Source organism: Halomonas sp. 141 (assembly GCF_002810305.1).
Lineage (GTDB): Bacteria > Pseudomonadota > Gammaproteobacteria > Pseudomonadales > Halomonadaceae > Vreelandella > Vreelandella stevensii.
The window spans coordinates 1-51929 of record NZ_PINZ01000020.1; the positions used below are offsets into that span (position 1 = coordinate 1).

55 protein-coding genes and 1 pseudogene are annotated in these 51929 nt (G+C 60.4%); 19 read left to right on the top strand and 37 right to left on the bottom strand.

Features of this window, described 5'->3' with window-relative positions; all coding sequences use genetic code 11:
• Together CWI66_RS10400 and CWI66_RS10405 are read left to right on the top strand one after the other, a co-directional pair.
• Positions 1-393 (top strand): IS30 family transposase (locus CWI66_RS10400; RefSeq protein ID WP_157808966.1); only part of this gene is annotated, 393 nt, incomplete at its 5' end.
• 345 nt (positions 394-738) lie between these two features.
• Positions 739-1146, top strand: coding sequence for a PRC-barrel domain-containing protein (locus CWI66_RS10405; protein ID WP_016914573.1), 408 nt, complete (start codon positions 739-741; stop codon positions 1144-1146).
• 201 nt (positions 1147-1347) lie between these two features.
• Here the strand turns inward: CWI66_RS10405 and CWI66_RS10410 are convergent, their stop codons facing one another.
• From CWI66_RS10410 to CWI66_RS10420, 3 genes are all read right to left on the bottom strand, one after another.
• Positions 1348-1770, bottom strand: coding sequence for an OsmC family protein (locus CWI66_RS10410; protein ID WP_100731618.1), 423 nt, complete (start codon positions 1768-1770; stop codon positions 1348-1350).
• 100 nt (positions 1771-1870) lie between these two features.
• Positions 1871-2701, bottom strand: a complete 831-nt coding sequence (locus tag CWI66_RS10415) for a flagellar motor protein MotB (RefSeq protein WP_230478344.1) — start codon at positions 2699-2701, stop codon at positions 1871-1873.
• Between the two features lie 4 nt (positions 2702-2705).
• Positions 2706-3488, bottom strand: coding sequence for a MotA/TolQ/ExbB proton channel family protein (locus CWI66_RS10420; RefSeq protein WP_100731619.1), 783 nt, complete (start codon positions 3486-3488; stop codon positions 2706-2708).
• Between the two features lie 204 nt (positions 3489-3692).
• Here CWI66_RS10420 and CWI66_RS10425 point away from each other — a divergent pair, with 204 nt between their 5' ends.
• The gene (locus tag CWI66_RS10425) at positions 3693-4598 is read left to right on the top strand and encodes a DMT family transporter (RefSeq protein ID WP_081139111.1); all 906 of its coding nucleotides are present in this window, start codon (positions 3693-3695) and stop codon (positions 4596-4598) included.
• Here CWI66_RS10425 and CWI66_RS10430 read toward each other — a convergent pair.
• The 7 genes from CWI66_RS10430 to CWI66_RS10460 form a co-directional block, all read right to left on the bottom strand.
• Positions 4552-5400, bottom strand: coding sequence for an MOSC domain-containing protein (locus CWI66_RS10430; RefSeq protein ID WP_100731620.1), 849 nt, complete (start codon positions 5398-5400; stop codon positions 4552-4554). The genes CWI66_RS10425 and CWI66_RS10430 overlap by 47 nt on opposite strands.
• Before the next feature lie 195 nt (positions 5401-5595).
• The gene (locus CWI66_RS10435) at positions 5596-6708 is read right to left on the bottom strand and encodes an RNA-guided endonuclease TnpB family protein (protein WP_198517535.1); all 1113 of its coding nucleotides are present in this window, start codon (positions 6706-6708) and stop codon (positions 5596-5598) included.
• 170 nt (positions 6709-6878) lie between these two features.
• Entirely contained in the window at positions 6879-7874 is a 996-nt protein-coding gene (gntR, locus tag CWI66_RS10440; RefSeq protein WP_100731621.1) for a gluconate operon transcriptional repressor GntR, read from the bottom strand.
• Positions 7875-7952: 78 nt separating this feature from the next.
• Positions 7953-8483 (bottom strand): gluconokinase, encoded by a 531-nt coding sequence (locus CWI66_RS10445; RefSeq protein ID WP_100731622.1) that lies wholly within the window; start codon positions 8481-8483, stop codon positions 7953-7955.
• A gap of 12 nt (positions 8484-8495) precedes the next feature.
• Positions 8496-9776, bottom strand: coding sequence for a TRAP transporter large permease (locus CWI66_RS10450; RefSeq protein WP_100731623.1), 1281 nt, complete (start codon positions 9774-9776; stop codon positions 8496-8498).
• Between the two features lie 5 nt (positions 9777-9781).
• Positions 9782-10408 (bottom strand): TRAP transporter small permease, encoded by a 627-nt coding sequence (locus tag CWI66_RS10455; protein WP_100731624.1) that lies wholly within the window; start codon positions 10406-10408, stop codon positions 9782-9784.
• Between the two features lie 66 nt (positions 10409-10474).
• Positions 10475-11551, bottom strand: a complete 1077-nt coding sequence (locus CWI66_RS10460) for a TRAP transporter substrate-binding protein (RefSeq protein ID WP_100731625.1) — start codon at positions 11549-11551, stop codon at positions 10475-10477.
• Between the two features lie 426 nt (positions 11552-11977).
• Between CWI66_RS10460 and CWI66_RS10465 the strand changes: the two genes are divergently transcribed.
• From CWI66_RS10465 to CWI66_RS10480, 4 genes are all read left to right on the top strand, one after another.
• Positions 11978-12499 carry a hypothetical protein gene (locus tag CWI66_RS10465; protein WP_232710844.1) on the top strand — a complete coding sequence of 174 codons (522 nt, stop codon included), beginning with the start codon at positions 11978-11980 and terminating at the stop codon, positions 12497-12499.
• A 141-nt stretch (positions 12500-12640) separates the two neighbouring features.
• The gene (locus tag CWI66_RS10470; RefSeq protein ID WP_016914585.1) at positions 12641-12868 is read left to right on the top strand and encodes a DUF2798 domain-containing protein; all 228 of its coding nucleotides are present in this window, start codon (positions 12641-12643) and stop codon (positions 12866-12868) included.
• A 252-nt stretch (positions 12869-13120) separates the two neighbouring features.
• Positions 13121-13981, top strand: coding sequence for a glutathione-dependent disulfide-bond oxidoreductase (yghU, locus tag CWI66_RS10475; RefSeq protein ID WP_100731627.1), 861 nt, complete (start codon positions 13121-13123; stop codon positions 13979-13981).
• Positions 13982-14004: 23 nt separating this feature from the next.
• Positions 14005-14235 carry a DUF2798 domain-containing protein gene (locus tag CWI66_RS10480; RefSeq protein WP_016914587.1) on the top strand — a complete coding sequence of 77 codons (231 nt, stop codon included), beginning with the start codon at positions 14005-14007 and terminating at the stop codon, positions 14233-14235.
• 128 nt (positions 14236-14363) lie between these two features.
• Here CWI66_RS10480 and CWI66_RS10485 read toward each other — a convergent pair whose 3' ends face one another.
• The 12 genes from CWI66_RS10485 to CWI66_RS10540 all read right to left on the bottom strand — a co-directional run bounded on the left by CWI66_RS10485 (position 14364) and on the right by CWI66_RS10540 (position 27394).
• On the bottom strand, positions 14364-16466 hold the full coding sequence (locus CWI66_RS10485) for a TonB-dependent siderophore receptor (protein WP_100731628.1): 2103 nt from the start codon (positions 16464-16466) through the stop codon (positions 14364-14366).
• 141 nt (positions 16467-16607) lie between these two features.
• A complete protein-coding gene (locus CWI66_RS10490) occupies positions 16608-16925 on the bottom strand; it encodes a DUF6693 family protein (protein WP_016914589.1) in 318 nt (105 codons plus the stop codon).
• 53 nt (positions 16926-16978) lie between these two features.
• Positions 16979-17299 carry a hypothetical protein gene (locus tag CWI66_RS10495; RefSeq protein WP_016914590.1) on the bottom strand — a complete coding sequence of 107 codons (321 nt, stop codon included), beginning with the start codon at positions 17297-17299 and terminating at the stop codon, positions 16979-16981.
• 38 nt (positions 17300-17337) lie between these two features.
• A complete protein-coding gene (locus CWI66_RS10500; RefSeq protein WP_100731629.1) occupies positions 17338-18315 on the bottom strand; it encodes a lipid A deacylase LpxR family protein in 978 nt (325 codons plus the stop codon).
• A 148-nt stretch (positions 18316-18463) separates the two neighbouring features.
• Positions 18464-19003, bottom strand: a complete 540-nt coding sequence (locus tag CWI66_RS10505) for a YaeQ family protein (protein ID WP_039176533.1) — start codon at positions 19001-19003, stop codon at positions 18464-18466.
• 104 nt (positions 19004-19107) lie between these two features.
• Positions 19108-19806, bottom strand: a complete 699-nt coding sequence (locus tag CWI66_RS10510; RefSeq protein WP_100731630.1) for a glutathione S-transferase family protein — start codon at positions 19804-19806, stop codon at positions 19108-19110.
• A 67-nt stretch (positions 19807-19873) separates the two neighbouring features.
• On the bottom strand, positions 19874-20491 hold the full coding sequence (locus CWI66_RS10515; protein ID WP_100731631.1) for a LysE family translocator: 618 nt from the start codon (positions 20489-20491) through the stop codon (positions 19874-19876).
• Between the two features lie 118 nt (positions 20492-20609).
• Positions 20610-21383 (bottom strand): enoyl-CoA hydratase-related protein, encoded by a 774-nt coding sequence (locus CWI66_RS10520; protein WP_081195551.1) that lies wholly within the window; start codon positions 21381-21383, stop codon positions 20610-20612.
• 128 nt (positions 21384-21511) lie between these two features.
• A complete protein-coding gene (locus CWI66_RS10525) occupies positions 21512-22360 on the bottom strand; it encodes a 3-hydroxybutyryl-CoA dehydrogenase (RefSeq protein ID WP_039176547.1) in 849 nt (282 codons plus the stop codon).
• A complete protein-coding gene (locus CWI66_RS10530) occupies positions 22357-24003 on the bottom strand; it encodes an acyl-CoA synthetase (RefSeq protein WP_100731632.1) in 1647 nt (548 codons plus the stop codon). Before CWI66_RS10530 ends, CWI66_RS10525 begins: the two co-directional genes overlap by 4 nt.
• A 109-nt stretch (positions 24004-24112) precedes the next feature.
• Positions 24113-25909 (bottom strand): acyl-CoA dehydrogenase, encoded by a 1797-nt coding sequence (locus CWI66_RS10535; protein WP_100731633.1) that lies wholly within the window; start codon positions 25907-25909, stop codon positions 24113-24115.
• Positions 25910-26023: 114 nt separating this feature from the next.
• Positions 26024-27394 (bottom strand): MFS transporter, encoded by a 1371-nt coding sequence (locus CWI66_RS10540; RefSeq protein ID WP_100731634.1) that lies wholly within the window; start codon positions 27392-27394, stop codon positions 26024-26026.
• Between the two features lie 421 nt (positions 27395-27815).
• On the opposite strand from CWI66_RS10540, the gene CWI66_RS10545 reads away from it, so the two are divergent.
• The 4 genes from CWI66_RS10545 (at position 27816) to CWI66_RS10560 (ending at position 30030) form a co-directional block, all read left to right on the top strand.
• Positions 27816-28205 (top strand): VOC family protein, encoded by a 390-nt coding sequence (locus CWI66_RS10545; protein WP_016914602.1) that lies wholly within the window; start codon positions 27816-27818, stop codon positions 28203-28205.
• 117 nt (positions 28206-28322) lie between these two features.
• Positions 28323-28718 carry a DUF4870 family protein gene (locus CWI66_RS10550; RefSeq protein ID WP_081139079.1) on the top strand — a complete coding sequence of 132 codons (396 nt, stop codon included), beginning with the start codon at positions 28323-28325 and terminating at the stop codon, positions 28716-28718.
• 3 nt (positions 28719-28721) lie between these two features.
• Positions 28722-29654: a lysophospholipid acyltransferase family protein gene (locus CWI66_RS10555; RefSeq protein ID WP_100731635.1), complete on the top strand. Its 933-nt coding sequence runs from the start codon at positions 28722-28724 to the stop codon at positions 29652-29654.
• Between the two features lie 13 nt (positions 29655-29667).
• The gene (locus CWI66_RS10560; protein ID WP_100731636.1) at positions 29668-30030 is read left to right on the top strand and encodes a DUF4870 family protein; all 363 of its coding nucleotides are present in this window, start codon (positions 29668-29670) and stop codon (positions 30028-30030) included.
• 37 nt (positions 30031-30067) lie between these two features.
• On the opposite strand, the gene CWI66_RS10565 is transcribed toward CWI66_RS10560, so the two are convergent.
• Both CWI66_RS10565 and CWI66_RS10570 read right to left on the bottom strand, forming a co-directional pair.
• Positions 30068-31477, bottom strand: a complete 1410-nt coding sequence (locus CWI66_RS10565; RefSeq protein ID WP_100731637.1) for a mannose-1-phosphate guanylyltransferase/mannose-6-phosphate isomerase — start codon at positions 31475-31477, stop codon at positions 30068-30070.
• Positions 31474-33084 (bottom strand): alkaline phosphatase, encoded by a 1611-nt coding sequence (locus CWI66_RS10570; protein ID WP_100731638.1) that lies wholly within the window; start codon positions 33082-33084, stop codon positions 31474-31476. The genes CWI66_RS10565 and CWI66_RS10570 overlap by 4 nt, the downstream gene beginning before the upstream one ends.
• 193 nt (positions 33085-33277) lie before the next feature.
• Between CWI66_RS10570 and CWI66_RS10575 the strand changes: the two genes are divergently transcribed.
• Genes CWI66_RS10575 through CWI66_RS10590 form a run of 4 tightly spaced genes read left to right on the top strand, consistent with a single transcriptional unit; the run spans position 33278 to position 38345 of the window.
• Positions 33278-34807 (top strand): glucan biosynthesis protein, encoded by a 1530-nt coding sequence (locus CWI66_RS10575; protein ID WP_100731639.1) that lies wholly within the window; start codon positions 33278-33280, stop codon positions 34805-34807.
• The gene (gene mdoH, locus CWI66_RS10580; protein WP_100731640.1) at positions 34800-36758 is read left to right on the top strand and encodes a glucans biosynthesis glucosyltransferase MdoH; all 1959 of its coding nucleotides are present in this window, start codon (positions 34800-34802) and stop codon (positions 36756-36758) included. Before CWI66_RS10575 ends, mdoH begins: the two co-directional genes overlap by 8 nt.
• Entirely contained in the window at positions 36759-37538 is a 780-nt protein-coding gene (locus tag CWI66_RS10585) for an FkbM family methyltransferase (RefSeq protein WP_100731641.1), read from the top strand. It begins immediately after the preceding gene.
• A 36-nt stretch (positions 37539-37574) separates the two neighbouring features.
• The gene (locus CWI66_RS10590) at positions 37575-38345 is read left to right on the top strand and encodes a creatininase family protein (protein ID WP_081195542.1); all 771 of its coding nucleotides are present in this window, start codon (positions 37575-37577) and stop codon (positions 38343-38345) included.
• Between the two features lie 81 nt (positions 38346-38426).
• Here CWI66_RS10590 and ribA read toward each other — a convergent pair whose 3' ends face one another.
• Positions 38427-39539 (bottom strand): GTP cyclohydrolase II RibA, encoded by a 1113-nt coding sequence (gene ribA / locus CWI66_RS10595; RefSeq protein WP_100731642.1) that lies wholly within the window; start codon positions 39537-39539, stop codon positions 38427-38429.
• Between the two features lie 193 nt (positions 39540-39732).
• On the opposite strand from ribA, the gene CWI66_RS18360 reads away from it, so the two are divergent.
• The gene (locus CWI66_RS18360) at positions 39733-40467 is read left to right on the top strand and encodes a RibD family protein (protein WP_232710846.1); all 735 of its coding nucleotides are present in this window, start codon (positions 39733-39735) and stop codon (positions 40465-40467) included.
• A 117-nt stretch (positions 40468-40584) separates the two neighbouring features.
• Here the strand turns inward: CWI66_RS18360 and CWI66_RS18365 are convergent.
• The 4 genes and pseudogenes from CWI66_RS18365 to CWI66_RS10620 form a co-directional block, all read right to left on the bottom strand.
• Positions 40585-41397: pseudogene (locus CWI66_RS18365) on the bottom strand (lysylphosphatidylglycerol synthase transmembrane domain-containing protein); the annotation flags it as partial.
• A gap of 58 nt (positions 41398-41455) precedes the next feature.
• Entirely contained in the window at positions 41456-43387 is a 1932-nt protein-coding gene (locus CWI66_RS10610) for a glycosyltransferase family 4 protein (RefSeq protein WP_100731643.1), read from the bottom strand.
• Positions 43384-43782: a 6-pyruvoyl trahydropterin synthase family protein gene (locus tag CWI66_RS10615; RefSeq protein WP_081139066.1), complete on the bottom strand. Its 399-nt coding sequence runs from the start codon at positions 43780-43782 to the stop codon at positions 43384-43386. Before CWI66_RS10615 ends, CWI66_RS10610 begins: the two co-directional genes overlap by 4 nt.
• Before the next feature lie 14 nt (positions 43783-43796).
• Positions 43797-44795 carry a zinc-dependent alcohol dehydrogenase gene (locus CWI66_RS10620; RefSeq protein ID WP_081195538.1) on the bottom strand — a complete coding sequence of 333 codons (999 nt, stop codon included), beginning with the start codon at positions 44793-44795 and terminating at the stop codon, positions 43797-43799.
• Positions 44796-45172: 377 nt separating this feature from the next.
• On the opposite strand from CWI66_RS10620, the gene CWI66_RS10625 reads away from it, so the two are divergent.
• Together CWI66_RS10625 and CWI66_RS10630 are read left to right on the top strand one after the other, a co-directional pair.
• On the top strand, positions 45173-45784 hold the full coding sequence (locus tag CWI66_RS10625; RefSeq protein WP_332868346.1) for a CDP-alcohol phosphatidyltransferase family protein: 612 nt from the start codon (positions 45173-45175) through the stop codon (positions 45782-45784).
• 124 nt (positions 45785-45908) lie between these two features.
• Complete coding sequence (locus CWI66_RS10630; protein WP_016914633.1) at positions 45909-46493, top strand: manganese efflux pump MntP; 585 nt, start codon at positions 45909-45911, stop codon at positions 46491-46493.
• A 71-nt stretch (positions 46494-46564) separates the two neighbouring features.
• Here the strand turns inward: CWI66_RS10630 and bla are convergent, their stop codons facing one another.
• From bla to dhiT, 8 genes are all read right to left on the bottom strand, one after another.
• Complete coding sequence (gene bla / locus CWI66_RS10635; RefSeq protein ID WP_371827789.1) at positions 46565-47485, bottom strand: class A beta-lactamase; 921 nt, start codon at positions 47483-47485, stop codon at positions 46565-46567.
• Between the two features lie 16 nt (positions 47486-47501).
• Positions 47502-47954, bottom strand: a complete 453-nt coding sequence (locus CWI66_RS10640; protein ID WP_016914635.1) for an N-acetyltransferase — start codon at positions 47952-47954, stop codon at positions 47502-47504.
• A gap of 7 nt (positions 47955-47961) precedes the next feature.
• Positions 47962-48384: a GFA family protein gene (locus CWI66_RS10645; protein ID WP_016914636.1), complete on the bottom strand. Its 423-nt coding sequence runs from the start codon at positions 48382-48384 to the stop codon at positions 47962-47964.
• 38 nt (positions 48385-48422) lie between these two features.
• The gene (locus tag CWI66_RS10650) at positions 48423-48893 is read right to left on the bottom strand and encodes a GNAT family N-acetyltransferase (RefSeq protein WP_016914637.1); all 471 of its coding nucleotides are present in this window, start codon (positions 48891-48893) and stop codon (positions 48423-48425) included.
• A 23-nt stretch (positions 48894-48916) separates the two neighbouring features.
• On the bottom strand, positions 48917-49444 hold the full coding sequence (locus tag CWI66_RS10655; RefSeq protein ID WP_100731646.1) for a GNAT family N-acetyltransferase: 528 nt from the start codon (positions 49442-49444) through the stop codon (positions 48917-48919).
• A 97-nt stretch (positions 49445-49541) separates the two neighbouring features.
• On the bottom strand, positions 49542-50006 hold the full coding sequence (locus CWI66_RS10660; protein WP_081195534.1) for an OsmC family protein: 465 nt from the start codon (positions 50004-50006) through the stop codon (positions 49542-49544).
• Between the two features lie 63 nt (positions 50007-50069).
• The gene (gene dhiA, locus CWI66_RS10665; protein ID WP_016914639.1) at positions 50070-50591 is read right to left on the bottom strand and encodes a type II toxin-antitoxin system antitoxin DhiA; all 522 of its coding nucleotides are present in this window, start codon (positions 50589-50591) and stop codon (positions 50070-50072) included.
• Entirely contained in the window at positions 50585-50854 is a 270-nt protein-coding gene (gene dhiT / locus CWI66_RS10670) for a type II toxin-antitoxin system toxin DhiT (RefSeq protein WP_081139058.1), read from the bottom strand. The genes dhiA and dhiT overlap by 7 nt, the downstream gene beginning before the upstream one ends.
• A gap of 166 nt (positions 50855-51020) precedes the next feature.
• On the opposite strand from dhiT, the gene CWI66_RS10675 reads away from it, so the two are divergent.
• Complete coding sequence (locus CWI66_RS10675; protein ID WP_081195532.1) at positions 51021-51842, top strand: aldo/keto reductase; 822 nt, start codon at positions 51021-51023, stop codon at positions 51840-51842.
• Positions 51843-51929: the final 87 nt, after the last annotated feature.

Consider the following 51929-nt stretch of genomic DNA (forward strand, 5'->3'; position numbering starts at 1 on the left):
CGGTTGCCCAGGGTCTCAGCAGACCTGACGCAAGCGGCCATGATCCGGCTGTTGAAGCCACGCCGGGGAGCTGTGAAAACCATCACTCTGGACAATGGCTCCGAGTTTGCCAGTCACGTCGCCGTTGGCCGGGCGGTCAGCGCAGATATCTACTTTTGTGACCCTTACTGCTCCGGCCAGCGTGGAAGCAACGAGAATACCAATGGCCTGATCAGGCAGTACTTTCCCAAGGGGACAGACTTCCGCCAGGTCACCGATGCCGAGCTGCGCAGGGTGGTCAGGAAGCTCAATGACCGCCCTCGAAAGCGACTCGGTTACCGGACACCGGCACAGGTGTTCCTGGGAGAGTACTCAGGAGCCCTGGACACAGCAGGTGCTGCACTTATTGCTTGAATCTAGATTCAATCCATGACAAAAAAATGGCCATTCATCTTGCAAAACATTATGGAGCGTCTACCTTGATAAGTGTCTTGACGCAGTGACGCGCAAGACAAGACGTTGCTTTCCCTTAATACCAGTTTCTGTCAGCCCACCCGTAATACGGGTTATTGATAGAATCGTTGGCATGAGAGGAATCGCCTCAGGAGTAACGTGAATGGTGGACGCTATAGGAATAGCGCTAGGCAATTAAACACTGCCTTTATCAAATCACACTGTTTGATGAGCCATGACCGTTAATTTGTTTAGACACCGGTGCAACCACACCCTGTCCTAATGCAAGCGCAAGGAGCAATAGCCATGAAAATGATTAAACCTGCTTTCCTCGGTACGTTGATGGTGCCTGCTTTCATGTTTGCCGCTGGCTCGGTCAGCGCTCAGGAAACCGTGGCAGCTGAAGCTACCTACCTCACCACGCAGCCTGAAAACACGTTCCATGCTGATTCGCTGATCGGCAACAACGTGAAAAGCACCGTAGAAGAAGATGAGGATATCGGTACCATTTCTGACCTGGTCATCGATGAAGATGGTCAGATCCAGGCTGTCGTCATGGGTATCGGTGGGTTCCTCGGCATGGGCGAAAAAGACGTTGCCGTCGAATGGGACTCTTTGGAACTGACGAAAGATGATGACGGCGATGACTATGTGATTCGCGTCAATGCATCACAGGATGCACTGGAAGCTGCCGAAGAGTATGAGCGTGACTAAACGCTGATAGCGGTAAGCGTTAAAAAAGGCCTTGGCAATTGCCAAGGCCTTTTAGCATCTAGACAGCAATACGTTCAGGCGACATCTAAAGCCTTGCCACTCTGCAAGGCGCCAAGCAACACTTCCATTAAGCTTTAAAACCAACTCGACCAAAAGTCAAAAGAAGCACTTGACGCCTTTTCCATAACACAAGTTATTAAATCAACCTTTTAACTTCGCGGTCATGGTAATCTCGGCATTCAACACTTTTGAAACAGGGCAGTTCTCTTTTGCCGTCTCTGCGGCTTCTTTAAAAGCGGCTTCATCCGCTCCGCTCACGCTGGCTTCTACTTCAAGATGAATTTTCGAAATATCGAAACCATTCGAGCCCTGTGACAGCGTTACGCTGGCCTGTGTATCGATGGACTCCGCAGTGTAGCCTTTTTCGCCAAGAATCATGGAGAGCGCCATGGAGAAACAGCCCGCATGGGCAGCACCGATCAGCTCTTCTGGATTGGTGCCCGGCGCGCCTTCGAAGCGCTGCTTGAACGAGTAGTTGGCGTCCAGCGCTCCACTTTCGGTGGATACATGCCCTTGGCCGTCCTTCAAACCACCTTCCCAACGTGCGCTTGCTTTGCTATCCATTCTGTTCTCCTTTCCCAGGGTAGTTCGCTAATGGCGAACTGAGCGCAAGAGAGCGTTCAGCCTTTTCAGGGTAGCTGATTTCTCCGGGGCTTGCCGAATGTCACGGCGTGATATCACCTGAGGACTCGCTGCTCATCGCCGCCAACTCGACGGGTGCACTGGCATCGATGAGCAGTTCGACGCGCCGATTGGCCGCCCTGCCATCGGAGGTGGTGTTACTGGCCACCGGCCGTGTTTCGGCAAACCCTTGGATGATCAGACGCTCAGGCGCCATATTGCCGTCTTCGATCAGCACATTAGCCACGGACGCAGCACGCATGGCGGAAAGATCCCAATTGCTGCGAAACTGCGCCGTGCGGATAGGCACGTTATCGGTATGCCCATGCACTGATAGCGTGCCACTCAAACCACTGAGGAGACTGGAAAGTTCTACCAGCAGTGAGGCAAACGCAGGCGTCACCGTGGCGGTGCCTGAACCAAAAGTGCCGTTTTCGGCGACTCGGATGATAATCCGCGCCTCTTCCACTTCAATCTCCACGCCCCCTTCAGATAACGCAGTAGCCAACAACTTTTCGATACTGTTAGCTATTTGCAGAGTACGTTGACGCTGCTGGTTTTCCAGCACGGTGCGCATGGTTTCCAACTGGGGTTGCGGCTGTTGCGTCCGCTGGCGCACTTCCTCGATCAAGGTACGGTCGGGCGTCGCTGGCGAAAAGTGCTGCATGGCCGCACTGGTGCCCATGGGTATCTGCATCGCTTCGATATCCCGCTGTACACCGAAGGCCTCAGACAACGACTCGGCCACGCGCCGAAATTTTTGCGCATCGATTTCAGCAAAGGAGAGCAGCAGCACAAAAAAGCACAGCAGCAGTGACATCAAGTCCGCATAGGTCACCATCCACGCTGGGATATTGCTCTTTCTTCTTGCCACCGACTTATCCCCGCTCGCTCGCTGTCTTACGTTCGTTGGACTCTACACGACGCTCTGGCGGCAAATAGAGGGCCAGCATTTGCTCCAGTACACGGGGGTTCTTGTCGCCCTTGATGGCCAGCAGCGCGTCGATCCACAGCTCCTGCATCTTGGCTTCCTGATTCATGCGTACCCATAGCTTTTCAGCAATGGGGTTGGCAAACATTGTGGCAATCATGGCGCCATACATGGTGGTCAGTAGCGCCACGGCCATGGCGGGCCCAATCAGTGACGGGTCGTTCATATTGGCGAGCATCTGCACCAGTCCTACCAGGGTGCCAATCATGCCCATGGCCGGAGATACTTCCCCTAGCGCGGAAAACACTTGGCCTCCGGCCTCGTTGCGCTCCAGCGTCAGCAGGCGCTCTTTTTCCATCATCTCCTTGATCATGTCGGCGCTGAAGCCATCCGCCAGCATCTGCAACCCCTGCTGGAGAAAAGGCGAGCTGACTTCACGGCTTTCCAGCGCGATCATGCCCTCGCGACGTGCCACTTTGGCTAACTCAACGAGTTCGTCGATGCTGTCTTGAGTACTGGGTAGCTGAAACTTGAACGCCCGAGCCGCCGCCTTGAGCGCGAACTTGAACTGGGTAATGCTGAACTTGGCCAGCACCACGAACAAGCTTCCCCCCACGACCAGCAGTAGCCCAGTAAGATTCAGGAATACCTCGGGCGAGGTGCCCAGCATCACAGAAGCTCCTACCAGTACAGCAGCACCTACAAGACCAATCAGCGTCGCGAGATCCACGGTGTATCCTCAGTGTGTCAATATTAGCCACCAACGTTCGCTGAGACAGTAGAGACCAAACCCCCAAGCGTCAACACCAAAACCATGATGTAACCATTATTGACAAATGAAACTGCTAACCCTTAAGACGTATTCGCATGTGCTCATATTATGGTTATGCTGAGCGGTTGCTCTCTATACCGGTGTTTACTCCAAGGAACTGCCATGTCCACAGCCGACGCGCTGCGCTTAATATTGCTCTCTTCGTTATGGGGGCTTTCGTTTATTTTCATGCGCGTGGCGGCACCGGAATTCGGCTCTGTCCCCTTGGTGTGGATACGCATGACTATTGGCGCCCTGCTGCTCGTGCCACTGTTGCTGAGCCTGCACTACGCCCGGCTGATCTGGCAGCACAAAGGGCCGCTACTTCTGCTGGGCGTGGTCAGCCATGTGCTGCCCTTTTCCCTGCTGGCACTGGCAACCACGCGCCTGGAAGCGGGATTTACCTCGCTGCTCAACGCCACCACGCCTATTTTTACCGCGCTGCTGGGGGCGGCTTTTTTTGCCACGCCCGTGAAACGTCAGCAATACCTGGGGCTGACGTTGGCGCTGGTGGGAGTTTATGTGCTGTCGGCACATCGTCTGGACTTCAGTTTGGGGGGAGACGGCTGGTTCATCGTGGCCGTGCTGGGAGCCACCCTCTGCTATGGGGTCGCAGGCAATTATTCGAAAACCCGGCTAGGCCATTTACCCACGCGGGTACTGGCCGCGGGCAGCAGCGCCATGTCGGCGCTCGTGCTGCTGATCCCCGGCCTGCTGCTATGGCCCAGCGAGCCCATCAGCACGCTGGCCTGGGGTAACGCCTTGGCCCTGGCGGTGCTGAGCACCGCCGTGGCCTTTCTACTTTATTTCGGACTGCTGGCCAGCGCCGGGGCCACCGCCACATCCACGGTCACCTTTCTGGTGCCGGTGAGCGCGCTGCTGTGGGGCTATCTGCTGCTGGAAGAAACGCTCTCGCTGCAGGTAGTGCTCGGCATGGTGATTACATTGATGGGCACCGCCGTGGCCACGGGGCTGCTGCGCTTCAAACCTCGCGTGGTAATGCCTCTACGGCGTCCCCCACACGAATAGTCGCGCCCTGCCCCTTGGTCAGCGTGGCATTCTGGCCAAAAAAAGCGCCTTTCAGATGCGGCTGGGTATTGAGTGACAGCAGCGTCTTGAGTGGCTCGCCTTGGGCAGGGACCGCACCGGTCTGTTGATCCACAGTGGTGATCTTGCAGCGCTGGCAAGGCTTGCGCAGGGTGAGTTCGATACCACCAGTGGGTACTCGCAGCCCGGCCCAGCGGTCTTCCGCCCAAGCGGTGGCACACTCCACCACGATGTTGGGCCGAAACCGGTTCATGGGGATGGGAGATTGCCCAGCAGCCACCAGCGCCTGATTGAGCGCATCCAGCGAACCGGTGGTGGTAACCAGGAAAGGGTAGCCGTCCGAGAAGAAAGTATCCGCGCTGTCGCCCGCCAGGAAGTCCGCTTCCACGGGCCGTGGAAAGTCGCTGGCAAAGCGCACCAGACTCAAGCCCCGGGCCGTATCCCCCAAGGCAGCCTCCAGCCATCGTGACACCTCTGCACCTTCCGGATAGGCCTGGCAGTGATCTTTCCAGACGGTCACCTGGCGTAGCTCCCCCTCGGGCTCATCCAGTGAAATGGCGATAGGCGTCAGCGACGGATGCGAGAGCACCAGCGAGCGCTCGTCGAGAGCCACGCCTATGGTGGCCAGGGCGGGCAGCTGACGCTGGGTGACGAAACGCTGCTGCGCATCGACCAGCATCCAGCGCCGATCCCAGGCCAACCCGTGGGTGTAGAGCTCGCTCTGTTGCAGGTCGATCCCCTTGAGCGACTTGACCGGATAGACCGTCAGTTGAGTAATGTTCACGGCAGCCTCATTTGAAGATTGACATCCTCCCCTCCCTCAGCTTGCGCTGCCGCCTCGCGGCGGAAAGGAAGGGGATTCCCAGGTTGTTGCCTTCCTGGTTCCTGCTTCGCTGTCCGTTGCCCTCAATGCCTTGGCATTGCCGGTCTTACACAAACTCCACAGGCGTTAATTCCCGAGTGCCCCTCGGTAGTTACTTCAACACTCGGCACCCGCTAATAGCGCGGTGCCAGCTTGTAGGATGTTGCGGGCGGCATTGAGGTCACGGTCAATGCCTTCGGTGCCACAGCCTGGGCAATCCCACATGCGAATATTTAGTGGCAGCGATTTCATGACAAATCCACAGCCATGGCAGCGTTTTGAGCTTGGGTACCAGCGGTCGATCTGGACGAACTGGCGTCCGGCCCAAGCCGCTTTGTAGTCAAGCTGGCGCACCAGCTCCCCCCAGCCAACATCACTGATGGCGTTAGAGAGATGGGGATTTTTGACCATGTTCTTCACCTGCAAACTCTCCGCTGCGATCACTTGGTTCTCGTTAACGATCTGGCGAGTGAGTTTATGCAGGCGGTCTAGCCGAGTGTCGGCAATTTTGGCGTAGCATTTGGCGACCTTTAACCGCGCCCTGGCGCGGTTATTGGAGCCTTTTTGCTTACGACTTAGCTGCCGTTGCGCCCGCGCTAACTTGCGCGCATAGCGCGCCGTATGACGCGGGTTGTTAACCCGTTGACCCTCGCTGGTCACGAATAGGTCTTTTAATCCAAGATCAATTCCTACCATCTTCGGCGTAATTGGCAGCGCCTCAGTATCTACCTTGCACAGACAGCTAATGAAGTAGCGGCCTGCTGCGTCCTTTGACACGGTGACGGTGCTAGGCGCTGACGGTAGCTCGCGGCTCCAGCGTATGTTCAACGGCTCGCGGCACTTGGCGAGCGTGATCTGACCATCACGGTACGAAAATGCCGAACTGGCAAAGGTGGCTGACTGGCGGTGCTTTTTGGATTTAAAGCTGGGATACCGCGCCCGCTTGGCAAAGAAATTCTTGAAAGCGGTTTGTTGGTGGCGCAGGCATTGTTGCAGTGGCACCGAACTGACCTCGGCCAGAAAGGCGGTGTCAGGCTGCTTTTTTAACTGTGTCAAAAACGCGCTGGCGTCGGTGTAACCGATTTTTTCCTGACGCTGATAGAACGCATCGGTGCGATAGCGCAGCACCGCGTTCCAGACAAACCGCACGCACCCAAACGTTCGCGCCAGCAGGGTTGCCTGTTCTGGCGTGGGGTAGAAGCGGTATTTGAAAGCGCGTTCGGTTATCATACCTTACAAATTATCGTGTTTTATGTAAGATTACAAGGCACAAGGCGTCCTGCCGGACGCCGCGCTATCCATCCTCGCACTCAAAGTACGAGGTTTTACGCGCTGACTGATAAAAAAACAGCGGTGACTGGACACAGCCCACCTCACACAGACTAGCTCACACAGACTACCTATAACGTATCGCCTGCTTCGATACGGTAGCCCAAGTCAATGACGGGCTGGTCCACTCCTTCGCCACGGATACGTGCCAGCAGGGCCTGAGCCGCCCTTTCACCGATGGCCTCGCGGGGGGTCACGACGCTGGCCAGACGCGGCGTCATGGCCTGCCCCACATCATGACCGTGAAAACCGGCAATGGCCATCTGTTGGGGGACGGCAACTCCTTGGCGCAGGCACTCGAAGTACGCCCCCACCGCCACGTCATCGTTGGTGCAGAACACCCCATCCGCTTGAGGGTAATCCTGCTGAATCTGTTGCATCAATGCAGCGCCCACGGTGTAAGAGGAGCGCTGGCTCCGCTGCAAGGTGACGGGTAATAGCCCATGCGCCTGCATGGCCTGTCGATAGCCTTGCTCACGCTGGCGCGTCCGCTCATCGAGACGCACGGCCAGATAGAGAATGTGGCGGCGGCCACGCCGGATCATCTCGCTGACCATTTCGTAGGCGGCACTCACGTTGTCGTACCCGACGGCCTGCTGAAGCGGGGGTCGATGGGTGTCCATGATCTCCACGATAGGAATACCCGCGGTTTCCAGCATGCGCAAGCTGCGCGGCGTATGGTCTCGATCCGAGAGAATCACGCCATCGACATTATAAGAGAGCAGCGAGGCCAGGCTACGCTCTTCGAGCTCGGGGCTGTAGCCGTAGTGGGAAAGCATCAGATGATAGCCCGCAGGCTCGGTATACGCTTCGATGCCCACGATCACGTCGGCAAATACCTGGTTGGTCAAGGAAGGAACCAGCACGCCAATGGAGTGGCTCGTGGCCCGCGACAGCAGGTCCGGCGCCCGGTTGGGAATGTAGCCAATCTGCTCCGCGGCACTGAAGATACGCTCGCGCAGCCCTTCCGAGACCGCTTCCGGGTCGCGCAGGCAGCGGCTCACGGTCATTTTGGTGGCGCCAACGCGGTCGGCGATGTCTTGCAAGGTGGGGCGTTTTTTCTTCAATGGCGTCACTGCCTGATATCGTGGATGGGCACGGGTCTTACCATAACGAATCCTGCGACCCGTCGCCTATCCCTTCCTTTAGCTTGACGAGCGCTGCGGCTGCGAGGATAGCGTGGCACAAAAGCGCTCGACAATCACGCGAGGCGGCAGCTCAATCGACAGCGTGACGGCCTCATCGGCCAGCGGCGGCTCCAGGTCCGCCAGCTGGCTGGCCAGCATGTCATCCCCCTTGAAGAAGTGGCCGGCACGAGTGGCCAGCCGCTCGCGCAGCACATCGGGCGTACCCTTCAGGTAGAGGATACGCAGGTCACTATCTCCCTGCCGCAAGCGGTCGCGATAACGCCGTTTGAGCCCGGAGCAGGCAACCACTACCGAGGCATCCCGGGTGCGATAGCTTTGCAGCAGGGCCGATAGCGTTGCCAGCCACGCCTGGCGGTCGTCGTCGTTCAGCGGCGTACCGCTGGCCATCTTGGCCACGTTCGCGGCACTGTGATGGTCATCTCCATCGATGAACGTGGCCCCCAGCGAAGACGCCAACTGCTGGCCAATATGAGTCTTGCCGGAGCCCGAAACCCCCATGACAAGAATACGCTGTGAAGTGCTCGTCACACTGCTCTCCTGTCAGTTGCCGCGCACGGCGGTCAAGTTGGGTAACCATGTCACGATCCCGGGAAAGGCAATCAACAGCACCAGCACCACCAGCAGCGCCGCGTAATACGGCAGCATGGCCTTGACCAGCGACTCCATCGACACCTTGCCCACGCCACACCCCACGTACAGGCAGGTACCTACCGGCGGTGTCAGCAACCCGATACCCAGAACGAAGGCCATCAGAACGCCAAAGTAAGCCGCGTCCACCCCCACCGAGGTCACGATGGGCGCCAGCATCGGTGCCATGATCACCATGGCGGGGGTGAGATCCATGACGAACCCGACCAGCAACAGCAGCGCCGCCACGATCAGCAGCAGCAGGAAAGGCTCCTGGGTAATCGCCTGAACCTGACGCACCAGCGTCTGGGGCACCATGTTGATGGTCAGGAACCACGCGATCACGGTGGCAAACGCCAGCAACATCATGACCATGCCGGTCAATCGGGCAGTGCGAATCAGCATGCCGCCAAGCGCTGCCAGCTTGAACTCCCGATAGACCAGCAGGGAGATGGCCAGCGAATAGAGCAGCGCCGCCACGGCCGCTTCCGTGGCCGTAAAGACGCCGCCAATGATGCCGCCAATCACGATCACCGGCAGCACCAGTGCCAGCCAGGCCGCCTTGAACGCCTGCCACAGCAGGTCCCAGCGGAACTGGCGCACGCCACCTCCCTGCCGAGAGGCCAGCAGGAACGTCGTCACCATCAGCGCACCGCCAATCAGCAGCCCCGGGACGATACCGGAAATGAACAGGCGACTGATCGAGGTTTCCGTGACGATACCGTAGAGAATCAAAGGAATGGAGGGCGGGATGATGATACCGATCACCGACGATACCGTATTGATCGCCGTGGCATCCGCTGCGCTGTAGCCCTGCTGCTTCATGGAAGGAATCATCATGGAGCCGGTCGCCGCCGTGTCCGCCACCGCCGAGCCACTGATTCCGCCGAAGAACATCGAGCCGGTGATGGCCACCTGGCCCAGCCCACCACGCATGAAGCCGACGAGCGCCCCTGCCAGTTCCATCAGGCGCCGCGCGATACCTCCTTGGCTCATCACTTCGCCCACCAGAATGAAGAACGGAATGGCCAGCAGGGGAAAGCTGTTCACGCCCCGGATAGACTGCTCGATCATGATCGACAGCGGAATGTCCGACAGTATGGCCATGACCAGTGCCGCCACACCCAGCCCAAAGGCAATAGGCAGGCCCATCACGATGGATGCGAACAGGATCGCCAGAAAAATCCATAACATAGTGGTTACTCCCCCACAGAATTGGTGGATGGGTCGCGCGGCGCGAGCACCAGGCGCAGGCTGACCCATAGCCGCCACAGCGACACCGCGGCAATGAAGATCACGCACAGCACCAGAGACAGGCTGACCCAACTGAGCGGCACGCCCAGAATGGCAGAACGACCACTGGAGCGAGACAGCACCTGATACCCGCCCCACACCATCACCAGCATGAGCCCCGTGATGATCAGGTGCTGAAGCGCATACAGCAGATGCGCCAGGCGCAGCGGCAGTCGGCGCACCAAGGCATCCACCGCAATATGCTCATAGCGCGCAAAGGCCGCCGCCGCGCCAATGAAGACCAGCCAGATGAACAGCATGCGCGCCAGCTCATCGACCCAGGGAAGCGAGTGATTGAACAGCGAGCGCCCCACCACGTTGCTGGATACCGAGACGATCAGCGCGACCAGAATGGCGCCGATCAGATACTCCATGCCCAGCGTGAGCCAGCGAAACAGGGCGGGCCCCTGAGCCGAATCGGTGTCGATTTCAAGGCACCGTCGGTTAGGGTCGTCCAGATAGGTCGAGGGGTCTGTCGGGTCGGGCGTTGCCAGCACAGGCTCGGCCTGGGGAGTATGCGAGGGGGATGTCATAAAAACTCCTGGGGCACTCTCGAATCGGGCAGGCCACTGGCCTACCCGAAAGCCCACGGCAATGGCTTACTGAGACGTATGGTCTGCCACGATCTGCTGAATTTCAGCAATCAGGTCTTCCCCGATACGCGGTGCCCACTGGGTGTAGACGGGCTGAACGGCTTCCTGGAAAGCGGCCAGCTGCTCATCGTCCAACCGAGTGATCTGCATGCCCCGCGCTTCCAACTGCTCACGGGACCAGTCGTCGTATTCGGCAGAGAGCTGAATTTCATACTCGGCAGACTGGCGGGCGGCTTCCAGCACCAGTTCCTGATACTCCGGAGCCATGCGGTTCCAGGTGCGCTCGGAGAGCATCATGATGAATGGCGTGTAAACGTGGCGCGTTTCCGTACCGTAATCCTGCACTTCGTTGAAGTTCGAGGTCAGGATGGTGCTCCAGGGGTTCTCCTGGCCATCCACGACGCCCTGCTCCAGCGCCGAGAACAGTTCACCAAAGGCCATGGGTGTCGGGTTGGCGCCCAGCGCTTCCCAGATGGCCAGATGCACCGGGTTCTGCATGGTGCGCACGCTCAAACCGCGCACGTTGAGGCCCGCCACGTCGTCAGGGGTCGCCACCGGGCGGGCGCTGTTCGACAGCTGGCGGTAGCCATTCTCGGAAAACGTCAGCGCTTTCAAGCCAGTGCCTTCAAAAGCATCCAGCATGTTCTGGGCCGCATCGCTCTGCATGACGGCAATGGCGGCTTCACGGCTGGGCAACAGGAACGGCAAATCGAACACCGACAGCGCCTGCACGTAGCCGGTCGTAGCCGAGCTGGAAGGGTAAGTCATGTCCAGCGTTCCGGTCTGCAGCATCTCCATCATCTGCACGTCATCCCCCAATTGGCTATTGGGGAAGACATTGACGGTAATCCGACCATCGGTACGCTGCGCCAGAATCTCGCCGAAATATTGGCTGGACAAGAACTGCGGGGAGGTTTCGGACAACCCGATACCCATGCGCAGCGTATGGCGGCCGTGGTCTGCCAGGACCTCGCCCTCGATGGCGGGCGTCGCGGAAAGCTCCGGGCCTTGGGCATGCGCCATGCCAAAGGTCAGAGTGGTGGCGCCCAAAAGGGTCAATGTGCTACGCCAAATCGTTGTCATCGTTGTTTCTCCACGCAGAATTGTTGTTAGTGGCCGGGTTGTGCATGGCCAGTTTTTTGAATGACCAGTGCTTGAATGACCAGGCTGCCGAGCGATGCGGTAGCTCGATGGCTTGCCGATAATGTGTGTCAGGCCAGATGCTGATTTGTTACCGGTAACATCGAGTGTATGAAGGCTAGCGGCGGCCTCTGAGCGTGTCAAAACAAATATGGTGATTTGCGACCAACGTCCAGGAGTCGTCTGCACAACCAATCGCGCCCTGCAGCACGCGAACACCTCATTGGATACAGACTCGATATGGAAACTAAAACGGTGGCAGGTGCGCTGCTCCTCAATATGCGACCAAATGCCTCGTGCATCCGGCAGTGAAATAGCCTATCTTTTAAGTTATTAACTTATGGCTTTTTGTTATTAACCAGTCACCCCATGTGCCTGCTGCCCGATAACAGCCTGCCATTGAACTCCAACGACAATCCAAAGGAATACATGATGCGTCATTTACTATTGGCTGCCAGCGCTGTGACACTCTTTGCCCCCATGATGGCAATTGCCGAACAGCACGGCGATGAGCATGAAAAAGCTCTGATCATATTGACAAGCGAGTCTCTGCAGACTCAAACCATGGCGATGATACTCGGCAATGCCATGTATCAGCAGGGCACAGAATTGAATATTTTGCTTTGCGATGCGGCAGGTGACCTTGCTATCAACGATTATCAAAGCGAAAACACCGTGAACACCCCACCCAGCAACCCCGCTGGCCAAGTAACGCCTGAGGGTATTCTGGGAATGCTCATGGCAGAGGGTGCGCAAGTCGATGTTTGTGCAATCTATTTACCCAACACAGACCATACTCAAGAAGACCTTAGAGACGGCGTGGGTATTGCAGAGCCCGGATCCATGGCTGAAATGATGCGTGACCCCAGCATCCCCGTTTTTAGCTTTTAAGCGACCTTTGACGGCCTCACTACGGACCAGTGAGGCCAGCGTATAATATCCATGCCCGGACAACTCCTGATGCCATGTAAAGTCTTGGTACCGCCGGGGTATGCGCCATTACCCTGCTACTAACGATTGACAGGAGCGATCATGATTTTTCCGCGCAGCCTTTCTCGCTTCGTATTTCCTCTCGTCATGTCACTTTACATGGTGACGATCATGACCTTTGTCATCACATGGGCCAACACAGGGTTGTCTGGTGATTTTTTGGCCCGCTGGTGGAGAGCCTTTTACATCGCATGGCCAATCGCTTTTAGCTTGATTCTGATAGGCGCTCCTTACCTGCAAGCGCTGGCCCAACGGCTCATCAGAAAATAATCTCTGGCGGTGGCACATGTGTTCAGACAAACCCGGGGATGGTCAGTGGTCGCTGCACGCGATACATTCTGCCCAGTAAACGCGAATGGCTATATTTTTTGAGTGACCCCGACGTCACCCCCTTTTGCCAGCGTTGCCTTTGTCCTACCCTTACCATTTAATTAACTCGCTAACGACATACCCTTATAGCCAGGCTCAAGCGCCCCCATAGATTCACTACGACAACGCATGACCGCTAAACGCGAGGACCTCATGAGCGATCCAACCTATACGCCGCCCAAGGTATGGCAATGGGAACCCGGCAACGGTGGCAAATTTGCCAACATCAACCGCCCCGTCGCAGGTGCCACCCACGATAAACATCTACCCGTCGGCAAGCATCCGCTGCAGCTGTACTCGCTGGCCACGCCTAACGGCGTCAAGGTCACCGTGATGCTCGAAGAGCTGCTGGAAAAAGGCATCACCGACGCCGAATACGATGCCCACCTGATTCAGATCGGTGAAGGCGACCAGTTTGGCAGCGGGTTCGTGGAGGTGAACCCCAATTCGAAGATCCCGGCACTGATGGACCACAGCGTTCAGCCACCCCAGCGGGTCTTCGAGTCAGGGGCCATCCTGCTCTATCTGGCCGAAAAATTTGCTGCCTTTCTGCCCAGCGACCCCGCCAAGCGTACCGAATGCCTTTCCTGGCTGTTCTGGCAGATGGGCAGCGCACCGATGCTGGGCGGCGGCTTTGGGCATTTTTATGCCTATGCGCCGGAAAAGTATCAGTACCCCATCGACCGCTACACCATGGAAGTGAAGCGCCAACTGGACGTACTCGACCGCCACCTGGCAGACAACCGTTATATGGCGGGCGACGAATACACGATTGCCGACATGGCGATCCACCCCTGGTATGGCGCACTGGTCAAGAACCGTGTGTATGAGGCAGCCGAATTTCTGGAGGCCCACACCTACACCCACGTGCTGCGCTGGACCGAAGAGATCGATGCCCGTCCCGCCGTGCAACGGGGCCGCATGGTCAACCGTACCTGGGGGGAACCCCATGAGCAGCTTCATGAACGCCACGATGCCAGCGACTTTACTGAAAAAACCGAAGACAAGCGTTAATTCGCGTATCAGGAAAACGTACGATGTTCGATCCGAAATACGCCCAGCTGATATTTTCATGCCTCATGGCGCTGTTCATGTCATGCATCATGTCACTGGTGATTACGCTATATAACGTGGGACTCGTGGATGGGATCGTGATGATTTGGCTCAAGGCGTGGCTGTTTGCCTTTGCCGTCGCGCTGCCGGTGATCAATCTGGTCTCCCCTATCGTGCGACGGCTGGTGAAGCTGTTGATCAAACAGCCACGCTAAGCGTCGACTCACGAAGAGACCCAAAAAGGCAACGGGGCCTGCTCATCGCAGGCCCCGTTGTTTATGTAGCGAACTCATGTAGCGAGTTCATGTGGCGGTATGCCGCCGTATCTCACGCGGCATGTATATCAAAACTGATAGCGTACGTTGGCCGTGACGCTACGGCGATCACCGTAGCCACAGTCGCCTCCGTCATAGCGGCACCAGGAGATGTACTCTTCGTCGGTGGCGTTTTTCAGGTCGACCGAGAAATCCCACTCGCCCAGGGTGTAACCCACCATCGCATCGTACAACGTGCTGGAAGGCACCAGCGGTGCTTCGGCAGCGCCCACGTTATCACCCACATAGCGCACGCCTGCGCCCACGCGCCAGTGGTTGCCCGCGTACATACGATTCCACCAGGAGACCTGCTCTTCAGCCACGTAGGGCAGCCTCGCGCCGGTAGCATCATTGGTAGCATTGAGATTGGTATAAGCCAGCTGCGTCTCGAACTGCTGCCAACGCTTGTTGACCTGCAGCTCCCAACCATCCACCACGGCACCCACCTGCTCGACGCCACCGGGCGTGGCGCCATCGCTGATCCGGTTCTGCTGGGTAATGTCGAAATACGCCGCACTGACCGCCAACGACTGATCAGGTGACACATACTTGAAGCCAATCTCTTCCTGGTCACCCGTGGTAGGCTTGAGCGGGCTCGGATTTGCCGTCCCGTCACTGCCCAGATTCATCGAGAACGCTTCGGAGTAGCTGACGTAAGGTGAAAAGCCGTTGTCGAAGCGATACATCAGCCCGATACGCCCGGTCGTCTGTGCTTCGTCGCTGACCGTATCGGGCCCCGACAGCGCCAGCGTGCGGTTCTCGGCCCAGTCACGACGCAGGCCCGCAGAGATCACCACCGGCCCCACTTCGATGTGATCGGCCAGATAAACCCCGACCTGCTCGATCCGGTTATCGGGCTGGTTGGTTGGCGACAGTGAATCCAATTGCAGATTACCGTAACGTGGCTGGTAGACATTGAAGCGACCGCCACCCCCCGTCACATAGCTGTAGTTGTCTTGTGCCCAGCGGGCATCCTGGCGATCGATCCCGGCCACCAGGGTGTGTTCTGTCGCCCCCAGAGCAAATTCACCGGCAAGCCGAGCGTCCAGGTTCAAAATGCGAGTGTCGGCATCGGCCGTGAAGATCGTCCGGTTGACCTCACCGTTGGCATCCGGAACGCTGGGAATATCGACCCAGTGCTCGCGTGTCTCGGTGCTGGAGTTGGTGTAGCGCGCCGTGGCCGAGAAGGCCCATGCATCGTTGAGCTGCTGATCAACGAACAGCGTGGTCTCGGTTTTCTCGCTATCGTAACGGTCCCAGCCGGGCTCACCCACGAAACGCTCTGAGCCAATGAATCCCAAGGAGCCCGGCTGCAAAGTTCCCACCTGCGGCAGGAACTGCGCAGATACCTGGCTTTTGTCCTGCTGGCGATTCAGCAGCAGCGTCACGCGGGTATCGTCACTGGGGCGCCAGGTAAACGAAGGTGCCAGGACATACCCGTCATCCCTGACGTGGTCGACTTGGGTGTCACTGTCACGCACGAGCGCCACGATCCGGTAGAGAAATACGCCCTCCTCGTCGGCGGCCCCGGTAAAATCAAAGGCCAGCTGCTTGCGATCGAAGGTGCCGTATTGTGCCCATATCTCACCGCTGCGCTCTTCCTGAGGAAGCTTGGAAACACCGTTGATGATGCCACCCAGATCTGCCTGCCCGTACAGCATCGACGAGGGCCCGCGCAGAACCTCGACGCTCTCCAGTGCATAGACATTGGTGCGCACGGTGTTGAATGAACCATAGATCTGGCGTAACCCGTCCAGATAGCGGCCTGCGTCCAACCCTCGCACCTTGGCACTGTCACCACGGGTATCGAAGCCGAAATTCCCCGCATGGACGCCCGGGGTGTAGAGCAGCGTGTCCTGAATATTCTTCGCACCGCTGTCCTGAATGAATTCCTGGTCGATCACCGACATCGAAAAGGGCTGCTCGGCCATCGGCACGTCCAGCTTGCCAACGCCAGGTTGGCGTTCGGCTTCGATATAACCGAAACGGCCCGCCGTGTCTGCGGTGACTTCCACCGTTTCCAGATCCACATTGCCAACGGGGTTCTCTTGCGCCTGTAGCGACGTGGTGCTCGCCGCCAGCGCAACGGCCACGCCTAAGGTGCGCAGCCGAAAGGTAGGTAGATGGTTCATCCTGGATCCCAGAGCGAATAATAATATTAATGAGAGTAATTTTTATTCGCGCAAAATATAGAATCCGAACGTTGGGTTGTCAACGTGAACCTGTGAAAGGGGGTGCCCGCTGACAGGCAGCGGGCGGAGGAACCGGCAGAACTACAGCACGCGTGAGTTGTTCAACGCGTAGTTCCAGACACGGTAAAAGTAGAAGATGTAGCCAATTCCCAAGGTGAGAAACGAAATCACCATCCACAGGATGATATGGCCGATATTGCTGAAGATATTGATATCGCAGACCATTTTTCGCTCTACCCCACTGGCATGGTCGACCACGCTAGTACGATTGATGACAAAGCGAGCAAAGGAGTACGGAAAGAAAAACAGCGCGATCCCCAGCGTAAAAATCGTCAGTAACAGCCACACCAGCAGGTGGCCCACGATATCCAGAATGGACAGATTGGCTTTGATGGTCACAGGGTGCCTATCGATGCAGTAAGAGTGGTGTGCAGATTACCACACGCCGGGATTCAGGAGCGCGAGGCCCACCAGTCGGCATAGGAGCTGTTGTGGGGAGCGAGACCGCCTTCGTCCGGTGCTCCATCCTGCCACCAGACAGGCCCCCGCTCACCCAGTGCTTCCTTGGCTTCCTGCACGGCCTGACGTGCCTGGCGAAGCGCGTGCTCATCGTCATGCTGCTGGGCACTGCGCACCGCACGCCGCGCCTTCATCAACGCCTTGACATGAAGACGCCGGGTGTCTTCCGAGAGACGCGGGTCGGTGCAGCGCCACAGCCGGTTCCTGGCAACGAAGTAGCGTCCATCCGGTGTCTGTGGGTACTTGCTGCTCATGCTGCCCCTCTCGGTCGTTTGCGCGTCGGCCTACTACACTAGAAACGCTTGGTCAGCGTCATGGCGCCAAACACATCCTGCTCATCCTGCCCTTCGAACTCGCGGGTGCGCTGTACGACGGCGTAGGTCACCTGCCAGTCTTCCCAGGCCAGCGCCAAGCCCGTGGAGGCATCGGCGACCCACTCCTTGCGGTCTACCGAATGGCTATCGCGCACGGTATTACCGTCCAGGGTCAGATTATGGGCCATGTAATAGCCTTCGACGCTGGCAAACAGATACCACTGCCAGCCACGGCTCTCGCTCATCAGATGGCGCGTACCGGGGTTGGGGGTCAGGGTGGGAATACCTTGAGCGTCGTCTCCCCAGCGCACGCTGTAGCCAGCGCTGGCGTAGGTGTACAGGTTGCCCAACGCCGCGCCGACACTGGGGCCGTGAGCAAACTGTTTGCCCGCCAGCGGAGTGTCATGCCACCACTGGCGGCGCAGCGTCAGATTGATCAGCGCTTCGTCACCCAGCTGATGACGCCAGCCCCGCGGGCGGTCGCTATTGGTGACGCGGTGTACCTCACGCTGGATGCTGTCAGCCAAGGAAGAGGGCCCCACCAAGCCCACATCCAGGTGCAGATCGGTGGCCCGCTGCCACTGCCCCACCGGCACATCTTCATATAGCGACACACCGCCGTATACCAGCCCTGCATAGGGGCGGTCATCTTCGATCAGGGAGCGCCGTTCGATGTTATCGGGTGTATAAATCTGGTGCACGAAGCGATACGCCACCCGGTCAGCCTGCCCCATCAACCCCGCTGGCAACGCCACGGCAAGCCGCTGCAGCCAGTTCTGTTCGGAGGGCGTCGTCATCCAGTTCAGCTCGAAGCCACTGGTGAAGTGGCCGTCATCACTGCTGGCCAGGCCATCGTTTTCGAGCTTGAGGGTCAAGGCGCTGTCGCTGGCCATGGCTAGCGCAGGCAGCAGGCTAAACGGCAATACCAGGGCACGTAATACAGCAAAGGGTTTCATGGCTCGTTCCTTGAGTAACAAACATTGCTGATTGTATGTAATCTTGCAAAAAGATAGCAAGCTACTTTTATAGTCGCCTATGGCTCGCTCAACGCGGTTTCCACTTGCGCGGAGTCTGGCGGTTATCCCTCACCGCCAGTACCCTCGATCAGCGTTCGCGCAGCAGCCATTCAGGGGTGATTTCGTGCTGGCCGTTTTCATCGGTAATGAACAGCGCACCATCACTGATCATCACGGCCCAGTTGATGGCCCTGGGCAAGTTCGTCGCCACCGTGGATAGCGCATCGGCGGGTAACCCGGCCACGTGAACGTTCTTCAGCGATGCGACCGCAGGCAGCACTTTGCTCTCCCACAGGTCGACACGGCCATAGGCCAGCAGGGAAACCCGCTCGGCACGCCGAGAACACCAGGTCATGCGTTCGGCATCGGGAAGGCCTACTTCAATCCAGTGTAGCACTCGCCCGTCCAGGCTCTTCTCCCACAAGGCTGGCTCGTCCACGTCCGAGAGCCCGCGTCCAAAGGCCAGCGCTTCGCTGTACCACAGCAGATAAGCGATCAGCCGTGTGCACAGGCGCTCTTCGGTTTCGGAAGGGTGGCGCGCCACCGTGAACCGCAGCGTTTCGTAGACGTTGCGGTCCAGGTCGGTCAGGTTCACATCCACTTTGTAGGGGGTAGCACTTAGCGCCATCTGATGACTCTCAGTCGTGTTGCGAAATATTAGAGGCGTCAGTGTAACGGATTTACGCCCTCTCCGCGCCGTCCTCCCTCCAGCCCGGAACTTCCTGCACAGTACTAGGCGGTCGCCCGCTCGTCGCTCAGCAGCGTGGCCTGTTTCAGGGTCTCTTGTTCATGCATGGGCTCCCGCCAGGTCTCTTTTAGCGCCGCCGCATACCACGCCTGCATGGCAGGCAGAGCCAACAGGCGCTGCACGTAGGCCAGCGAGGCATCGCCCAGCGGAAGGCCGAAGGTTTGCACGCGAAACGCCACCGGGGCATAAAACGCGTCCACGGCGGTAAAGTGCTCACCCGCCAGAAAAGGGCCACCAAAACGCTCAAGCCCCTCCTGCCATAGCGCATCCAGCCGGGCCAGGTTGCTTTTCAGCCCAGGGGACATCGCGTTCATCGCTACCCGTACACCACAGTTCATCGAACACTCATCGCGCAGCGCTGCAAAGCCACTATGCATCTCGGCACTGGCGGAGCGTGCCCAGGCCCGTGCGGCAAGCTGCTGTGGCCATACGTCAGGATGCGCTTCGGCCACGTACTCGACAATCGCCAGCGAGTCCCACACGGCCACCTCGTGTTCGCGATCGACCAGGCACGGCACCAGCCCCGAAGGAGAAAAACGCTTGAAGGTCGCGAGGCTCTCCCCAAAGCCCCCTTCGAACGGCATCAGATGCTCGTTGAAGGGGATCTCCAGCGTTTTCAGCAGCACCCAAGGGCGCAGCGACCAGGAAGAGTAGTTCTTGTTGGCGATGTACAGGTCAAACATGGTGCGCTCCTTGTGGTGAACACTTCATTGATCGCTTTAGCGATTGATAGCCTTGCGATTGATCGTTTTAGCGTGCCGCCTGAACCAGCGTATTCCCGCCCAACCCCATCAGTACGCCGCCGCCCATCCGCTGAACCCAACGGGTGGAACTATTGGACTTTTGCAGCCAAGCGCGCAGCGGGCTGGCCAGCAACACCACGACCACGTCCGCCGACGAAAACAGTACGTTGGTGGCGACCCCCAGCCACAGCAGTTGCCATGCCACCGGCAGAGCGCTGTCGGGCTGCACGAACTGGGGCAGGAACGCCACGAAGAACAGCGCCGTTTTAGGGTTAAGCACTTCCACCAGAAAGCTATCGCGCAGTACCCGTTTGGTAGAGGCTAGCGGAAGTTCGTCACTGCTCGTGCGAATGCCTTGTTGCCATAAGCGCACGCCCATCCAGAGCAAATAGAGTCCGCCGATGATTTTCATCGCCAGATAGGCAGGCGGAATGGCCGCAAATAGCAGTGCTAACCCCAATGCAGCGGCGATAACATGCACATAGCAACCAAGATGCACCCCAGCCACCGCCAGCCATCCTGCTCGCCGACCACGCCCCAGCGTTTGTGCTGCGGTGTATAACATCGCAGGCCCGGGTAAATAGGCAAACCCCAGCGCGGCAAGAAGAAAGGCGGCCCACTGCATCGCGGTCACTCCGGCATAGTAAGAAATAGTAAGCCTGAGAATAAAATAAGGGGTGACGCGTGCGCCACCCCTCAAATAAGTAAAACTCGAAAAAAGAGAGCTTAGAAAAAAAGAGAGCTTAGAAGTTGGGTTTGCGCTTCTCGACAAAGGCACTCATGCCCTCTTTCTGTTCCTGGCCTGCAAAGCAGAAAGCGAACAGGCTGGTTTCCAGCGCCAGGGCACTATCCAGATCTTGGTCCATGCCGTCATGAACGGCTTGTTTGGCACCGCGGACCGACTGCGGCCCGTTGCCCTTCAGCTGCTTGGTAAGCTCTTCAACATAGTTCTCAAGCTCGGCCTGGGGCATTACCCGGTTGACGAGGCCAATGCGCAGCGCTTCGTGGGCATCGATTTTGCGCCCGGTAGTGACCAAATCAATCGCCATGGCGGGACCGACTCGGCGCGGCAAACGCTGGGTGCCGCCAAAGCCGGGAATGACGCCTAGCAGGACTTCCGGCTGGCCGAAGATGGCGTTGTCGCTGGCGACGGCCCAGTCGCAGGCCAGCGCCAGTTCGCAGCCGCCGCCAAGGCAAAACCCGTTGACCAGCGCGACCACCGGCACGGGCAAGGTTTCCAGGCGTTTGATGGTGCGCAGTGCCTGGCTGGCAAAGGCGCGCGCTTCTTCCGGGGTTTTATCACGCATCTCGGTGATGTCTGCCCCGGCCACGAAGGATTTTTCCCCGGCCCCCGTAATCAATACCGCCCGCAGGCTGGGGTGAGCTTCCAATTCGACCAGATGCGCTTCCAAAGCGCTGAGCACTTCGCTGTTCAGCGCGTTCAAGGCTTTGGGACGATTAATGGTCAGGCGTACCACGCCATCGTTATCAACCTTCTCGATCACTGCGTCGCTCATGGCGGCTCCTTAATTGTTATTGCGCGTAGAAGTGGTTACCACTCAACCCTAGCGAACGCTTGGTTGGGTGGCAATCACTTCTTTTGTCGCCCCCTAAGCTTTTTGTCGCCCCCTAAGCTCGCTGCCTGCTATTCGTAGATATAGAACCCACGGCCACTTTTGCGGCCCAGATAGCCTGCGGCCACCATGCGCTTGAGCAGCGGGCAGGGGCGGTACTTGGGATCGCCAAAACCTTCCTGCAGCACTTCCATGATCGCCAAGCACACATCCAGGCCAATCAAATCCGCCAGCGCCAGCGGCCCCATGGGATGGGCGGCACCCAGCTTCATGGCGTCATCGATGGCTTCCGGCGTGGCGGTGCCTTCCTGCACGATAAACGCGGCCTCGTTGATCATCGGCACCAGCAAACGGTTCACGGCAAAGCCCGGCGCATCGCCCACCGGCACTGCGGTTTTGCCCAGCGCTTTGGTCAGCGCTTCGATGCGCTCTACGGTGGCATCCGAGGTCTGCTCGGCGCGGATCACCTCGACCAACTTGAGTACCGGCACCGGGTTGAAGAAGTGCATGCCTACCACCCGCTCAGGGCGCTCGCAGACCGCCGCCAGCCGAGTCAGTGATAGAGACGACGTGTTCGACGCCAGAATAGCGTCGCTGCTCAAATGGCTGAGATCCCGAAACAGCTTCTCTTTCAATGCGGGCTGCTCGGGGGCAGCTTCGATGATCACGCTGCAGTCGCTGAGCGCATCCAGCGCCGTGGTGGTCGAAAGCCGAGCCAGCGCTTCCTGCTTGCCCTCTGCCGTCATCTTCTCTTTGGCAACGAGCTTCTCAAGCCCTTTATCGATTGCATTTTTGGCGCGAGTGAGCTGCTCATCGGCGACATCGTAGAGCCTCACGTTAAAGCCACTCGCGGCCACCACTTGAGCAATCCCCTGCCCCATGGTGCCTGCGCCTACCACGCCAATCCGCTGTTCGCTCATCGCTGTTCCCCTGACTGGTGCTGTCTGGCTTCTTCACGCAGCACGAATTTTTGAATTTTGCCCGTGGACGTTTTGGGCAGTTCGCTAAAAACCACCGTTTTCGGCACTTTAAAGCTCGCAAGATGCTTACGGCAGTGGGCAATGATATCCGCCTCGGTGACTTCGCCGTAACCTATTTTCAGTTTGACGAACGCGCAGGGCGTTTCGCCCCACTTTTCATCCGGCTTCGCGACCACGGCGGCCTCTTCCACCGCTGGATGACTGTAAATGGCATCTTCGACTTCGATGGTGGAGATGTTTTCACCGCCCGAGATGATGATATCTTTCGAGCGGTCTTTAATCTCGATATAGCCGTCGGCGTGCCATACCGCCAAGTCACCCGTGTGGTACCAGCCGCCCTCCAGCGCTTTTTCCGTGGCCTCGGCGTTTTTGAGATATCCCTTCATCACGTTGTTGCCGCGCATCAGGATTTCGCCGATGGTTTGGCCATCCTTGGCAACGGGTTCCAGCGTGACCGGATCGGCGACGCAGAGCGCTTCCAGCATGTGGTAGCGCACGCCTTGGCGTGACTTGAGTTTGGCCCGCGACTCCAGCGGCAGTTCGTCCCAGGCCGCGTGCCAGGCACATACCGTGACCGGGCCATACACTTCCGTCAGGCCATAAACGTGGGTCACTTCAATGCCCAGCTTTTCCACCCCGGCTATCACCGAGGCAGGCGGCGCGGCCCCGGCGGTGGTCACCTTCACCGGATGATCGAACACCCGCTTCTGTTCGGCGGGCAGGTTCACCAGCCCATTGAGCACGATCGGCGCACCGCTAAAGTGAGTGACGCCCTCTGCAGCGATCAAATCGGTAATGCGTTTGGGGTCTACCTTGCGTAAGCAAACGCTGACGCCTGCATTGGCCGCAATGGTCCAGGGGAAGCACCAGCCGTTGCAGTGGAACATCGGTAGCGTCCACAGGTAGACAGGATGGTGTGGCATCGCCCACTCGAGAATGTTGCTCACCGCGTTCAGGTAGGCACCGCGATGGTGATACACCACCCCTTTGGGTTTGCCCGTGGTCCCAGACGTGTAATTCAATGAAATCGCCTGCCACTCGTCGCTGGGCAGTTGATAAGCGTACTCCGGGTCGCCCTCGGCCAGCAGCGCCTCGTACTCCAGCTCGCCAATGCCTTGGGTCTCACCCAAAAACTCCGGGTCGGCCACGTCGATGATCAGCGGCTTGCTCTCCAACGAGGCCACCGCCGCTTGAATCACCTCGGCAAACTCAGGATCCACCAGAATCGCCCTGGCTTCGCCATGGGCCAGCATATAGCGGATGGCATCGGCATCGAGGCGGATATTCAGCGTATTCAGCACGCAGCCCGCCAGCGGCACACCGAAGTGGGCCTCGAACATTGCGGGTACATTGGGCAGCATGGCGGCCACTGTCTGGCCCGGCTGAATACCGCGTTTTTCCAGCGCGGATGCGAGCCTACGGCAGCGTGCCCAGGTCTCTGCCCAGGTGCGGCGCGTCTGGCCATGCACCACGGCCGGGTAATCGGGATACACCGCCGCCGAACGCTCGATGAACGTTAGAGGGGAAAGCGCCACGTGATTGGCGGCTGTCGGTGGTAGATCTTGTTCAAAGATGGAGGTCATGATCGGTTTTGCACTCTTGGTTTTATTATTGAAGGTTCTATTGGGCGCGACGTCCGCCAATGGGCGATGCCTGATGAACACCGCCGCCTGGAAGGCGGCGGCAGTGGGCTCAGTAGGCGACGCGGCTGTCAAACTGGCTAAAACACTGCATGCCGGCCTCGATCACCGCGCGTTGGGCACGCCCGACCGGCAGCCACTGGTGGATGACGAACTCGGCGCTGCACAGCTTGGTGCGGTAAAACGGGTCGTCGCTGCCCTGGGTAATGGCTTGCTGGGCATGCAGCGCCGCCTGGCCCATCTGCCAGGCGCACAGCACATGGCCCGCCAGGTTCAAGAGAGGCGTGGCGTAGGCTTGCACGGCATCCGGCCCCTGTTCAGGGTGGCTACCCTGCTCCAGCACGATTTCCATGGCGGCCTGCAGGTCGTCAGCGGCATCGCTCAACAGCGGCCCCATGGCATTCAGCCGCGTACTCTTACCCAGCTCGTCAGCGGTGTTGCGTACCTCGGCCAACAGGGCCAACAAGGCGGCACCACCATCGCGCTGCAGTTTGCGACCTGCCAGGTCCAGCGCCTGAATGCCGTTGGTGCCTTCATAGATGGGCGCGATGCGGGCATCTCGGAGCAGCTGTGCAGCGCCGGTCTCTTCCACGTAGCCCATGCCGCCGTGCACCTGAACCCCCATGGAAGCAATGTCCACGGCCTGGTCGGTAGAGAAGCTCTTGACGATAGGAATCAGTACATCCACACAAGCCTGGGCCGACTGGCGCTCGGCGTCATCGGCCGCATGGCGGGCAACATCCAGCTGGCCAGCGCAGTAAAGGGCCAGCGCACGCAGCGCATCGGTACGGGCACGCATGGACAGCAGCATACGGCGCACATCGAAGTGGTCGCTGATGGTGCAGTCGCTGCCGCCACGCTGCCTGGGTGAGCGCCCCTGGGTGCGGTCATTGGCGTAGGCAAACGCGTGTTGGCAAGCACGCTCGGCCACGCCGATGCCCTGAATACCGACCTTATGACGCGCCTCGTTCATCATGGTGAACATGTGGTTGAGCCCGCGCCCCTCCTCCCCCACCAGATAGCCCACGGCACCGCCGTTTTCACCAAAGCTGAGGGTACAGGTGGGCGACCCGTGAATGCCGAGCTTGTGCTCGATGGAGGCACAGGTGACATCGTTACGCTCGCCCAGCGAGCCGTCGTCATTGACCAGGAACTTAGGCACTAAAAAGAGTGAGATACCCTTATTGCCTTCCGGGGCATCGGGCTTACGGGCAAGAACGAGGTGAATGATGTTTTCGGCAGCGTCGTGCTCGCCCCAGGTGATGTAGATCTTTTGACCGCTGATGCGGTAGTGATCGCCTTCCGGAACGGCTTTGGTACGCACCTTGGAAAGATCCGACCCCGCTTGGGGTTCGGTGAGGTTCATGGTGCCGGTCCAGGAGCCCTCGACCAATTTGGGCAGGTAGGTCGCTTTTAAGGCATCGCTGCCGTGATGGGCCAGCGCCTCGATGGCACCGGCGGTGAGCATCGGGCACAGCCCTAACGCCATGTTCGCGCCGTGAAGCATCTCCTGTACCGCGCTGGCCACCACTTCGGGCAGGTTCTGACCGCCCAGTGCTTCAGACACGCCAATGCCGTTCCAACCACCCTCTACATACGCCAGGTAAGCGGCCGCGAAGCCTTCAGGGGTAGTGACGCTGCCATCGGTGTGACGTTGGGCTCCCTGACGGTCTCCCGTACTATTGAGCGGCCCCCAGACGTCACCTGCCAGCTTCGCAGCTTCTTCCAGTACGGCTTCAACGAGATCCGGGGTGGCTTCTGCGAAGCCTGGCAGCGACAGCGAGCGATGCGCCAGCATCTCTTCCAGCACAAAGCGCAGGTCGCGTACCGGCGCGGCGTAGTAATTCATGGCAATACCTCGGGCAAAAGGATCGGTGTAGCAAAAACACTATCTTCGATAGTAGTTTCACTACTCCCGACATACCATTAGCCCAAGGTCTCACCTGATAGCCGCCTCAGCGGCTTATTTGCGCACCTCGGTTTCTACGTCGTCGTAATAAGTGATGTGGCTTTCGTCTTCCTGGGGCGGCCCCACTACCGGCTCGGCGACCTCCACTTCCGGCACGACATCGGAAAGGTCTTCCAGATGCTCATGCTCAAGCGCCCCCTGCACCAGCTCTTCGGTCACCACCAGTTCAGCACCGGCAGCGGTCATGGGCGTCGTGGCGGTAAACGGCGCCACGGGGACCGGGGCCGGGCGCACGCTGCGGCGCCACGTGAAGAACAGCACGAAGAACAGGCTGAGCGAGCCAAACGCCCAGAATAGTCCGGCATCGCCCATGGCGGTCATTACCGGCGAAATCATCAGCGGGCTGATGGTGGCCCCGATGGAGTTGATCAGCAACAGGCCCTGGCTCATGCGCACCAGCGCCCCTGCTGGCGCACGGTCGGCGGCGTGGCTCACGGCCACCGGGTAAAGCGCAAATACGCCCCCACCCAGCAGGAACAGCAGCGCGACCAACAAAGGAGTAGAGAGCGGTAGCCACAGCATGGCTGCCGAGATCACCACGCAGAACGCGCTGATGCCGATCAGCACCATCTGGCGGTCGTGGCGGTCCGACCAGCGGCCAATGGGGTATTGCAGCAGCATGGCGCCAAGAATCACCACCGCCATCAGTTGCCCCACCTGATTGACACTCATGCCAATGCGCTGGAGATAGAGCGGCAGCAGCGTATAAGCCGCCGCCACCACCATGCCCGACCCCAGGCTGCCCATCACACCGGTGGGGGTCATGGTGATCAGCCGGTGCGGAGGTAGCGGCTCGGCGTGTTCGATGAGCGGCGATACGCGGGGGATCATGGCCATCGGCAGTACCGACAGCGACGCCAGCAGGCCGATCACCATGAAGGGCGCGGTGTCACCCATGGCGCTGGTCACGCCCAGCATCAGCTGGCCCAGTACGCCCGCGGCATAGAGCGCGATCATGTACAGTGCCAGCAGGCGGCCACGCACTTTCTGGTCGCCCGCGGTCAACAGCCAGCTCTCGATGACCAGATAGACCCCTACCGTGGCCCAACCGCCCACCAGGCGCAGGGCAAACCACGCCCAAGGGTCGAAGAACAACCCCTGCAACAGCACGGTGACAGCCACCAGCGACGCAAAACTGCCGTAAGCACGAATATGGCCAATGCGCAGCAACAGGCGATCATTGAACATGGCCCCCAGGGCCAGTCCAATGAAATAGGCAGACGACACGATACCGATCACCGTGGCCGACTCGCCCGCAGCGTCCAGTCGAATGGTGATCAAGGTGGCGAGAAAACCGTTGCCAATGCCCAGAATGAACAGCCCGAGTAGGGGCGCCAGCGCCATGGCCAGCAGTTGCCGCGACATGCGTACCTCACATTGCATTGAGTATGAATCGATGGCCGTTTGTACGCCTATCGCACCGGCAGGCAGAAAACGGGCGCGCAATTATTGCTGCCAGCGGCATAAAGTCAATGCTTTTTCAGCCCCATGCCCAGCAGTCTGGTGTTTTTGATAACTGAATACTTCATTGGCGGAAAATTCGTCTATCCCAAGCCATGGAATGACGTTTCTTGCCCTTCCCAAAATAGCTGCCCGGCGCCCATCGCGCGACCCATGGGCACCTTAAACCCCACATAGCCATGCAACCGTGGCAAACTGATGACACTGTCGGTGACCCAGTCACGGCCTTGCGACGGCGCGATGGTCGTGCGACTGCCGCTGACATGGCGGGCAGCGTCGCATCATCGTATTCTCTGGTTTTACGTTCGTATTTAAGGAAAGAGGCATGCTTTCAGGTCTGGACCATCTTGTTGTAACTGTGACCGATATGGGTCGCGCTGTGGATTTTTATTCCCGTGTGCTGGGTCTGGATGTGCGTTATCGGGATGCCCAACGGGTCGACCTGTTGCTGGGTGATACAGCCCTGCGCCTGCATCAAACCGACACTGACATTGCCCCGGTGTCGGCCACCCCAACGCCTGGCAGCCTGGACTTGTGCCTGCGCTGCCAGCTGCCGCTGGATGAGTTCAAGCAGCACCTGGACGCGCTCGAAGTCGATGTGGAGCTGGGTCCGGTCGCCCGCCAGGGAGCCAACGGCCCCATCGAATCCCTCTATCTGCGTGACCCCGACGGCAACCTGCTCGAAATCTGTCGACCAGCAGCACGCCAGCCCTGAGCCAGACTGCCATGCTGGGCGGGTCGACGGGTGATAAGTCGCCCTGCCCGCGCTATCATGGCGGGCTAACAGGGTATCCGCTGGATGCTATCGTCGAATCGAAAAGAAGGAACGCCCATGCGTGACGACACCCCCATCGAAGGTGAAGTGGTCAACCGCACCGACACGCCTGAAACGCCCTCACCGGCCCCCGACACCACCATGGCCATGGTGATCTATGCCCTTTATCTGGCCAGCTTCGTGGTGGGCTTCACCTCGGTCATCGGAGTGATCATTGCCTACGTGTATCGTGGCAAGGGCCCTGTCTGGCTGGACGAACACTACCGTTATCAAATTCGTACGTTCTGGATCGGGCTACTGTACGGCAGCATCGCCACGCTGCTGACACTCATCCTCATCGGCTTCCCGCTGCTGCTGGCCTTTGCCGTGTGGTTTATCGTGCGCTGCGTCAAAGGCTTCAAAGGGCTGCAAGAGAAGCGCGCGCCCTCCAACGTCGACAGTTGGTTGCTGTGATCCATGAGTGAACCGTTACACACCCGCCGGGCGCAGTATCAGGCCCGTGCCATCGCCGGGCTTTGGCGCATGCTCTCCCGCTGGCCCGTCACTCGGCTATGGCGCACTGCAGCCTTCATGGGGCCTCAGATCTACCGCTTCAGCAAGCGTGAGCGACGCGTGACCGAGCTGAACCTGGCGCGGGTTTTTCCAGACCAGTCCGCTCAGCAGCGCAAGGCGTTTGCGATTCAGAGCCTGCAGCACTCCACGGCCACCATGCTGGAGCTAGGCCACGCCTGGATGGCACCTCCCGAAAAGGTGGAAGCCAGCATTCTGGCCGTGCACGGGCGCGACAAGCTGGACAGCGCACGGGCCGAAGGGCGCGGCGTCATCGTACTGGCGCCCCACTTTGGCAACTGGGAAGTGCTCAACTTCTGGCTCTCCAGCCACTTCCCGTTCACGGCCATGTACGAACCGCCCAAGATCGCTGACCTGGAAGCCATTACGCGCCACGGCCGGGAGCGCATGGGCGCACAGCTGGTGCCGACCAACCCACGTGGCGTCGCCGCCCTGCTGAAAGCCTTGAAGCGCAGCGAAGCCATCGGCATCCTGCCCGACCAGGAACCCGCCTGGGGCAGTGGCGTATTCGCGCCGTTCTACGGGCACGAGGCCTACACGGCCACCTTGCTACCCAAGCTGGTCGCACGGACCCAGGCTCGCGTGGTCACGGGAGTGGCACGACGTATTCCCGGCAAGGGGTTCGAGATTCACTTTCTGGATGCCGACGAACGGGTCTACAGCGAGGACGACACGCTGTCAGCCACCGGCGTCAACGCCAGCGTGGAAGCTTCGATTGCCCTGGACCCACCCCAGTACCAATGGGAATACAAGCGCTACCGCAAGGTCGTGGAGGAGCAGCAAGGGCTCGCCAACGCCAACGATTTCCGCCTTTATTGAACACGAGAGTGGCATGACCGAATCTTCTCCCCACCCGTCTAACCCGCCACAGGATACGCGCCCGCCGCAGATCGTCTATGCGCTGTACCTGGCCGGGCTGGTCACCGCCAACATCACCCTGCTGATAGGTGTGATCGTAGCGTATGTGTACCGTCGCGAGGCAGCGCCCTGGCTGCAGGCCCACTACCGCTACCTGATCCGTACGTTCTGGATCGGCAGCCTCTATTTCCTGGTCACGTTCACCTTGACCCTGATGTTTCTCGGCGCGCTGCTGTGGCCGCTGCTGGCCCTTTGGCTGGGCGTGCGCTGCACGCTTGGCTGGCTGGCGGTACGCAAGGGCCAGCCCCCGGCAAGGCCTGGCAGCTGGCTGTGGTGAAGAAGCATCTGGCTGTGTTGAAGAAGTAGCGGCGGGCTCAGTCGTCGCTGTGGCGCGCGTAAACATCGTCCAACCGTTCGATGTCATCTTCGCCCAGGTAGCTGCCGGACTGCACCTCGATCAGCTCCAGCGGAATCTTGCCCGGGTTCTCCAGGCGATGCAGCGCCCCTATCGGGATGTAGGTCGATTGGTTCTCGCTGACCAGAAAGGTGCGCTCCTCCACGGTGACCCTGGCGGTGCCGCTCACCACCACCCAGTGCTCGGCGCGATGATGATGGCGCTGCAACGACAGCCGTGCACCGGGGCGCACGGTAATGTGCTTGACCTGATAGCGCTGGCCGCTGTCCATGGCCTGAAAACTGCCCCAGGGGCGGTGCACCAGCGGTGACGAGCAGGGCTCACGCCGCCCTGCCTCGCTCAAGGCCGCCACCAGTTGCTTGACCCCCTGCGCATGATCGCGGCGAGCCACCAGCACGCTGTCCGACGTTTCCACTACTACCAGGTCTTCGACGCCCAGGGTCGCCACCAGGCGATGATTGGCCACCACCAGCGAGCGCTGGGTATCCCGCAATACGCCGTCACCGGTCACCACGTTGCCCGCCGCATCAGGGGTGTGCGTGGCCATCAGCGCATCGAAGCTACCGATGTCGCTCCATCGCGCGTCCAACGGCACGACGGCGGCCCTGGCACAGTGCTCCATCACCGCATAGTCGATGGACTCGCTGGGGCAGCGCTTGAAGGAGGCCTCGTGCAAGCGCAGGAAATCGAGATCGTGGTGCGCCTCGTCTACCGCTACCTGACAGGCCGCCAGCATGTCGGGCTGTAGCCGTGCCAGCTCGGCGAGATAATCCGATGCCCGCAGCAGGAACATGCCGCTGTTCCACAGCGTATTGCCTTCGGCCAGCAGGGCCTTGGCTTTCTCAAGAGGGGGCTTTTCGATGAAGGCATCCAGATGGTGGCCATCCCCCAACGCCGCGCCGCAGGCAATGTAACCGTAACCGGTTTCCGGATGAGTCGGCACGACGCCAAAGGTCACCAAATAACCTTGCTCAGCCAACGGCGTGGCCCGCCGCACACTGTCGGTGAACGCTGCCACATCGCCAATCACATGGTCGGCGGGCAGCACCAGCAAAAGTGGGTCGTCCCCCGTCTGGCGTGCCAACAGCGCGGCACAGGCGATGGCCGGGGCCGTATTGCGCCCCTCCGGCTCCAGCACTACCTGCCCCTGCTGGCCAGCTTCGCGAAGCTGCTCGGCCATCAAAAAGCGATGCGCGTGATGGCCCATCAACATGGCGGGCTGTGCGGTGATGTCCGCAAGCCGAGCCAGTGTCTGCTGTAACAGGCTCTGCTCGCCGGTCAGGCGCAAAAACTGCTTGGGCATCTGCTCGCGGGAAAGCGGCCACAGCCGTGTACCGCTGCCGCCGCTGAGAATGACGGGTTGAATCATGGTGTCGTCCTTGGTTGCGTACCCGGTAACGGTTCCACTGCGCCAAAATCTTCTTGCAGCCAGTGGCGTAACTGGCTCATGGGTGGGGCATCGAAGGTGGCTGACAGGTCGGGCAGCATACCGTTCACGAAGCCACGCGTCATGAAAGGGGCCAACAGTTCAGGGTCGCCGCTGACGATGTGCACCGGCACCGCCGCGCTGGCATTTTCTCCGGTAATCAGGGGCGCCGCCTGGTGGTCACCCAAGGCAATCAGCAGGGTTTGCTCATCGGCCACCCGCTCTGCCCAGCGCCCGGTGACTTTCACAGCGTAGTCCACAGACCAGGCATAGTGGTCACGAATACGCTCGATATCGCGCCAGATCACCTCGGGCGGGTCGGCCGCGTTCTCCCAAGGGGCGAAAATCGACCCATCCCCCACCATCGACCAGTTCTCCAGCACGGGCAGGATGGGCGTCCAGGGGGCATGGCTGGAGATCAGCGCGATTTGGGCAAACACCGGGGAGCCGCCCAGCAAGTGGCGCTGGGTATAGTCCAGCGTAAACTGGTCGGGCATGGTGACCCAGTTGAGCGGCGGCCCTGCGTAAGGCATGTCTCTGGCAGCGACGATCTGGTCGAAACCGTAGGCTTCGCCTTCGGGCCAGGCCAGGGTGATGGCTGGCATCACGGTCAGCGTGTGCTGGCCCGTGGCGCGAAAATCATCGATCAGCGTGGGGTGGTCGCTATCGAGCATCAGCCGATACCACAGCTGGTTGTCGATCCAACGGCCGCTGAGCGTGGTGGCATGGGCCAGCCACGACTGCCCGCCGCGAATCGGCGCATCCATCAACCCGGACACCACCGATAGCCCGCGTTGCTCCAGCCGCGACTCGATCTCGGCCAGGGTGGCCAGAATCTGCCGGTTGTAGCGCGGGTCATCCAGCGCCGTGACGCCGTAAGACTCAATGAAGGTCAGCAGCACATCGCGCCCTTCCAGCCCAGGCAACGCCCGGGTGGCCATGGGTGAAGCCTGCAGCTGTTCGGTGAAGGCCAGCCGTGCCTGATGGGTCGAAACCACCTGCTGCCACTGAAAACGCGCCGTGTTCACCACCGGCAGCGTAGAATGGGGCACCCAGCGGTAGCGGTTTGCCTCCAGCAGCAGCAGGCCCGCAGCCACCACCAGAACCCCCAGAGCAAGCTTGCCCTGACCGCGCGCCAGCGAAAGCGGCACCCTGGGAAGCAGCAAGCGCAACAACCCCCATACACCCCCCAACAGCACCACCAATGCCAGTAGCATCAAGCAAATAGCCGCAAGTTGGCCTACATTACCTACAAGCAGGTGGTAAACGGAGCGCATCAGCGGCACGTCGAGATACAGGTTCAACGAACGGCCAAAAGCGCTGTGGGTGGCGGCATCCCCAAGATTGATGAGCGTGAACAAGGCCAGCGCACTGACCACCAGTAGGCCAGCGGCACTTCGCCATGGCCGGGCAGGGAGCAACCACAAGGTGGGCACCAGCACCCAAGCCTCCCAGGCCAACAGCGGCACCCCCCAGGTGCCAAAGCGCCACCACAGCGGCATGACCAGTAATGTATTGACCACCAGGATAGCGAGCAGGAGACGAAACATTCACACCTCTTGGGCAATTGACAGGCCGTTGACAAGGCCATGGAACAAGCCAGACCTGCCCATTTTGGCTGGTCAGAACGCATTGCGGTGCCACAATCAATAAACAGGACTTGTTAAGCGTACAGCTTTTGTTTAATTATTTCATATCACATTGTGCTGTCGTCTTTGGGTTGACCACGAAAGGAACTCGATCATGGGCCGTCGTACCGCTGCAAGCTGGATGATGTCGTTGAGCTGGTTGTGCTCTGCCTCAGCCATGGCCAGCCAGGAACAAGTACTTTTCGAGGCTATCATAGCGCAGGCCCAGCAGCTGGCCGATGCGCCCTATCAGGCACCCAAAGCCACCCTGCCGGAGGCGCTGCAATCACTGGACTACGACGGATATCGGCAGATTCGCTTCAACCCGGAGCGCGCCTACTGGAAAGACGAAAGCCCGTTCAGCCTACAGCTTTTTCATAGCGGCTTTCTGTTTCAAACGCCGGTTACCCTGAATGTGCTGGATGGTGAGACCTTGTCTCCCCTGGCCTTCAACAAACAGGACTTCACCTACGACGGTGCGGCCAGTGAACTGCTGGAGCACGACCTGAGCAGCAGCGGTCATGCCGGTTTCAGGCTCCACTACCCTATCAACGACCCGGACTACGCGGACGAATTTGCGGTGTTTCTCGGCGCCAGCTACTTCAGGCTGGTAGGCCAGGGGCAAGCCTACGGGCTCTCCACACGGGGCCTGGCAATCGATACCGCCTCCGAGCGGGGGGAGGAGTTTCCGGAGTTTCGTGAATTCTGGCTGGTCAAGCCCGAGCAGGAGGACGAGAGCGTTACGCTCATGGCGCTACTGGATAGCCCATCGCTGAGCGGCGCCTATCGCATCACGCTGACACCCGGTGAACAGACCGAAGCCGAAGTGGAAGCCGAGCTGTTTGCTCGCAGCGACGTGGCCAAGCTGGGGGTTGCCCCACTGACCAGCATGTTCACCTTTGGGGAGGCAACGGCTCAACGACCCGACGACTTTCGCCCTCAGGTACACGACTCGGATGGGCTGCTGGCTCACACCGGCCAGGATGAGTGGATATGGCGCCCGCTGCAAAACCCCTCGGCCCTGCGTATCTCCGCGTTCATGGACCATGATCCACAGGGGTTTGGCCTGATGCAGCGAGAGCGCCACTTCGATCGTTATCTGGATCTGGAAGCTCACTATCATCGTCGCCCCAGCCAATGGGTCGAACCGATTGGCGACTGGGGGGAGGGCCATGTCGAGCTGGTCGAGATCCCCACGCCGGATGAAACCCACGACAACATCGTTGCCTACTGGGTAGCCGATGCGCCACTGAAGGCGGGTGAATCACGCACGCTTCACTACCGCACCTATACGCTGAACACTCAGCCCGAGCAGCATACGCTGGGCCGCGTGATACGCACGCGCCAGGGCAGTGCCGCCGTTCCTGGCGAAGTCGATTCTGCGTCTGCCGACCAGCGTCAGCTGGTGGTCGACTTCATGGGCGGCCCCCTGGAAACGCTGGCCGAGGATGTCGTACCAGAGCTGGACATCAGCGTACTGGACGGTGAAGCCCAGCTTCCCCAGGTGAAGCGGCTACCCGACCATGGCTGGCGGGCCACCTTCCGTTTGCCCTCCGATCGCCCCAGCGATATACGCCTGCGCCTGACCCACGACGGGGAGCCACTGACCGAGAGCTGGAACTACGTATGGTATCCCGATGCCTAGTTCGACGTCTCTTGGTCCCCTCATTCCCTGGCTGAATGCCCGCCGTACGCTGCTGGCCACGCTGGTCATCGGCACCAGCGTGGTTGGCTGCCTGGTCATGGCCAACGTGGTCGCCAACCTGGCGCTCGGCTGGCGCATCGTCATGCTGGTGCTGTTTGGGCTGACCTTCAGCTGGATCGCCCTGGCCTTCTGGGGAGCGGTATGCGGCTTCATCTTGTGCAGCCTGCGGCTGGACCCTCTGACCTTGAAACGTCAGTCTCATAGGCCAGCCCTCAATGCGCTATCCAGCAAAACGGCCTTGATCATGCCGATTTATGCCGAGCCCCCCATCCCCACTCTGGCCGGTCTCGAAGCCACCTGTCGCTCGTTGCTCCAGGAAATGAGCAGCAACCCTCACTATGCAGCCACCCCGTTACAAGCGCATTTCGAGGTGTTCATCCTCAGCGACACGCAGCAGGCTGACCAGGCCGCCGAAGAGGCCGCCCATGTGGCCGCCTTGCAGCAGCGGCTGGCTGGCCAGGTGGCCGTGCACTATCGGCGGCGGCCGGACAATCGCGGCCTCAAGGCGGGCAATATTGCCGAGTTTTGCCGTCGCTGGGGGCGGCGCTACGACTACATGATCGTGCTGGATGCCGACAGTCTGATGAGCGGCACCACCATGCTGCATCTGGTGCATCAGATGCAGCGCTACGCGGGCGTAGGGCTGATCCAGACCGTCCCCTTGCCGGTGGGTCAGCGCACCCTGTTCGGCCGCTTCATTCAGTTTGCGTCGGCGCTGTACAGCCCCATGCTGGCGGCAGGGCAAAGTTTCTGGCAGGGCGACGCCGCCAACTACTGGGGGCATAACGCCATTATCCGCACCCATGCCTTCATGGCCCATGCCGGGTTGCCGACCCTGCCTGGCAAGCCCCCGTTGGGCGGTGAATTATTGAGCCACGACTTTGTCGAGGCCGCCTTGCTCAAGCGGGGCGGCTGGCAAGTGCTGCTGGATACCTCGGCCACGGCCTCCGCCGCCTCGCCCCTGCCCTTGGCAGGCAATCACAGCCTCGAAGCGATGCCCAGCAACCTGCTGGATTTTGCCAAGCGTGATCGGCGCTGGCTGCAGGGCAACCTCCAGCACCTTCGGCTGCTGACCGGTGCCGGGTTTCACCCGATTAGCCGATTGCACTTTCTGTTTGGTGCCTTCGCTTATCTCTCATCGCTGGTATGGCTTGGGCTCTTGCTGTGCACAAGCTTCATGGTGGGTTATCAGGCCATCGACAACGGCGCGCCTCCGCTCTTGCCGCACAGTCTCTCCCTTGGCCTGCTCAGCGTGACGCTCGGCATGCTGCTGGCGCCCAAGATACTCGGCCTTGTGCTGGCGCTGTGGCAAGCCCCCCGCGCCTTCAATGGCCGCCTGGCTCTCATCACCAGCACGCTGCTGGAAATGCTCTTCGCCGCCCTGATCGCACCGTTGATGATGGCGTGGCATAGCCTGTTCATCATCAATGTGTTGATCGGGCGCGCCATCGATTGGCAGACCCAGCATCGGGGCGAGCGCTCGCTGAGCTGGCGGGAAAGCTGGCGGCACACTGGCTGGATGACGCTGTGCGGCAGCCTCTGGGCAGGCTTGATGATCCTTTTTTCACCCTCGGCCTTTGGCTGGCTGACACCAGCCTGGCTTGGCCTGGTCGCGGCAGCCCCGCTGGTGAAGTACTCCAGCAGCGGCACCTGGGGCGGGATGGCCAGCCAACGGCTGGGGTTGCTGCATATCCCCACCGGCTGCCCGACCCCACCCCTGCTGCAAGACTTCGCCGACCTGTGCGCACGTCATTCCCAACGTCTGATCGTCAGTGGCTCGGCCACCCCCAACCAGCCGCCACGGGAGCAGTTCGGTGACATGCCCAGCCAACCGTTGAAGGCCTTGTCCTCGCGCCGAAACGCCGCTTCCCGTGCCAAGGAGCCTCATTAAATGCCTTCATTGACCCTGGCACCGCTGCGCCGCGCAGGCGGCATGGCTCGCTCGCTGTTCATTTACTGGCGGCCGGGGCGGCAGCGCAGCCTGCAACGCCTTTATCGCCCCTTCATCGCGCCTGGCGACATTGCCTTCGATGTGGGTGCACACCTAGGAGATCGCAGTGCAGCATTTCAAGCTCTGGGGGCCAGGGTCATTGCTCTGGAGCCCCAGCCAGCGTTAGCCAAGTGGTTTCAGCGCTTGCTGAAACGCCCTGACATCACCCTGCTGCCGCTGGCCGTGGGGCCTCGGCTCGGCGTCGCCGAGATCGCCATCAGCGAAGGCAACCCCACCCTGTCCACGCTGGCCAACGACTGGCGCCATCAGGTAGGCGAGCGCAACCCCGGCTTTCATCACGTGCGCTGGGAGCAGACTCTGCAGGTCGACATGACCACTCTGGACGCACTGATCGAACGTTATGGCACCCCGCGCTTTATCAAGATCGACGTGGAAGGCTTCGAGGCCGAGGTACTGCAGGGGCTCCATCACCCCGTTGCGGCCCTCTCCGTGGAGTTCGTTGCGGGCATGCTGGAGGTCAGCCATGCCTGCCTGGCAGAGATACAGCGGCTGGGGGAGTATCGCTTCAACGCCATTGCAGGCGAGCGCCGCCGATTCCTCTTCGAGCAGTGGCTAACCCCAGAGGCCATGCAACAATGGCTCGCCCAGGGAGCGGGACAGTTGGCGTCGGGGGATATCTACGCCTGCCGCCACGACCATCCGATACTGACCGACGCCTAGCACTCAGCCGTACTGATCACCCTTGAAGAGACTGTTATGGTTCATGAATGGCAACACCTGACCGCGCCCAAACTTCAGGCCCTGGCCCAGCGCCAGCCCATCGCCCTTATCACGCTGGGCGCCATCGAGCAGCACGGCACCCACCTGCCCCTGGGCACCGACCTGATAATCGGCGAGGGCCTGCAGGCGGCCATGCTGGCGCAGCTCCCCGACGACATCGAGGTGCTTTGCCTGCCCCCCATGGCCATCGGAGCCAGCGATGAGCACGCCAGCTTTTCAGGCACCCTGAGCCTGCCCGCCAGGCTGGCCATCGAGGCGTTGGAAGCCTACGGCGACAGCGTTGCCCGGGCGGGCATCCACAAGCTGATGATGATCAACAGCCATGGCGGCAACAAAGCCGTGATGGACCTGGCGGCCCTGACCCTGCGCCAGCGCCACGCCATGCGCGTGGTCAAGGCGACCTATACTCGGCTGCCGCCGCTGGAAGGTGCCCTGGCCGCCGATGAGCTGCGCCATGGGCTGCACGGAGGGCTGCTGGAGACCTCGATGATGCTGCACCTGGCCCCTCAGTGGGTAGACACCGAAGGGTATACGCCCACGCCCCCCGCCACGCCTCCCGAAGGTGGCCTGCTGGGCGCCGAAGGCAGCGCGGCCTATGCCTGGTTGGCAGAGGACCTGAGCCCCCACGGAGTGGCGGGCGATGCCCATGGCGCCAGCGCCGACCTGGGCGAACGATTGGTGCGCCACTATGCGGGCCTGCTGGCCCGCGTGGTGGAAGAAACCACTCGACTGCCCGCCCTGAACTGACTCTCTTGACCATAAAATGCCGCTGGCCGGATGCTGGCTCAGCGGCAACGATTAAGTGTTCAGCGGTTGACGCCTGATATTTCAGTGGCCACGGCTCTCCAGCACGTCGTCCAGAAAATGTCCGGCCCGGTTGGCCTTGGCACTCAGGTAGCGATGGTTGTGGTCGGTCACGCTGCCATACAGGGCCTGACGCGAGACGACCTCGATCCCCCCTTCCCGCAGGGCCGACATTTTCAGCGGGTTGTTGGTCAATAGCTGTACCTGATGAATCGACAGCGCATTGAGCATATCCACCGCCACCGCGTACTGCCGCTCATCGTCGCCAAACCCCAGCACCTGGTCGGCGTCCACGGTATCCAGGCCACTGTCTTGCAGGGTATAGGCGCGCAGCTTGTTGGCCAGGCCGATGCCCCGCCCTTCCTGGGCCAAATACAGCAGCACGCCACCGCCCATCCCCTGGATATCGGCCACGGCATTACGCAACTGCTCACCGCAGTCACAGCGCAAGCTACCGAACAGGTCACCGGTCAAACAGGCAGAGTGCATGCGTAGCGGCACGGGGCCTTGCTGGGCTTCGGGCTGGCCGATCACCACTGCCACGTGCTCACGCAGGCCATCGGGCTCGCGAAACAGCACGAAGCGGCTATGCGGCGTGTCTTCCAGCGGTATGTTGGCTTCACTGACCCGCTTGAGCATGCCCGGCGCACCGGCCAGACACTGCAGGGCTTCTTCGGCACTGACTTCCAGCAGCTGCCCCTGGCGCACCTGCTCGGCCACAGCATGGCTGGCCTGCTCGCTCACCTCGGCGGTGAGGGCCGCAGGCACCAGCAGCGCCCGGCGCATCAGGGTGACGGCACCGCGCTCGGCCGCGCCTGCAGGCTTCAAGCCGCTCAGCAGCGCGCTCGAACGCGCCTGGCCAGGCGCCAGGGCCAGCTGGTGCAGCTCATGCTCGCCGATCTGTTCGGCCAGTGGCAGGCAGGCAGCGTCGGCCTTGAGCGACAACCCCATGGCCTCCAGCCGATGGCGGGTCAGCACCATGGCCGGACGTGAGCCCGATAGCGCCGCCAGCGCCGCCAGCGCCGCCACCGAGCGGCTACCCTCCAGCGCCTGCACCAGCAAGCGCTGCTCACCACTGCGAATCACGACAGGTAAACCACGGCGAATATCAAAAATGGCGCGTTCAATGTGATACATGTAGGCCTCCGGATTGCCTGGTCGTCTGAACAAAGGTCACTTGCGTTGCGCTACCTGGCCCCGCATGATCAGTGGGTGTATCCAATAGGGAAGCGTTATGCCCGACTCCAGTTCTTCTGCTCGATACTCCCCGGCCCTCGATGATGAGGCTGCCTGGGAATGGTTGATCGCGTTGAGTGCCACGGCACAGCGCATGACCGAGGCGTCTACTCTTCCCCCTGAGGCCCAGACGCCACAGGCCGCTGGGCCGGACGTTCAGCAGTGGCTCGATTGCCTGACCCCGCTGGCCGCCAGGCCCCAATGGGTGGTCGCGCAGCTGGGCCAGAGTTTGGATGGGCGTATCGCCACGGAAAGCGGCCATTCCCACTACATCAACGGCCCTGAAAGCCTGGTGCACCTGCACCGGCTGCGCGCCCTGGCCGATGCCGTGGTGGTGGGCGCCGGCACCGCTGTGGCCGACAACCCCCAGCTCACCGTGCGCCATGTCGATGGGCCCAACCCGGTTCGCGTGGTGCTGGACCCGCGCGGTCGCGTGCCCACCACATTGGCGCTGTTTCAACCAGGCGACGTGGCGACGCTGCACATCACCGGACCTCAGGTAGCCCCGCTGAACAGCGCTGCCGAGCAGTGCTGCCTGCCGCTGAATGCCCATGGGCAATTTCAACCCCACGATGTCATTGCACTGCTGGCAGAGCGCGGATTGCACCGCGTTCTGGTGGAAGGTGGCGGCATCACCATTTCTCAGTTCATCGAAGCCCAGGCCGTGGATCGCCTGCACCTGCTGGTGGCCCCGCTGTTGATTGGTTCGGGGCGGCCCGGGCTGGTGATGACCCCCATCGACACCCTGGAGCAGGCGCTGCGCCCCACGATGCGCTCGTTCCGATGCGGCGCCGACACGCTGTTCGACGTCGAGCTGCGCCGCTCCTGACTCGGCAGCCCCCATGACCCCACCACCCGAAGCCGAAGAGGCCGGAGGGCCTGCCGGGCTCGCTTGACCGCGCCGAGCCAGTGCCACGGGGATCCCCGGCAGGCTGGACAGCAGCACCAGCACGCCATACGCCAGCGAAATGGCCACACCCTGCGCAGGCGGCATGCCCACCAGCATCCATAAACCTGCTGCGGCGCCTTCGCGTACGCCCCACCCGGCTACCGAGAGCGGCACCAGCATGGAAAGCAGCAGTACCGGTGCCAACGCCAGCAGTTCAAAGGCAGGTATCGGACTACCGATGGCCCTGGCCGCGCACAGCATGACCAGGCCATAGCTGATCACGATGGTCAGCGACGAGCCCAGTTGCAGGGGCCATACGCGACGCTGAAACAGCCCCCGGCGCAGATCGCGCCCCAGCGTTTGGCACCAGCGCGGTAGCGCCAGCCGTTGGCGACGCGTCCAATGTATCAGCAGCGCCAGTCCTGCCAGGCCAAATAGGGCGCCAGCCGCCAATGACATCAACACCGTAGGGCCCAGCGCAGCGTGCCACAGCGGCGATGCCAGCAGCGCTGCCAGCGTGAGCAGCGCCACGGCCACCTGACCAGACGCGCGCTCGATCACCACCGCCCGCCAGGCGCTGCCACGAGAAGTGGCCTGGCCCGCATGGCGGTGCGCGCGCCCGGCATCTCCAAGCACCCCGCCTGGCAGCAGCTGATTGACCAACAGCGCCAGGTAGTATTCACGCAGGGCGTAGCCAAAACGCAGCGGCACGCCGATCAGCCCCGCCGTGAGCTGCCAGCGCCACGCACTGAGCATGACTTGCAGCACGCTGATGGCCAGCGCCAGAGCCATCCAGCCCAGCGAGAAGCGCTGCACTTCGGCCATGATATCGGCAGGTTCGACCCACAAGGCGAGCGCCAGCAGCAGCATGCCGCTGACCAGGCAACGTCGTACCCAGGGCGCACGCCAGCCACGCGCGAGCACTCTGCTACCCCGCCACCGCTGGCAGTGCCAGCAGATCGTGATGGCCTACCCACACACCCCATTGGCCACGCTCCACGGCGTCCAGCCTGGCCGTGCGCCATTCGGCAATACGCGTGGCCGCTTCCGGCGCCTGCTCCGTGGCGGCGGCGGCCCAGCCCTCTATGAGCGAGCGAATCAGCGGCTCATGGGTGGTGTCTCCTGCGGCCAGTTGCCAAGGCGTGGCAGCCTCTTCAAGGCTATACCCCCGGCGCTTGAGCGCCTCCGCGAGCGCCGCATGGGCGTGGCCTCCTAGCGCCTCGCCCAGCCCCTTGTCACGCTGCTGGTGGGCATTGAACAGGCCCCGTACGAAGCGATCTTCGGGGTGATCGAGTGGCTGGTGCTCCGCATCGATGAAGCACCACTCCCCCGTCACGCTGAGACTGACCAGCAGCGCCTGCCGCTGCTCGGCGCACTGGGCGGCCAGCGCATCGATCCACGGCTGGGAGACCAGATCGATGAGCGCCGAGGCACTGACCACATCGGCTTCCAGCAAGGCAGAGTGCGCCAGCTTCGCCAGCGAGGTGCAGTGGGTTGCCACTTGGACGGGCTGGCCACGGGCATCGTGGAGCTGCATGGCACGGCCACGGGCTTCCTTGAGCAATTCAGGGTCGTGGTCGAACAATGCCCAGCGCTGAGGAACGCTCAGCCGGGGCACCAAAAACTGTACGTTGCTGCCCCGCCCACAGCCCAAATCTGCCAGGGTGATGCTATCACGGTTGGCCAGCCAGGCATTCAAACCTGCTACCAGCGCGCTGCTGCGCGACTGGCTATCCACGCGCTCGCGCTGGCTGAGCCAACTGGCCGCAAACTGGCTGCCTGCGGGCATGTTCGGCGCGACCCCCATGTTCAGCGCGCTGGCAAACTGGGCACCCGCCGCCTGCCAGTCATTGAGTTCTCCGCGTGCGACCGCAGCGCCTGCCCGCAGCGCCGTGCGTAGGGCCTGGTCAATGCAGAACTGCTCCAGCGCCGCCTGCAATGCGGGCACATCGCCAGGCGCAACGCTCAAGCCAGCGCCTTCGGGTAGCGTATCGCGCAAGGCGCCACCGGTGGTGGTGATCACGGGCAGGCCATGGGCCAAGGCTTCGGTCACCACCATGCCGTAACCTTCGTACCAGGAGGGCAGTACCAGCGCGTGAGCCCGGTGATAGGCAGCTTCCAGGGTGGCGGCATCACACTCACCGTGCAGCGCGATGCGCTCGCCCAGGTGATGCTCTTCCACGCGCTGGCGAACGCTGGCGCTGAACTCGGCGTCTCGCTCGGCACCATAGCAGTCACACTGCCAGGACAGATGGGTCAGCCCTGCCAGCGCCTTCACCAGCACGTCCTGCCCCTTGCGTGGCGTCAGGGTGGCAACGCACAGCAAGCGCAGGGGTTCACCCTCACGCGGCGCCGGGCTGATAGGGGCATGCGCCACGCCAGGCTCCACCACGCTGATCGGCGCAGTGATCGGCACGGCGTACTGCTCGGCCAGCGCCTTCAAGCGCCGCGCGGTGAAACGGCTGGTCACGATGATACGCGCCACGCCGCCAAGCCCCGTCAGCTCACTGCGGTGCAGATGCTGCTGCTCATCGCTGGACAGCCCCTGCTCATCCCCCAGCGGGTGATGCAGCAGCGCGGTCAGGTCTAGCCTGTTGGCATGTCGTGCGACCACGTCGGGCAGCGCACCTACGGCCAGGCCATCGAGTATCACTCGGGCGCCTGACGCCTGCTGCTCCAGCGCGTGGGCCAGGGCGCTCGCCGCGACCTCATCGGCCAACGGGAAGCACCCTTCCAGGCCCACCACCGTCACCTGGTGGCCCTGCTCGCGCAGCGCCTCCACGATGCGGGCATCATAGAGATAGCCGCCAGTACGCTGGCCAGGGTCGCCGGCCACGATCAGGGTAAATCGTTGGCTCATAGCTCGCCTTCGTAGCTTGCCCAGGCCACATGGGATTCATGCAGCTTGATTTCCATGCGGGTCAGCCCCTTGGCAGTCTCTCCCATCCTGCCGCCACGAATCGCTTCGGCCAGCTGGTCGAAAATCACCTTGGCCATGAATTCGGTGGTAGTGTTCTGGCCGGTAAACTCGCTCACCTCGTCCAGGTTGCGGTAGTTGTATCCCGCCAACACTTCCTTGACGGTTTCACTGGCCAGCCCGATATCGATGACCAGGCCATCTTCATCCAACGCGGGGCGCTGAAAGATGACATCCACCACATACGTTGCCCCATGGGTACGCTGCGCAGGGCCGAAGACCTCCCCTTTGAAGCTATGGGCAATCATGAAATGGTCACGAACACATAAACGGTACATGGCAACTCCTTGGGTTATTCAGGTTCATCCTGAACGGGGTAACGAATGCGATGGCACAATGCCTTGCTGCCCGGGCCAAACAACGCCAGCGCCAGGGCAGGCAAGTCCATGAAATTGCTCTCACCGCTGATCAAGACATCCAGCGTCGGGTCGGCCAGCAGGCGCAACGCCAGAGCCAGGCGACGCTGGTAGTTCCAGCGAGGTTGCAGCTTGGCAGGCAGTTGGCCCACCTGGCTGGCGCGCAGGGTCAAACGTTGGGAATGGAACGCGCCGCCCAGGGGCAGCGCCACGTCACCCTCCCCGAACCAGCTCATTTCGATCACGCGCCCTTCCTGGCCCACCAATGACATGGCCAGGCGAAGGCCCTCAGGATGACCGCTGGCATGAATCACGCAATCCTGATCCGCAGGGGCCTGCTCCGGCAGGGCAAACGGCACCCCCAGCGCATCGGCCAACGCCTCACGCTCGCCATTGATATCGATGAGCTGCACCTGCACCCCAGCAATACGCGCGCACAGGTAAGCCACCAGCGCACCCACGACGCCGCCGCCCACGACACATACCCGTTCACCCAGCATGGGGTTGGCGTCCCACACGCCGTTGATGGCCGTTTCCATGTTGGCGGCCAGCACCGCCCGGTAAGCCGGTACGTCAGCGGGCACCGGCACCACCATGGTGGCCGGGACGATATAGCGGTCCTGGTGGGGGTGAAGACAAAATACGGTCTGGTCGACCAGCGCCTGAGGGCCATGGGTCACGCGGCCTACACTGCAATAACCATATTTGACAGGGCCAGGGAACTCCCCCACCTGAAAGGGCGCGCGCATACGCTGGGTCTCGCTGCTCGGCACACGGCCATGAAACACCAGCGACTCGGTGCCTCGACTGACGCCGCTGTAAAGCGCACGCACACGCACATCGTCTTGGCCCATGGCAGGGAGAGATTCGGACTGAATTGCACCGTGGCCTGGGCGGGTGACCCAAAAGGCCTGAGCGGTATCAGGCACTGACATGACATTTCCTTATCGTTGAAGCGCAAGTTCCCTGCGTTGACCCAAGCCTTTGCAAGAGTTGGCGACTTTTCAAGGGCTAACCTATAGCTTAGCTTAGAAAAGAAAACGGTCTATTAACGTTTATTAACCTTCGTGACGCGGCTCGACAGCTCACCAGCAAAGCACAAGCAGCGCGCCATATCTATACAATAATGATACATTGATAAATTATTGCACCACTAATTTCAACTGCGGATGACGATGCCGCTTCGAGAGCCTCCATGCCCCCAGCCTCACACACTACGGAATCGCCACGCTTCAACCGGCTTCATAGCAGCCTAGAGCTGCTGCTGGGGGGCCTGTTACTGGGCGGTTTGGGATGGCTTATGGGTCCGCTCATGGCGAGTGCCGCCAACTGGTGGTTAGCCGTCGGCTTATATGCCGTGATGAGCGCGCTAGTGCTGTTGTTTTGGCCCTACGGTGCGCTGGGCTGGGCGAATAGAGTCACCCTCGTGCGTGGTGTACTGGTGGCACTGGTGGCTGGCGCCCTGGTGGGCGGCGCCTTTCAACAGGCCATTGGGCTATGGCTGGGTGTCGCCATGATTGCCCTGCTGCTGGACGGCGTGGACGGCTGGATTGCCCGCCGCACCCACAGCCACTCGCCCTTTGGCGCACGCTTTGACATGGAGCTGGATGCCCTGCTGATCCTGCTATTATGCCTGGCCCTGATGCGCGCAGAAGCCCTGGGCCCCTGGGTATTGCTGATTGGCGCAATGCGCTATGGCTTCGTGGCAGCAGGATGGCTGCTGCCTTGGCTAGAGGCGCCGTTGTACGACAGCTTCCGCCGTAAACTGATCTGTGTCTGGCAGGTCACGGCACTCCTGTTGGCACTGACTCCCTTCACCTCCTCCCTTTACGCCAGCCTGCTGGCCCTGGGAGCCCTGCTCAGCCTGGCTTACTCCTTTGGGGTAGACGTATGGTGGCTGTATCAACGGCGTCCGCGTCGTTGATGCTCATGACGAATAGCGCCAGGCTCACTCTAAAACCTGATAGGATTCCGTCCATTCAAATACCCGACCCACATACTCGGGTATAGGTATTCACTGGTTCTTCAGATAACGTGAGCCGTTTGCGATGACACCTGTAGCCCTGCTCTTTTTAGCGGTTTCCATGTCGGCGGATGCCTTTGCTGCATCACTCAGCAAAGGGGCCGAACTGACCAAACCACGCTGGCGACATGCCCTTGGCATTGGCCTGATATTCGGCACCATCGAAGCGATCACCCCAGTACTGGGCTGGGTAGCAGGCAAGGCTTCTCAACAGTACGTGGAAGCCTGGGACCACTGGGTCGCGTTTGTACTGCTGACCGCCATTGGCCTGCACATGATGTACGAAGGGCTCAAAAAAGAAGAGCAGGTAGCCCACCGCAAGCAAACGCTATGGCTGCTGGTACTGACCGCCATTGCCACCAGCCTGGATGCCATGGCCGTCGGCGCCAGCCTGGCGTTTATCGACGTGGATATCATTACCACCAGCCTGGCCATCGGCCTGGCGACCACCGTCATGGCCTCGATGGGCACCTTGCTTGGCCACAAACTGGGGCGCTACGTAGGCCACTGGGCAGAACTGATAGGCGGGGTAGTATTGATCGGGATTGGGGTGATGGTACTGATAGAGCATACCGGCGGTGGCGTTACCGGTATGCTACAGGCACTGTAACCTGCGTAGCCTCATGTACATCACCCGCAGGGTAGCCCATGAGCCACCCTGCGGGTAATCAGGAGCGATGTTTAGCGCTCATCCAGATACGCTTGCACCACCTTCCCCAACGACGCAATGGCTTCGTTGCGTGCCTCGAACGATGCGTCTGTTTCGGTGAGGTAGAACACAGCCACGGTGGGCGCCTGCTCAGGAGGCCAGATGATGGCCGTGATGGAACGAGAGCCATAGCCACCTGCGCCGGTTCTATCGGCGATCACCCAATCGAAAGGCATGGCGGCACGAAACAGCCCATCGGCCACGGCGTTGCCCTTCATCCAGTCTTGTAACTGCTGCCGAGATTCCGGGGTGAGCACATCGCCCAGCACCAGCGTTTCCAGCGTGGCCAACATGGCATTAGGCGTGGTGGTGTCGCGCTCATCCCCGGGCGTGGCTTCGTTCAGCTCGGTCTCGAAACGGTCGAGCCGCGTAACGGAATCGTCCAGGCGGCGCGCAAAAGCCGTGATGGCTTCCGGCCCGCCCAGGGCTTCCAGTATCAGGTTGGCCGCCGTGTTGTCGCTGGTGGTCATGGTGGCATCGCACAGCTCGAACAGCGTCATTGGCTGGTGCCCCGCATACTGCTCGGTCACCGGCGAGTAAGTCACCAGCGCCGATTCATCGAAACTGACCTCGGTATCCAGCGCTAGCCGCCCTTCATCCACCTGCTCCAGCAGCGCGCCACACGCCAGCGTTTTGAACGTGCTGGACATGGCAAAGCGCTCATCCGCGTTCACCTCCCAGCGCTGGCCCGTGGCCAGATCATGCGCCGCAAAGCCAATGCGCGCGTCCAGCGCCTGTTCGATACGCGCCAGCTCAGCGCTGATAGGGTCGTCTTGTGCCATTGCAACAGACGAAGCGAACAGCACGCACGCCGATAGCGTGGCACGCATCCAGCGTGGTTGGCGGTGATTCATGGGTAACCTTCCTGGGCAGTAAGGGAAAATAGACAACATGAGTGTAGCGCTATTCTTACGAGGGGCTAAAACGCATCAGCAGCTCCGGCGCTCCCGTGTGTTCATCCTGCTGTTCGCCCATGCGCACAAAGCCGCGCGCTTCGTAAAAACGAATGCTGGGCGTATTCTGGGCATAGACGGTCAGTTCCAGCCATGCTCGACGGCGTTTGGCATCTTCCAGTAGCGCACTACCCAGGCCACGGCCTTGCCCCTCTGGCTGCACGAAAATCGCGGCCAGGGTGTTCTCGTAAAGGCTATAGAAGCCCACCACCTGGCCTGAGGTTTCGGCTACGTAGGTTTCTGAGGCGGGAAGGTATCGCTCCCGCATGGCATCGCGCTGGGCGTGCCAAAAGTCAGGCTCGATAAAATCATGCGCCTGGATAGACGCCGCCAGCCAAATAGCCAGCACGGCCTCCATGTCGTCCGCCTGAAAGGCACGAATACGATAGTGATGTGAGTGAGCGTGCATGACATGCCTACTGAAGCAGAGCGTGAAGTGCCTGAAGGCTCTCGGGCGAGGCCTGGATACGCTGGCAGTGGTTGGTTTCTTGCTCCCAGGTAGCCGCCGAGGCCACATGCAAATGCACTGCCACCCTGGCATCGGTCTCGCCTTCCAACAGCCCGGCAGGCACCCACATCCAGTCGCTGCCGCGCAGTTGATTCGGCACCGGACTACCGCAGGTGGCACAAAAGTCGCTGCGATAGCCGCTTTCCCGCTGATACGAGCGGACATTCCCCTGCCCCGAGCGCCACTGAAACTGCTCCCCCGGCACGAAGGTGGCCGCATTGGCCGCCGCGCCGGTGGCCTTGCGACATAACGAACAGTGGCACTGGTACAGGTGAGGCAGCTCACCCTCGATCGTGAACGCCACTTCCCCACACAGGCACTCGCCCTTCATGTTCTGCTCCTTGAAAATTCTCCGCACGCCATCGCTGGCTACGCCATGCTGGGGTTATACAGAATCACCTCATCCCCGGCACCATAACCGCTGACCACCGCCGCGCGGGAAACCCCCAGGGTCGATTGATACAGTTTTTCCGCGAAGTTGCCTTCCGAGGTGGTCACCATCACCGCCCCGACACCGCAGCCCAGGCCTCGCACGTGGGTCTTGAACGGTGCCAATGACTCCACGATGAGCCGCTTACCCAGCCCCTGGCCCGCCGCGTCGGGATGAATGCCGATCTGCTCCAGCTCGATGATGCTTTTTTCCCGAAAGCCGTTCTTTACGCACCACAGAATATAGCCACGCACCACGCCCGCTACTTCTACCACGTAGTACACGCCCCGCGGGTAGGCGTTAAACGATGCCTCGATCCACTGGGCATGGTTCTTCTCGCGGGGGAAACAGGCCTGATACACCTCGGCCATGGCGGCAATATCGCTTCTTTCTGCTGCTCTTACGGTCACTTTAAAATCCTTTTCTTGCGGGCTTACATCATGACTTTTTCAAAACCAAAAAACTCTAGCCTGTGTGCCTTGCTGCCCCGCGCCTCGTCGCCTGGAGCGGGGTAGTCACGGTGGTAAAAAGAGACGATCTTGAAACCACACTTGTTGACATAAAAGTGGATGTTGCGCTTTTCGAAGTACGGCGTGTGGGTCACCCATACCCGCGTGGCGGGGTACGCCTGCTCGATAGCCTGCCAGGCACGGTAGCCCACCCCACGCCCGAAGGAGTTGGGCAAGAGGTAGAACAGATCCAGAGTATTGCGCTGGGTCGATGCCTCCAGGGTGACAATTGCACCGCCCACTTTCTCGCCATCCAGAAGGATGTGATGCACCACGGCATCGGGGGCGGTCAGGGATTGGTCGATATCATCATCCGATGGAATCAGACCCGGCTCTACCGCACCAAAGGCCTCTTCCACGGCCACGCTGAACGAGGCCTTGAGTTCTTGCTTGAATGCATCGAATGTCGAAGCGTCGGCCAGCGCCAACGTGACGTTAGAGGAGTGTTCCATGGCAGTGCCCATCCGCTTAACGAGAGTATCCATCAACCGCTTAGGCTAACCGCTGCCAGGACGTTTTGCCATCCTGCGCAGCCCCTACAGCCCCGCTTTAAAGCTGAATCTCGGTCACGACCTCGGTCTTGACGGAGTTGGCGATAAAGCACTTTTCATGGGCGGCGTGATGGAGCTGTTCGAGCGTCTCGACAGAAGGTGCCTGCGCTGCAAACAGCGCTTTGGGCCGCAGTGTCACCCTGGTCATGGCGATTTTCCCGTCGCTGCCCTTCTCCATCACCCCCACGGCGTGGTCCACGTAGCTTTCCACCACCAAGCCCTGCTGCGCAGCAAGGGCCAGGAAGAACAGCATATGGCAGCTGGAAAGCGAAGCCACGAACGCCTCTTCCGGGTCGACGTTGGCCTCCACCGAGTAGGGCAACGGCACCACATGGGGCGATGACGACGCCGCCACACGGACGCCACCATCGAACACCCACTCGTGCCCACGACTATAGCGCTGATCTATAAAGGCTTCATCGGCCCCACGGGCCCAGTGAATGGAAGCGGTGTATTCGGCCATGAGGGTTCCTTTGGCTCAATCGCTGGGTGCGAATACCTTCAATGCGTAAACGCAGAATACAGCTTAAATGGAAGACTCGTTGATACTGACAGCACGCTCTTGCGCGAGCTCAATCACTGCGTGCCCCAGTTGAACCAGCGTATCAAAATTGGGCCTGGTTTCAGGTTTTAAGGAACGATAAGCACTGGTGCGACTTTTGATACCTGCTTTCGCAATCACTTGACTATGACCAAATTGTTCCACATAAGAGCGAATGGCGGCTTGCAAAATATCGGCGCGTCCCTCTTTCATCGACTCCCAGGAAGCCTGCTTAATGACGGCTTCCATTTCTTGAACGTTAACAAAAACGTCTGCGGATTTTTGCTCACCTTTGGTAATAGCACGCAGTGTTGCCGCAGAAAGCTCGTTGCCGCTCCAATTGAGGGATCCTTCTGGTGTTAAGGAAAAACGCTTGAAATCCTTGATCTCAGAAAAGGGAGGCTTACTGAAGTAAGCTGTCAGATCAGCGCGGCCGAAGTAGCCATCGCTGAACGTTAGCGCCAAGGCATGACCTGAAATGACATCAACATCCACGATTTTTAGCATACGTCACCTAGCTTACCCGGGTTTTCGCCATTCACTGCTTTGTGCCACATCACCATCAACTGTTCACGGTGATCGAAAATATGGCTCTCCGCTCTCTTACGCTGCTTGTTAGGTAGATAGCCCTCCAGGCACTCACCCGTTTCAATCGCAATGATCAGTTCGTAGCTACCATACTTCACATGAAGGTGGGGTAGCTTATGTTGCTTGTTATCAAAAAAATACAAGCAAAAAGAAAGGCCTAGCAACGCATCAATTTCCGGCATGGTATCTCTAACGCCTGTTACTTCAATAGACTATAGCAACGTATCCTTGAAGAGACAAAATAGAAAATTTTCGAGACACGGATAGTCTACGCTGGGTGCATGAACGGCGATGGCCTCGAACAGTCAGAACCACATCGCAACAGGAACACCATCAGGAGAGCAAGATATGCGGACAATAGTGCTAGGCGGCACCAGCGTACCCCGTATTGGTCAGGGCACCTGGCACATGGGCGAGGATCCCAGGCAGCGGCAGGCTGAGGTCAGGGCGCTGCGTGAAGGCCTGGATTTGGGGATGACGCTGATCGATACCGCCGAGATGTATGCCGAGGGCGGCGCTGAAGAAATCGTGGGTGAAGCCATTCGTGGGCGGCGCGAGCAGGCGTATCTGGTCAGCAAGGTTTACCCCCACAATGCCAGCACCCAAGGCGCTCAAGTCGCCTGCGAACGTAGCCTGCGCCGATTGGGCACCGATACGATTGATCTCTACCTGCTGCACTGGCGCGGCCAATACCCGCTGAGCGACACCGTGGAAGCGTTTGAGCGGCTACGCGAGCAAGGCAAGATCCTGCGTTGGGGCGTATCGAATTTCGACGTTGACGACCTGGAAGAGCTAAACGCGCCCGCGTGCGCCACTAACCAAGTCCTCTACAACCCCGAAGCACGAGGCATCGAATACGACCTGCTGCCCTGGCAAGCCCAGCAAAACATGCCGCTGATGGCCTACTGCCCCATCGGGCAAGGCGGCGCGCTACTTCAAGACGGCACCCTGCAACGCATCGCCGACAAGCACAGCGCCACCCCCGCGCAAATCGCGCTTGCCTGGGCACTGCGCCACCCTGGGGTGATTGCGATTCCTAAAACTGTGAATCTGGGTCACCTCACACAGAACGCTGATGCAGATAAGGTCAGGCTTGATGATGAGGACCTGGCACAGATGGATGCCGCCTATCCGCCGCCAACACGCAAGCAGGGCTTGATGATGGTGTGAGCAATCGCCTTTGACCTCCTCCCCTCCCTCAGCTTGCGCTGCCGTCTGACGACGGAAAGGAAGGGGATTCCCTGGTTGTTGCCTTCC

Bases quoted from the DNA above. Each gene is read 5' to 3' on its own strand.
- CWI66_RS10630 (WP_016914633.1), top strand. From the start codon at position 45,909: ATGACACCTGTAGCCCTGCTCTTTTTAGCGGTTTCCATGTCGGCGGAT.
- CWI66_RS10470 (WP_016914585.1), top strand. From the start codon at position 12,641: ATGATTTTTCCGCGCAGCCTTTCTCGCTTCGTATTTCCTCTCGTCATG.
- CWI66_RS10535 (WP_100731633.1), bottom strand. From the start codon at position 25,909: ATGAATTACTACGCCGCGCCGGTACGCGACCTGCGCTTTGTGCTGGAA.
- CWI66_RS10655 (WP_100731646.1), bottom strand. From the start codon at position 49,444: ATGGAACACTCCTCTAACGTCACGTTGGCGCTGGCCGACGCTTCGACA.
- CWI66_RS10620 (WP_081195538.1), bottom strand. From the start codon at position 44,795: ATGTCAGTGCCTGATACCGCTCAGGCCTTTTGGGTCACCCGCCCAGGC.
- dhiT (WP_081139058.1), bottom strand. From the start codon at position 50,854: ATGCCGGAAATTGATGCGTTGCTAGGCCTTTCTTTTTGCTTGTATTTT.
- CWI66_RS10550 (WP_081139079.1), top strand. From the start codon at position 28,323: ATGCGTGACGACACCCCCATCGAAGGTGAAGTGGTCAACCGCACCGAC.
- CWI66_RS10570 (WP_100731638.1), bottom strand. From the start codon at position 33,084: ATGTTTCGTCTCCTGCTCGCTATCCTGGTGGTCAATACATTACTGGTC.
- yghU (WP_100731627.1), top strand. From the start codon at position 13,121: ATGAGCGATCCAACCTATACGCCGCCCAAGGTATGGCAATGGGAACCC.
- CWI66_RS10545 (WP_016914602.1), top strand. From the start codon at position 27,816: ATGCTTTCAGGTCTGGACCATCTTGTTGTAACTGTGACCGATATGGGT.
- mdoH (WP_100731640.1), top strand. From the start codon at position 34,800: ATGCCTAGTTCGACGTCTCTTGGTCCCCTCATTCCCTGGCTGAATGCC.
- CWI66_RS10625 (WP_332868346.1), top strand. From the start codon at position 45,173: ATGGCGAGTGCCGCCAACTGGTGGTTAGCCGTCGGCTTATATGCCGTG.
- bla (WP_371827789.1), bottom strand. From the start codon at position 47,485: ATGTTGTCTATTTTCCCTTACTGCCCAGGAAGGTTACCCATGAATCAC.
- CWI66_RS10640 (WP_016914635.1), bottom strand. From the start codon at position 47,954: ATGCACGCTCACTCACATCACTATCGTATTCGTGCCTTTCAGGCGGAC.
- CWI66_RS10480 (WP_016914587.1), top strand. From the start codon at position 14,005: ATGTTCGATCCGAAATACGCCCAGCTGATATTTTCATGCCTCATGGCG.
- CWI66_RS10540 (WP_100731634.1), bottom strand. From the start codon at position 27,394: ATGTCGCGGCAACTGCTGGCCATGGCGCTGGCGCCCCTACTCGGGCTG.
- CWI66_RS18360 (WP_232710846.1), top strand. From the start codon at position 39,733: ATGACCGAGGCGTCTACTCTTCCCCCTGAGGCCCAGACGCCACAGGCC.
- CWI66_RS10530 (WP_100731632.1), bottom strand. From the start codon at position 24,003: ATGACCTCCATCTTTGAACAAGATCTACCACCGACAGCCGCCAATCAC.
- CWI66_RS10505 (WP_039176533.1), bottom strand. From the start codon at position 19,003: ATGGCGCTAAGTGCTACCCCCTACAAAGTGGATGTGAACCTGACCGAC.
- CWI66_RS10525 (WP_039176547.1), bottom strand. From the start codon at position 22,360: ATGAGCGAACAGCGGATTGGCGTGGTAGGCGCAGGCACCATGGGGCAG.
- CWI66_RS10410 (WP_100731618.1), bottom strand. From the start codon at position 1,770: ATGGATAGCAAAGCAAGCGCACGTTGGGAAGGTGGTTTGAAGGACGGC.
- CWI66_RS10585 (WP_100731641.1), top strand. From the start codon at position 36,759: ATGCCTTCATTGACCCTGGCACCGCTGCGCCGCGCAGGCGGCATGGCT.
- CWI66_RS10485 (WP_100731628.1), bottom strand. From the start codon at position 16,466: ATGAACCATCTACCTACCTTTCGGCTGCGCACCTTAGGCGTGGCCGTT.
- CWI66_RS10615 (WP_081139066.1), bottom strand. From the start codon at position 43,782: ATGTACCGTTTATGTGTTCGTGACCATTTCATGATTGCCCATAGCTTC.
- CWI66_RS10675 (WP_081195532.1), top strand. From the start codon at position 51,021: ATGCGGACAATAGTGCTAGGCGGCACCAGCGTACCCCGTATTGGTCAG.
- dhiA (WP_016914639.1), bottom strand. From the start codon at position 50,591: ATGCTAAAAATCGTGGATGTTGATGTCATTTCAGGTCATGCCTTGGCG.
- CWI66_RS10520 (WP_081195551.1), bottom strand. From the start codon at position 21,383: ATGAGCGACGCAGTGATCGAGAAGGTTGATAACGATGGCGTGGTACGC.
- CWI66_RS10555 (WP_100731635.1), top strand. From the start codon at position 28,722: ATGAGTGAACCGTTACACACCCGCCGGGCGCAGTATCAGGCCCGTGCC.
- CWI66_RS10565 (WP_100731637.1), bottom strand. From the start codon at position 31,477: ATGATTCAACCCGTCATTCTCAGCGGCGGCAGCGGTACACGGCTGTGG.
- CWI66_RS10560 (WP_100731636.1), top strand. From the start codon at position 29,668: ATGACCGAATCTTCTCCCCACCCGTCTAACCCGCCACAGGATACGCGC.
- ribA (WP_100731642.1), bottom strand. From the start codon at position 39,539: ATGTATCACATTGAACGCGCCATTTTTGATATTCGCCGTGGTTTACCT.
- CWI66_RS10590 (WP_081195542.1), top strand. From the start codon at position 37,575: ATGGTTCATGAATGGCAACACCTGACCGCGCCCAAACTTCAGGCCCTG.
- CWI66_RS10405 (WP_016914573.1), top strand. From the start codon at position 739: ATGAAAATGATTAAACCTGCTTTCCTCGGTACGTTGATGGTGCCTGCT.
- CWI66_RS10435 (WP_198517535.1), bottom strand. From the start codon at position 6,708: ATGATAACCGAACGCGCTTTCAAATACCGCTTCTACCCCACGCCAGAA.
- CWI66_RS10610 (WP_100731643.1), bottom strand. From the start codon at position 43,387: ATGAGCCAACGATTTACCCTGATCGTGGCCGGCGACCCTGGCCAGCGT.
- CWI66_RS10425 (WP_081139111.1), top strand. From the start codon at position 3,693: ATGTCCACAGCCGACGCGCTGCGCTTAATATTGCTCTCTTCGTTATGG.
- CWI66_RS10465 (WP_232710844.1), top strand. From the start codon at position 11,978: ATGTGCCTGCTGCCCGATAACAGCCTGCCATTGAACTCCAACGACAAT.
- CWI66_RS10455 (WP_100731624.1), bottom strand. From the start codon at position 10,408: ATGACATCCCCCTCGCATACTCCCCAGGCCGAGCCTGTGCTGGCAACG.
- CWI66_RS10460 (WP_100731625.1), bottom strand. From the start codon at position 11,551: ATGACAACGATTTGGCGTAGCACATTGACCCTTTTGGGCGCCACCACT.
- CWI66_RS10575 (WP_100731639.1), top strand. From the start codon at position 33,278: ATGGGCCGTCGTACCGCTGCAAGCTGGATGATGTCGTTGAGCTGGTTG.
- CWI66_RS10660 (WP_081195534.1), bottom strand. From the start codon at position 50,006: ATGGCCGAATACACCGCTTCCATTCACTGGGCCCGTGGGGCCGATGAA.
- CWI66_RS10510 (WP_100731630.1), bottom strand. From the start codon at position 19,806: ATGTTTGACCTGTACATCGCCAACAAGAACTACTCTTCCTGGTCGCTG.
- CWI66_RS10515 (WP_100731631.1), bottom strand. From the start codon at position 20,491: ATGCAGTGGGCCGCCTTTCTTCTTGCCGCGCTGGGGTTTGCCTATTTA.
- CWI66_RS10645 (WP_016914636.1), bottom strand. From the start codon at position 48,384: ATGAAGGGCGAGTGCCTGTGTGGGGAAGTGGCGTTCACGATCGAGGGT.
- CWI66_RS10495 (WP_016914590.1), bottom strand. From the start codon at position 17,299: ATGAGCAGCAAGTACCCACAGACACCGGATGGACGCTACTTCGTTGCC.
- CWI66_RS10500 (WP_100731629.1), bottom strand. From the start codon at position 18,315: ATGAAACCCTTTGCTGTATTACGTGCCCTGGTATTGCCGTTTAGCCTG.
- CWI66_RS10450 (WP_100731623.1), bottom strand. From the start codon at position 9,776: ATGTTATGGATTTTTCTGGCGATCCTGTTCGCATCCATCGTGATGGGC.